The organism is Paraburkholderia atlantica (assembly GCF_000092885.1).
GTDB classification, from domain to species: Bacteria; Pseudomonadota; Gammaproteobacteria; order Burkholderiales; family Burkholderiaceae; genus Paraburkholderia; species Paraburkholderia atlantica.
In genome coordinates, this window is the sequence record NC_014117.1 from 690,308 (window position 1) to 747,442 (window position 57,135).

Genomic DNA, 57,135 nt, shown 5'->3' on the forward strand with positions numbered 1-57,135 from the left:
GCGGCGGCCGTCTGTATCCCGCCAAGGATGCGCACATGTCGGGCGAAGATTTTCGCGCTGCCTATCCGCAGTGGGAACAGGTCGAAGCGCTGCGTGATCCGGCCTTGCTGTCACGCTTTTGGGAACGAACCACTCGAGTATGAAAAACATCGTTATCGTAGGCGCCACTTCGGCCATCGCCATTGCCTGTGCACGGCAATGGGCTACACAGGGCGCGCGCTTCTTTCTCGTCGCGCGCAACATGGAGCGCCTCCAGCAGGTTGCCGACGACCTGAAGGCACGTGGTGCGCAAGACGTGCTGTGCCAGAAGCTGGACATCGATCAGCTGGGTGAACATGCCGCCATGATGCAGCGCTGTTCGGCGCAGTTCGGCGCGCTCGACATCGTGCTGGTGGCGCCTGGTACGCTGCCTGACCAGCAGGATTGTCAGAACGATGCCGACGTCGCGGTCCGTGAGTTCAATACCAATGCCGTGTCGATCATCGCGTTGCTGACCCGTTTCGCGACTGTGATCGAGCAGCAGCGGCGCGGCACGATCGCGGTGATTTCGTCGGTGGCCGGCGATCGCGGTCGCCAGTCGAATTATCTGTACGGCAGTGCCAAAGCCGCGCTCTCTGCGTTTTGCGAGGGCTTGCGGGCGCGCCTGTTCAAAGCGGGCGCGCATGTGGTGACGATCAAGCCTGGCTTCGTCGCTACGCCAATGACAGCGGGCCTTCCGTTGCCGGGACCGCTTGTTGCTACGGCGGACAAGGTCGCGGGCGATATCGTGCGCGCCGTGGAAAAGGGCAGGGATGTCATTTATACCCCGTGGTTCTGGTGGGGCATCATGCTGATCATTCGTTCCATTCCTGGCCGCGTGTTCAAGCGGCTCTCGTTGTGATGCAATGCGTGTACCGCGACGGGTCTGCCGTGCTCGAAGGCAACCGTCGCCGACCAGCGAGCGCATGGCGCGGCGAACCTTTGTTTGATCTTTCTGACCTGGTGTGCCTCTCGTGAACTCCTCGGCAACTTCCATGAGCGCGTCGCGCATCGTGATTTTTTACGCGATGTTCGCGGCGATTTCGATCGCTGCGAACATCGGTCTTCAGAAGCTCTCGCTGATCACCTATTCGGGAGCGTTCAGCGTGCCGCTGTCCGTGGTCGTCGGAACGGGTGGTGGGCTGGTGGTGAAGTTCCTGCTCGATAAGCTGTGGATCTTTCGATATCAGCATCGCGATCTGTCGCACGGCATACAGAGTTTTCTGCTGTACACGGTGATGGGGCTCGCCACTACCGCGATTTTCTGGGGCTTCGAATTCGGCGCGGACGCGATCTATCACTCCGAGCCTGCCCGCTTTACTGGCGGCGTGATTGGACTCGTGATTGGTTATATCGTCAAATATCGGCTCGACAAGAAGTTCGTTTTTGCCTGATTCCGTCGATGCCTTTTTGTAGTTGCGTTGCGCTATTGCCGCACCCGCGTACTCGGAAATATGACCTATGAGCCTGCAACGACTTAGACAGTACCTCTCGGAAAATGCGCTTCTACTGCTGGTGACCATTGCGGTGGGTGGTTATCTCGCGTGGCAGACGCGTAACTTTCAGCTCGACGATTCGCTGATCTATCTGCGATATTTGCGCAATCTGTTTGACGGACAAGGGCTCACCTACAACGCAGGCGATCGCTTCAACGGCCTGACTTCGCCGTTGTATTCCTACTTGTTGATCGTGGCCAACGTCGTGGCCAGGAACTTGCAATACACGACGATCTTTTTGTCGTTCGTGTTCCTGTGCGCAGCCGCGATCACCGGAGCGCATCTTCTGGCGAGCGGAAAATACGAACAGACGCTGTGCGCGCTGATCGTTGTGTCCTTCAATTATTTTTACGACACCTTTGGGATGGAAACTTCGCTGTTTCTGTTCCTGTCCGCGCTCGCGTTGATACTCTATCGCAGGGAGCAATTTTTCGGTCTGGGTGTAGTGCTGGGCCTGCTGTTCATCACGCGCAGTGAAGGTGTGTTCCTTGGCTTGGTCGTGGTCGTCGATTACTTCATCAAGAACAGAAAACTGCCTCATGTTAAGTATCTCGTCGCGCCGCTCATTCTGCTCTCGGCCAATTTCATCTTCAACTACTACTACTACGGCGCGTTTCTTCCGGCTACCGGCAATGCGAAGCTCGGACAGGGGAAGTCAGGGTACTGGGGCGAGGGACTGATTTTTCTCCACGTGCAGTACATGAAGGACGCTTTCTTCGGCGGCGATTTCCGGCTGCTCGCATTCATGCTGCCGGTCGGTCTCGTCGGCGTGCTGTCGAGTCTCGGCAAAAGGATCGTTTGGCTCGTCATTTTTTATCTCGTGCTACTGGGTTCGTTCTATGTATTTCTGCATATTCCGAACTACCACTGGTACTACGCACCATTCTTCTTCTTCGGCTTGCTGTTCGTCGGTGTCGGTGCGTGGAAGGTGCTCAACTTCACGTACGAACGTTCACGAGAGAGTGCCGTTTTTCTTACGCTGTTTCTTGCGTTTTTCCTTGTTACGAGCGGCTTCGTATACCACAGTTTTGGCATAGCCAATGTCCAACGCGGTTCGATGGACGCGTACAAGAATATCGGTGAATGGATCGGAACAAACACGCCGCGCGATGCGGTGGTTGCAAGTGTCGAGATCGGGACAGTGGGCTGGTACTCCGACCGGTACATCATCGACATTCTCGGTCTGACCAATCGGTATAACGCAGACTACATTGCTCATAAGGATCTTTATTCCTGGCTCACAAGGTACAGCCCGGATTACATCCTTGTGCATCAGCCGCTCTGGGCTTTTGAGGCAAGTGCGAATTGCCTGCTCGCGAGCCAAGCCTATGCGCCTGTCGAAGCATTCAAATTCGAGGGCTACCGCCTCCTGAAGCGAAGTGACGCCGTTGGGACGCAGCGGCAGATCCTGAGCTGTGCGACGGGGTCGCACTCCTGATAAGCCCGCAATACTCGTTGAGAAGTCTGGTCAGCAGGCTTGAGCAATGTTGCGGCGCAAATTGGCCGGCTCGTGGTTTCGAGCCGGCCGCAAAATTTCAGACTCACATTTTTCCAAAAAATAATAAGTCATCAGTATGCAGCGAGAAAAAGACCGCCTCGTCCCATTGCTTGTTTTCTTGTGCGCGCTGCTGCTCATGTGGTATCGGGCCCCCGAGCGCATCGAGCATGGCTTTTTGTGGGCCGAAGACGCCACGATTTTTATCGCGCAAGCGCACGAACTTGGCATCCGATCGTTCGTGCAGGGATATTCCGGTTATTGGCATTTCGTTCCGCGTCTTGTCGCGTGGCTGCAAATGAAAACGACGCCGATCGACAACGCGCCGTACTTCTTCATGTGGGCGTGTGCGTTGATTACGGCCGCCTCGAGCGCTTATATGGCCCATGCGTTCCGAGTCTTCTCGCCTCCAATCGCGGCACTTCTCGCGCTCGGCCCATTATTGGTTCCTCAGACGGGCGAGACCCTGCTGAACGCGACGAATATTCAATGGATATTGCTTCCGACGCTCATCGTTCTACTGTGGGAAAACCTGTTTAATCCGCCGAAGACCTGGTATGTCGCCCGCGCATTCGTGGCTGCCGGGATTGCGCTGACAGGGCCCTTTGGGATCATCACGTTCGGCCCAGCGACGCTGGCCTGTATCTACGTGTGGCGTCGTGAGACGCTTTCACGTCGTCAAATTGGATTCGTGGTCGCGTACGTTGCGGGCGTAGCGGGGCAGGTTTACGCGGTCGCAACCAACGCCTCGCCGCCACTCGACTTCGGCGCACCGCCGTTTGCATGGCGTTACGGCACCCGTATGATTCGCGAGCTGTTTTGCGGTCTTCTGCCGTCGCCGGAGAGCATCCCTCTGGTTGGCGGTTTGATCTTAGCCATCGTCCTGGTATTCGTCGTGGCGAGATCTCGAGCCGCTCTGGCCTGCTTGCTGCTCGCGCCGATGGCGGGTGTGATCTGGTTGCTCGGCGCCGCGCGATCGAACCCGTACTCGGAACATATGATGTGGTACGGCTTCGGGGCAAGGTACATCTATCCCGCGCTGCTGTTCTCTTTCTGGGCTGCACTGCTGTCGTTCACAACCTCGACGTCGAAACTGTCGCGAGTATTGGCGGGTGCATTCGTTGCGGTCACACTGCTCGCCAGTGCGACGCGATTCCTCGCATCGGAATGGCCAATGTGGAGCATTACGTCGAACGCCACAGGCCACGCGCTGAAGGTCGCGCCGAACTGGACGGTCCAGATTCCGAATCGTCCGTGACACTGTTGGTTCGCCGGGAAGATTAACCGGCGCGACCGTTACCTCGTTGCCATCGCTATCGGAGCCGGGCCGCCCTGGGTCTGGAGTGACCGGCGAATCGCCCGTCCCTCTTTCCACCCAAAATGCTGGTAATGCTCGATCGGGTCCACGCCGGCTGCCGCCACGTCCGTATTCACGGCCAGATATTCCCGTGCATCGAAATTGGGCGGCAATGCAATCGGTTCGTCGGGGTCCAGTTCGCTGTGTTGTCCGAACACGCGCGCCGCGCTCTTTTCGTCGTCTCGCGAGTTGCACAATTCCCGGAGTTTGCGGCGCGTGCGCCCGAACGGCACTTCCGGCGTCGCATCGCTAGCCGCCTGCGCCATACGCCGCCAGCTCTCGGCAATATATTGCGGATCGCGCGAACGCCTCATCACGACGGAGAACTCGATTTCGTTGCGCAGCGTGTCGAAGAAGTCTTCACACGCAAAATCGACCAGCTCCATCTCGCAGAGTTCGGCAATCAGTTTCGCAAACGAGCGCGGTGTAAAGACCCAGCAGTGAACATCGTGATACGTGCCGTTTTCGAACGCGTCGCGCGCGAGATGCAGCGCGCCTTGCCATGTGTGATGCCGTTTGACCGAGCGCGGATCGATGCGCTTTTTTTGCCACGCATCGAGGGTCGAGACCTCGGCGGCGGACAGGCAGTGATCGAGCAGCGAGTAGGGTTGCGGTACCCGTGCATGAGCGACGTAGCTGGCCAGGACTTCGGGCAGTCGGCTTTCGCGGCGGAAATAATCGAAGGTATAGCGTCGGTCGGGAACGGCGAGACGCACTTCCCCGGTCGGTTTGAGGACCGCGGCCAATTCTCTAAGCCACGTCACGAGATCGGGAACATGCTCGACGACATGCGAGGCAACCACGTAGTCCACATAGCGGCCCTTGATCGCCTCGTGCAACGTGTTGCGCCCCCACACCGCGTCGACATCGACGATCTCATTGATGTCGAGATTAGGATCGTCCCTATACTTTTCCCGCAGGTGCGGCGTGTCCGTATGGTCGACGTAAATGATTTCGCCGCCGTCGCTGCGCCGCACGAGAGGCCAGCAAAGCGGGCCTATTTCCACGCCGACGCTGTCCTTCACGTTCAGTCCTTTCAGCAAACGGCAACGCCGCTTATCTCGAAATTCATCGATGCTTGGAGCATTGTCTTCCTTCGCCATGTTGCCTCCTCGTATTGGACGGCACAGCTTCCAGTGATGACCGATGTTCACCGCATTGCGTGAAACCGCTTATGCCATCAGGTATGCATCTGCACCTTGATCGAGTCCGAACTCTTGTCGCTGGCCAGACGGAAGGCCTCGTCGACGTCGTCGAGGCTCAGATCGTGTGTGATCATGGCGCGCAACGTATCGCCCTTGCGCGCCAGCAGATCGATCGCGAGCGCGAAGTCGTGCTGACCGTCGATATAGCCGTAGCAGTTCGGCAGATGAATCGTCAGTTCCTTGATGTGCGGCTTGATGATCTCGATGTTCCTGAAGCCGTGATCGAATGCGCCGAGCACGCACACATGGCCGAGCGGGCGCACGAACTGACAGGCGAAGTCGAACGTGTCGGCCGTGCCGCCGACCGCTTCGATCGCATAGTGCGCACCCAATCCGCCAGTTGCCTGTTCGACCACGGCGAGTGCTTCGGCGCGATCGGCCGGCAGGATCGCGGCGGCGCCCATCCCCAGCGCCGCGCGCGCCTGAGCCGCGTGTCTCGCGACCACGTAGACTTTTTCGCTGCCGGCATCCAGCGCCGCGGCGAGTGCCGCGAGGCCGATCGTGCCCGCGCCGATCACCACGCCGACCGAACCGCGCGCAATCGGCATCTTGCGGCACCCGTGGATGCCGACCGCCACCGGTTCGACAATGGCGCCGAGCTGATCGTCGACGGCATCGGGCAGCGGGAACACGCCCGCTTCTTTGGTGCGCACGTATTCGGCAAAGCCGCCGCCGAACGGAAACTCGCGGGCACGGCAGTGAATCGGCGTGCCGAGCTTGCAGTACTCGCATTTGCCGCACGCGGTGCCCATCACCATGTCGATCGTCACGCGCTGGCCGACGCGCACGCTCGTCACACCCTCGCCGATCTCGACCACGGTGCCGCTCAGTTCGTGGCCGTTCGGAAAGCTTTGATGGACATCGACGTTCCGGTAGGCGTGCAGATCGCTGCCGCAGATGCCGACGCTCGCCACTTTGACGATCACGGTGCCGGGTAGCAGCTCAGGCACCGCGATGCGGCCGATCTTCATTGCGCGCACGCCGTCTTGCAAGCCGGCGCGCATGGACGCTCCTTCGGCGCGATGCTCGAGCGCGTTCGTCGAAGTCATCTATGAATCTCCGCAAAATGTGAAACGTTTGCGCTGCGGCGCCTAGCGTGTCTTTCGAATCCAGAAGCTCGCGCCGGGATTGCGCATGAAGAGCGGCATCCGTGCGTTCATCAGATCCGCATGGAAGTGTCCCATGAAGGTATTCATCAGAACGACTTCGAACGTGCTGTTGTACTGGAGGAAGGCGCGCAGCAGATAGGCTTCGTTCCACGCGCGGCCTTCGTAGATCCACTGCGGCGGGTATTCGAGCGGCAGAAACACATCGTGGAAGTGCACGTGCACGCCGGGCGCGAGGATCGGCAGTATCTCGAACACGATGCGGTTCACGTCGCTGCCGATCTTGCTCACGTGCGACGAGTCGACGAACAGGATGTCGTTCGCTTCGAGTTCCGCGAATACCGACAGGTCGACGTCCTGCGCGAGTGACTTGACGATCTTCGCGGTGACCTTGTCCTTCTCGGTCAGCAACGACAGCAAGCGTTCGTTGTTCGGTTCGACGAAAGTGCACTGGATCTGGCCGTCGAAGAACAGGTCGTTGGTATCGAGCGAAACGGCGGACGAGAAACCCGAGCCGATCTCGACGATGCGGCGCGGCCGCAGGTGGCGAATCATGCAGTACAGCGACGTCGCATCGCCATACGAGAACATCACGTTCTCGAAGTAGAAGCGCAAGCCGTCTTTCTTGTGCGGCTCGAACGGCATCTGGTGGTAGTAATAGTCGGCGAATTCCCCGACGAGCCGCACCTGCGCGTCTTCGTTGAACTCGATGCCGGGCAGCGTGCGCGAGACATTGCCGAACAGACGTGCTTCGTCCTGCTTGATGTCGGGGATCGACGGGATCGGCGAATAGTAGTGGCCCGGAGGCACGTCGCCGAGATTCGAAAAGTGCGGAATGTTGACCCGAAGCGCGTCGCGATACTTGTTCCGCTCAGCGATCAGTTCAGCAATCTCGGGATGCTGCGCGGCAAGTGAATCGAGAAGTTCAGGCGATGCCGACATCTTGTTTCTCCGCTTGAAGGAATTTGCGAAAAGCCGTGACAAAGTGCACTCGATAACGGTATGGGGATTGACTCGCGGCCAGGCATTTCAGGCTGCCCAGTCTATCGTACCGCCAGCATTCTGCACGCCCAATACTTCCCAATGTTCCGACATAAACCAGCATTTACGGTTACTTACAAATTATTCGCCGGAGTAGTCGGCACGGGCGCAAGCCCACCGGATAGCGCGTTCAGGCTGCAATTGAGCGCGGAAAAGGTCCGGCCAGCCGCCGTTTTCCGTCAGCGATGTAATGTTACAAATGCCTGGAACAGGGGTCTCGCCGCGTCGCCGGGGCGGTCGTTTGCGCTACGATTTGGCGTAAAATCAAGCCCCTGCCGATAATGGTCCGCGTCTCGTTCGCAAGTGGCGCGAGCGCGTGAATTCCGCACCGTCCGGCGGACGGCAGCAGCGCCCAACATACGGGACGATTCGGGACGGAGCCCGCAATATGCATTTTAAAATTCTCCTGACCACTCACAGTACCGCGTTCATGACGAGCGGTGGTGGTGAGTCGGAACTCGTGCAGGTCGCCGAACTTCTCAATGATTCGGACGTACAGGCCGACATTTACGGCATTCGCAGCCGGCCGCTACGCTTTTACGACGCCGTGATGCATTTCTCCGTCCATGCGGACGGCGAAGCGATCGTTCGCGAAACGGTGAATCAAGGCAAGAAGCTGTTCCTGTGGCCGAACGTCTGGTGGTTGAGCGCGCCCGACCCTGCGGAAATCGGCCGCATCGAGGCGTTCGTGCAGCGTGCCGAGCGGCTGCTGTTCAAGTCGTCCACCGAACTCGCGCACTTCAACACATACATCACGGTCGATCCAGGCAAATGCGTGGTGGTGGGCTCCGGTATCTCCGACCGGTTCCTTCTGCCCGCCGACAAGGATTTGCTCCCGACGGTCTGCGACGTCTCCGACTACGTGCTGTGCCTCGGCTTGATTGAGCCGATCAAGAATCAGCTCGAACTGATCCGCGCGCTGAACGAGCTCGACATGAACGGCCTGATGGTCGGCGGTTTCAGGGACGAGGAGTACTACCGGCAGTGCGTTCGCGAAGCGCATCGCGGCATTCATTTCCTGCCGTTCATCCAGCCGTGCAGCGCGCTGTTGCGCTCCGCGATCGCCAGCGCACTGGTGGTGGCTGAGCCGAGCTTCGATCCGCCCGGGCGCTCGTGTCTCGAAGGCGCGTTCGTGAAGAAGCCGCTCGTCATGGTTGATGGGGATTGGCAGCGCGAGCACTTCGACGACAATGTCTGGTATGCGGCATCCACCCGCGCGCCGGACATCATTCCCGCCCTTCAGGCTGCCCTGACCGACCCGGCCAGGGACGAAAAGATTGAACGTAACTACCAACGCGTCTATGCACGGCACTCGTCGAGCACGGTAGCAGCAGACCTAATCAGACACCTGATCGATGCCGGCCTCACAAATTAATAAAATTCCCCGACTGCTGGTCGTACAGCGGCGTTCCATGACCGATGGGCGAATGAATTCGCGCACCATCGGCGCGCGCTTCGCGCCTTTGCTTTCGTACATGCAGCGCCATCAGCTGATCGAGTGGGAGCAGATCTCGGAGGCGGACGTTGGCGTCAGCCATCTGCATCGCTTCGACGTCGTGCTGTTCAACAAGCACGTGTCGAACCTGTCGCTGAAGATCATGCGGATGGCGAACGAACTCGGTCTTCATACGATTTACGATCTCGACGACTGGCTGCTCGATCTGCCGTCGTGGAGCGTGCTCGAAATGAACGAGGACGTGCTCTACAACGTGCTCGCGATGATTCGCGAAGCGAGCGCGGCCACGGCGTCGAACGCGCTGTTGCAGGATCGCATGCGCAAAGTGCGGCGTTCCGACGACGTGCTGATCATCCCGAACGGGTTCGACGATCAGGCGTTCGACCTGTCGCCAGAACTGTGGACCGAAACGCAGCCGCCAAAGATCATCTTCTCCAATCTCGACGGCATCAAGCTCGTGAGCTTTCGCAAGGAGTTTTTCGGCACCTTGCGCAGCTTTCTCGCGCGCCACGAAAACGTGTCGATCGACTTCTGGGGCGATCCGTTTCCGGAGCTCAACACGATTCCCCGCATGACGCATCGCGGCAGCCGCGGCAACCTCGAATACAAGAAGGCGATTCGCGACGAAGGCTACACGTTCGCGATCGTGCCGCTCGGCGCCGAAGAAGATCCGGAGACGCTGTTTTTCAACTCGTGCAAGTCGCCGATCAAATACGCGGACTACGGCAGCCTCGGCATCCCGAGCATCTATTCCGATTGCCCGACCTACCGCGAAAACGTCAAGCATCGTGAGACCGGATACATTGCGTCGAACACGGCCGAGAGCTGGGCTCGCGCGCTGGAGGACATGCTGGGCGACGCGCAGCTTCGCCAGTCGATCCGCCGCAATGCCTATGCCGACGTGTTCGACCGTTTCAGCGTGCGACGCATTTCGTCGATGTTCCTGAAGGCCTTGCCCGGCCCCAAGTCCCAAAGCAGCTAATACCTATGGATCTTCTTCTGATTCGCCACGGCCAGTCGCATGCGAACGTGGCCGGCCTGTTGAACTCGACCGAACAGGACGAGTTGACCGAGCATGGTCTGCAGCAGGCCGCGAAGCTGCGCACGCTGATGGAAAGCTACGGTTTCGTGCCCGATCGGGTTTTTTCGAGCCCATGGCGGCGTGCGTTGCAGACCACCGAAGTGCTGTTCAAGGACAGGAGCGACTGGACCGTCGACGCCCGTCTCGGCGAAACCAATGCAGGGCGGTTCGCGACCTGGAAGGCCGAAGATTTTCGTCTGGCGTTCCCCGACTGGGGCAAACATCTGTCGGACCGTTACGAGGGTGGTGAGTCGCATCTCGAACTGGCCGCGCGTTCGGTGAACTGGCTCGAGGAGGAAGTGCTGCGGCACGCGGATCAGCCCGGTCTGATCGCCGCGGTGTGCCACGCGGGACCGATCTCGGTGATCTCGCAATACCTGCTGAATGTGCCGTTGTCCCGCTTCCCCAACGTGCTGGTGCCGAACGCATCGCTGACGCTGTTCCGGCGCAACGTGCATACCGGAAACTTTTATCTGCAGATTGCAGGGCTGTCATGAGTGCATCGATCAAGATTTTCGAGCCGCTATATGCGCCGGGGCAGGTTCTGTCCGAACAGGCTTTTCATCCGCTCGAGATGCGCGACAACGCGCACGCCGCGTGGCGCGAGTTCTATATCCTCGTCGACATGTACCGCAAGGGCATGCATCGGCAGCAGCAGATCACCGGCCTGTTTTCGCCGAAGTTCGCGCTGAAGGCGCGCATAGACGGCAGCCGGTTTCTGCAGTTCGTAGAGGCCAATGCCGACGCCGACGTCTGGATGATCAATCCTTTTCCGCAACTCGCGTATTTCTCGTACACCGCGTGGATGCAGGGGGAGCATGCGCACCCGGGACTCGTCGAACGCAGCCAGCAACTGCTCGACGCCTGCGGCATTGCGTGGAATCTGCGCGAGGCGCCCCGTCAGTCGCCGCGCACGCTGTGCTACTGCAATTTCTGGGTCGGTTCGCAGTCGTTCTGGGAGAACTACGTCGGCAAGGTGCTCGAGCCGATTGCCACGTTCCTCGAAACACAGAGCGGCACCGACGCCGCGCGCGGCGTGCTGGAGCCCACGGTCCACTCGGACGACGCACCGTTCCTCCCGTTCGTTGCCGAGCGTCTGTTCAGCACGTATCTGTCGCTGCGTCCCGAGTTGAAGGTGGCGGCCTATCCGATCGAAGGCGACCAGGTGCTGGACTATTGCGTCAGCGATTTCGAAAGAGACATCGTGCGCTACATGCAAAAGCCGATCGACGCGGCGGATCGCGCGCCGGTCTTTCCGACCGAGCAGATTGCGTTGATGGATTTGCTGTGCACGCTATCGCAGAAGTACGTGCGCGCGCATTTCTCGTTCACGCCGCACCCGCATACCGGGCAACCGATCGACTTTGACAGGGCCGGCAAGCCACCCGTGAACGAGTGAGGCGGCGCGATCGGGGTCGATCGCGCCGAAGTACGCCGATATGCGTTGGTCAGCGGCGGCGCTGACTCTCTATCTCTTCTCGGCGGAAGCGGTCGCCGTATCCGCGCGCGCATGCGTTGACGGGGCCGCGATGCCGACACCGGCGCCGATGAAGATGTTGCGCCATACCTCGTCGCTGGCACGTTGCAGCACGCCGTCGGCGTGCTTGACGAAGGCCGTGTCGATCGGACTGCGGCCGTGGGATTGGCCGAGGCGCTGCGCGATCACCGGTATCCAGGCGGCGAGTTCGGCATTGGCGTCGAACACGCAGTCGGGCGGGCAAATCTCCTGAGCGGCCGTGCCGCCGCGCACGAATACGGGCTTGCCGTAATGCATCGCTTCGAGCACCGGCACGCAGAAGCCCTCGTGGCGGCTCATCGCAAGCAGCGCGTGGGCGGATTCGTAGCACTCGAACAGATCGGCGTCGTCGAGCATGCCCTTGAAGTCGACCTGTTCGAGCACGCCGAGACGTCGCGCGTGATTGATCAGAAATTTCAGGTAATCGTAGTTCGGCGTGCTGCCGACGATGCTCAGCGTCGCGCCGAAATCACGCTGCTTCAGCAGCGACAGAATCTCAATGCCGTCCTCGATGCGTTTATGCGGCACCACGCGGCCCACCATCAGCAGGTTCGGCTCGGGGCGCTTGCGGCCCTTGCGCGGCCCTTCGCGCCGGAACACGTACATGTCGGGAAAGATCGGCGGCACGACCTTGACGGCGTCCGCCGCGACGATGCCGGCGACGCTCGCCGCCGTGCTGCGCGAATTCGCGACGACGGTGTCGAAGCGCGCGAGCAGCGGCAGTTGCGCGAGTGCCTTCTCGCACAACTGCGCGGTGCGCGGTTCCAGCGCGCGCAGCAACTGCGGGTCCGTCACGCCGTGGATGTAGCAGATCTTCCTGCAGTCGAGCGCGAGTATCCGCTCGAGGTATGGATCGTAGATCGAGTAACTCAGCAGGACCACATCGTCGCGAGTGACCTCTTCGAACAATGCGTCAAGCGGGCGCACTCCATTTGTTCCCTCCTCGAAACCGCTTGCATACAGCTCGGCCCTCATGCCGAGACGCTCAGCCATGCGTACGAAACCGATGCAGTGGTTACCCACCGCATCGCCCGAGAAAATGTCTGGAGCACATACCCGCAGCGTCATATCGTCTTCGCCTCCGCAATGTCGTTCAGCCGTCGCGCATACGCGCGTGCGACTGCCTCAACTGAGTAATCGCGCTCGATGCGCGCCTTCCCCGACAGTGCGATGCGCTCACGGAGTGGCGCATCGTCGATCATGCGTTTGAGCTGTTCCGCCGCGATCGATACATCCGGATCGCACCAGTACTGACCTTCGGCGAACAGATAGTCGCCGGGACGCAGCGGCACGAGTTCGCCGTCTACGAGAAATGCGGTGTCGGATTCGCAGAAGTCGACGTTGCCCGAGAAGTTCGTGACCACGACCGGCTGCCCCAACGCCATCGCCTCGGCGATCACGCGGCCGAAACCTTCGCTACGGTGCAGCGAAATGTAGGCGTCGCAACAGGCCATGAAGTCGGTCGAATCCTGGCGGCTCAGACGCTCGGACACGATGTGGATGCGGCTATCGCCCGCGGTGAGGTCGAGCACGGCGCGCCATACCGGGTCGTCGTCGCGCACGTTCATCGCCTTGATGACGAGCCCGACGCCCGGCGAGCTGTCGCCGAACGCCTGCTTGAACGCCTGTACGCCGGCGAGCGGATTCTTGCGGCTCAGCCACGAGTTGCCGTCGAACATCAGGTAGAACAGGAACTCGTTGGTCGGCAAACCAAAGCGCTCGCGCTTCGGGTCGAGCGGCGCGGGCACCTCGACCGCCATCGGCATCTGGTAGACCGGCGTATTGCCGAGCCGGCTATAGACGCTCTGCACGAAGCGGCTCTGCGCCCAGATTTCGTCGACCATCTGATGCACGTTGCCGAACGCGTTCGGCCAGTGAGGCAGTTCCCACGGCCATGCGCCGATCTTGTGCGTGGGCGCGTCGATCAGCTTGCGGCCGCCTTCCAGCGCCAGCCGCACCATTTCGGGCGCCGGCAGGCAGATCAGGCTGATGTTGTACTTGAGCTCTTTGCTGATCAGATGATCGACCGAGTGTTCGAGGCGCGCGGGCCCCGCCATCGGTGCATTGAGCAGCGTGACAGGTGTCGACGACAATTGCAGCACGCGCGCGGCCATGCGCGCGTCTTCGCCGAGGCCGAGCACGCCTTGCGGGAAGCCGATGATGTTGACGCCGAATTCATAGCCGACACCTTCGACACGCGCGTGATAACGGGCCGGCCCGCGCGTGTCGTCATCGGCTTCGTCGTCGGTGCTGTCGGCCCAGCGCACCTTCAGCGAGCCGACCAGCGGATATTCGGTCGGCGCCCACTCGTTCCACCAATGCACGAGCTGGTCGCGGCCTTCTGCGGTGTTCAGGTCGTACACGGCGCGCAGATCCGGGCGGTCGCTCGCGATCATCGTCAGGAAGCGGGGCAGCAAGGTGTCGTCGGCCGGCTGCTCGTCGTCGATTCTCGCGAGCTCTTCGACGAGATGAGTCGGCGTCCATTTGATCGCGGAGTACTCGTCGCGGCCGTGCTGGTCCCACCACGAGATGAAGCCGAGCCGCTCGCTGAAGCTGTTCAGGTTGAACGACGCCTGCAGGTCGGGCCGCTCGTTCCAGATCAGCTGCAAAAAGCGCGGCAGCAGCGGCAGCGCACCTTGTTCGCCAGCTTCCCCGGCGAACAGCGTATCGGGCAACGGCGGGATCACCCAGTGAAGCGCCGGATACTGTTGCTGCCCATGTTCGATCCACCACGACAGACACTTCAGACGCCCAGTGAAGGTGTCGAGCGAGCAGAGTTCCTGCAGATCCTGGCGCTCGCCGTGCAACAGCCGCAGAAAGCGTGGCACCGGCAGCCAGTCGGCGTGCGTGCCCCATTCGGGCTCGAACATCAGCGCAGGCGTGGCGGGCTGCACCGATTCGCCCTCGCGTGCTTCGGCGAGATCGGTCGGCGACCATTGGATCGCGTGGTACTCGCTGTGTCCGTGCTTTTCCCACCACGAAATGAAGGCGAGCCGCTCGCGGAAGCTGCTCAGGTTGAACGACGCCTGCAGGTCAGGCCGCTCGTTCCAGATCAACGGCAGAAAGCGCGGCAGCAGCGGCAGCGCGCCTTGCTCGCCGGCTTCCATTTTGAACAGGCTGTCGGGCAACGGCGGGATGCCCCAGTTGATCGCCGGATACTGGTGCTGCCCGTGCTCGATCCACCACGACAGGCACTTCAGGCGTCCGGTGAAGCTGTCGAGCGAGCAGAGCTCCTGCAAGTCCCGGCGCTCGCCGTGCAGCAGCCGCAGGAAGCGCGGCACCGGCAACCAGTCGGCGTGCGAGCCGAATTCCGGCTCGAACATCGCAGCGGAGGGCGTGGGCGGCACCCATTTGACCGCGTGGTACTGATGCTGGCCGTGTTCGATCCACCACGACAGACAGCTGAGCCGTCCGCGGAAGGACTGCAGCGTGAAGGTCGCCTGCAGGTCCGGCCGGTCCTTGTAGATCTCGCACAGGAAGCGCGGCACGTAAGGGCCGCCGTCCGCGGGAGGCGCTTCGGGCTCGAGCATGAAGCCGCCGATCGGCGGCTGCGACCACTTGATGCGCGGATACTCGCGCTGGCCGTGGTCTTCCCACCAACTGAGCGCGTCGAGCCGCGACGTGAAGCTGTTCAGATTGAAGGCGCTGCGCAGATCCGGCCGCTCGCTCGTGATCAACGCGAGGAAGCGCGGAAACGGCATCGCGCTGGAGTCGGGCGCGTCGATCGGTTCCAGCAACCCGGGCCACGCGATCGGCGGGCGCCACTTCACGCGCGGACAGGTGACCTGACCGTACTGCTCCCACCAGTCGAGGACGTTCAGATAGCCGGTCAGCGTGCTCAGATTGAAGGCCTGAGACAGATCGCCGCGATTGCGCACGATCGTCGTCATCAGCTTCGGCAATTGCAGGCCGGCTTCTTCGAGCACGGTGACGGGTTCGTGCAGCGTTTCGCTCAGATGCTTCGCATCGAGCACGCTCGGTTTGGTCGAACCGAGCCAGTACGTGACGGCGTCCGGATGCCGCTCGATCAGCGTGTCGTTGTCGAGCCGGCGCAGATATTCGAGGTCTTCCTGTCGCAGTACCCAGTCGAAGTCCGGATACGTTTCGCGCGCCGACATTTCCCACCAGAAGTACAGCGTGACGCGGTCATCGAGCACTTTGGAATTGAAGCGCGCAAGATCGGCTCTGAACTTCATCAGAAAGTAGATCGCGCTCGGCAGGCAGAACAGTTCCCCCGGCGATGGATGGCGGTACTCCGCCAGCCATCCGGTCTTATTTTTTTTTGGTCCCAGATTAATCAAGATTTGCAATCCTTGAAGGCCAAGCAAAAGAAAAATCGTCGGCAGTCAGTGTCAGATTCGGTGAATAGCAGGGATCGTTCATCAACAGATGCCCCCAGCGCTGTCTGACCAGCTCGGATTCCTGGTTGAAGCGGCTGATTTTTTCCGGTGTGTCTTCGGCGCCGCGGGTTGCCGATTCGTGATGATAAAGCTCCGCGTAGGGCGTCCACACATTGCGGTAGCCCGCTTGCCGCACGCGCAAGCAAAAATCGATGTCGTTGTAGGCGACGTGTAACTGCTCGTCGAGGCCGCCGACTTCCTTGTAGATCGACTGGCGGATCAGCAGGCACGCGGCGGTCACCGCGCACATCACGTTGCGCAGGCGCGCACGCGCGAAGTAGCCGGGGTGCGTATTGGGGAAATGCTTGTGCGCATGGCTCGCGATCCCGCCGACGCCGAGCACCACGCCGCCATGCTGGATCGTGTCGTCCGGATACAGCAGTTTCGCGCCGACCGCGCCGACATTCGCCTGCAGCGCGACCGACACCATTTCCTCGAGCCAGTCCGCGTTGATCACTTCGATGTCGTTGTTCATCAGACAGACGAAGTCCGCCGTACTGGCGAGCGCGACCCGGTTGTTCAGCGCCGAGTAGTTGAACGGCGAATCGTCGCGCACGACCTTGATTCGCTCGTCCTGCTGCAGGCGCGCGAACAGGTCGTGCGTTTCCTGCTTGACCGAACCGTTGTCGATGATCGTGATGCGGAAGTTCGGGTAGCTCGACTTTTGCCGCACCGATTCCACGCATTGCTCGACGAGCCCAGCGGAATCGCGCGTCGGAATGATGATCTCCACCGACGGCAGTACCTCGGGCAGGTCGTACACGACCTTGTTGAACGCGTCCGTGCCCGGCGCGTGCTCGGTGTGCGCGTTGATGCCGTTGCGCGCAAGATGTTCGTCGAGCGCGCGCATCGCCGCGATGTGCGCGTACGGCTTGGCTTCATGGCCGGCCGCCGTGCTTTCGGGAATCATGCGCCAGTGGTACAGCGCGCGCGGCACGTGATACACCGTGTGATGACCCGCGCGGTCGATCACGCGCAGCGCGAGGTCATAGTCCTGCGAGCCTTCGAAGCCGGTTCTGAAGCCGCCGACCTCTTTCATGACCGAAGTCTTGTAGACGCCGAAATGCGAGATCATGTTCTGGCTCAGGAACAGATCGTAGTTGAAGTCGCATTTGAAGTACGGGTCCGAGCGGACCCCGTCGATCGAGATCTTGTCTTCGTCGCTGTAGATCACCGTCGCGTCCGGATGCGCGTTGATCAGTTCGGCGACGCAGTAGAGCGCGAGCGGATGCAATTCGTCGTCGTGATCGAGCAGGCCGACGAAGTCGCCGATGGCAAGCTCGAGCGCCGTGTTGCTGGAGTTGCTGATGTGGCCGTTGGTCGTGCGGTACGCAACCTTGATGCGCGGATCTTTCGCCGCGTAGCTGTCGAGCACCTGCTTGACCTCGGGGTTCGTCGAGCAGTCGTCGGCGATACAGAATTCCCAGTTTTCGTAGACCTGGTCGACGACCGAATCGATCGCCTTGCGCAGCCATTTGGCCGGCGTGTTGTAGGTCGGCATCACGATGCTGATCAGCGGCTGCAGCGCCCATTCCTTCGAGCGCGCGCGCAGGTCCGGATAAAGCGATGCGGGCGGCTCGTGACGCTCGATCCATTCCTGATACGTGTGACCGACCGTTGGCGGCGGCGCGGGCTGCGCGCCGCCGCCCCACGACGCCATCCGGCGTGCGCGTTCGAGCAGCTCCGTCGGGCAGTCGGTGTCGGCCACCAGTTCGACATTGAAGCCGTTGATCGAAAACAGTCCCGAGCGCGCGATCGGATCGAGGCGCAACGGACCGACGAGCGGCGGAAACGCGACCACCTGATCCACCTTGCCGTTAGCGTCGACCACGAGGCCGATCGTCGCGTGCTCCGACATGCCCGCGCCCGCATCGAAGTAGATCATGCACGGCGAGGCCGGCATGTCTTCTTTCGCGAGCTCGAACGAAATGCGCGCGGCGCGACCCGACAGCTCCTCCCATCCCGTCAGCTCGAACTGTGGATCGCTGTTGGTCGCTTTCCACGCGAACCGGGAATTCGAGGCGGCCTCGACGTGATTCAGGGGACGAAGTTCGAAGTTCTTCATGATGTTCGTCACGGGTTTTGTCATTTCGTCAGCAGGGAATCGTAGAGGTCTTTCAGGGGCGACAGGACGGCCTGCCAGGTCAGATCTCGCGTCGGGGCCGCGGCAGCGCCGCGCGGTTGTGCGAGCGCCGCCCGAATCGAACCGGCAATGCTGTCGACGTCGAACGGATCCAGGTAGGCGACATGCTGCGCGAAATATTCTTCGGTAGAGCCAACCTTCGTCACTGCGATACGCGCGCCCGCCGCATGCGCTTCGAGCGCGGCGAGCCCCGGCGTTTCGAGCGTGCTAGGCAGCACGAACGCTTCGCAGGCCGTGTAGGCGGAGCGCAGCAGTGGCGAATCGTGAGGCAGCGTGCCGGCATAGACGACTTGCTCGCCACCTTCGTCGAAGCACGCCTTCGCATACTCGGGATCGCGCTGATGGCCGATCAGCACGAGCTTCAGTTCGGGGAACGACTTCATCGCGCGGATCAGCGCGAGCTGGTTCTTGCGCGGCTCGATGTTGCCGACATTCAGGATGAAGCGTCCTTCGATGCCGTATTCACGGCGGAACGGCTCCGGCGCGACCGGCTCGTAAAAGCTCGGTTCGACGCCGTTCAAGACGCTCGCGAACTTCTCGCGCGGCAGGTCGAAGATGCGCGCGAGCGTGTCGCACTCGATCTCGGAGTTCGCGACCACGCGGTCCGCGAGAGAAAACTGATGATGGATCTCGCCGATCGGATAGAGGTGCCTGGTTTCTTCGGTCACCCACAGGCTCGACGACACGACGAGCGGCAAGCCGAGTTGCTTGACGAAGTTGCACAGGTGCACCGAGCCACCGACGCACGAGAAGAAATGCACCACGTCGTGTTCCAGAAAACGCGGCTTCCACGGATCGAACAGCGTGACGTCGACGCCATGCGCGGGCAGATGCTTGTGATACGCAAGCAACTGGATTTCTCCGCCGCCGGGGGTATGGAAGGCCATCGGGTAGGTGGCGAACAACACTTTCATAGATCGGGCTCTAGTCGCTCAAACAGTTCTTTTCTTCAGACCAGCACGTCGTGGCACGCCGCTGCGCGTAACGCGCGGGATCGGCGGCGAGACCGGCAGGTTTCGGGACATTCACGTGGATGCGCGCCGCGCGCTGGCGCGGCCTCCAGGCGTTGACTTGCCGGTGCGGGGGCCCGGGCCTTTTCGCACGGCCGGCGAGCAGGCCTGAGTGTGCTGTTGTCGAGCACGTCGGATCGATACCACGAATTCCACATGCGCGAATATGTTTGAGTTGTTACGAAGTGTACGAGCGACGCGCCAGCGGGCGCAGGTCCGTTTTATTATCACGGCCCGACGCTCGTGCCGCGTGTTGGGGCTGCCGGCGTGGTCGCGGCGGCGCAGACATTCTAGCGTCCAGGCGGCGGGCTGCCATCCCTGACGACTCGCAGGCCGCGACGGGTGTCGCCCGAATACAATACGTTCCCAGCCAGACTTCCTGAGAAAGCACCGCCGATGCCAGATTGTATCGTGTCTGATCCGCCTTTCCCGCCGTTTGCGGCCGTGTCGACTCCTGACGGCGATCGTCTGTTTGCGTGGGTCGCGCGGCATGGCGTCGGCGAAATCGAGCGCCGCGAAATGCATGACGGAGCATTGCGATGAGTCTGCAGATCCTCGTCACCGGCGCCAACGGTTTCGTCGGCCACGCGGTGTCGCGCGCGTTGCTGCGGCGGGGCGATCGCGTGACCGGCGCGGTGCGCCGGCCACAGACGGCAGCAGAGGGCGTGCGCGAATGGCTGCTCGATACCGAAGACTTCGCGGGCATCGACCAGCGCTGGCCGGTCGCGCTCACTTGCGATGCGGTGATCCATCTGGCGTCGCGCGTGCACGTGATGCAGGAAACGCTGACCGAGCCACTCGCCGCCTATCGCGCGACCAACGTCGAGGGCAGCTTGCGGGTCGCGGCCGCGGCAAGGCGCGCGGGCGTGCGGCGCTTCGTGTTCGTCAGCAGCATCAAGGCGATGGGCGAGGCGAGCAGCGGCCGGCCGATCGCCGAAACGGATCAGCCAGCGCCGTCCGATGCATATGGCATCTCGAAACTGGAAGCCGAGCGCGCGCTGGTCGACTACGGCCGCTCGACGGGACTCGAAGTCGTCGTGGTGCGCCCGCCGCTGGTCTACGGACCGGGCGTGCGCGCGAACTTCCTGCAGCTGATGAACGCGGTCGCGAAGGGCATTCCGTTGCCGCTCGGCGCGGTCAGCGCGCTGCGCAGCCTCGTGTTCGTCGATAACCTCGCGGACGCGCTCGTGCATTGCGCGACCGATCCTCGCGCGGCCGGCGAAATCTTCCACGTGACCGACGGCCGCGACCTCACTGTGCCGGAGCTCGCGCGTCTGTTGGCCACGCAGCTTCACGTGCCCGCGCGGCTCGTGCCGGTGCCGGCGAGCCTGCTGCGTGTCGCGGGCCGGCTGACCGGCCGCTCGGCGCAGATCGACCGGCTGATCGGCGAGCTGCGCGTCGACAGTTCGCATATCCGCGAATGTCTGAACTGGTCTGCGCCGCACACGGTCGAGCATGGGCTGCTCGAAACCGTCGCGTGGTATCGCTCGACGCATTGACCACGTGTCGAACCTGCCTTGACTCCGACCTGATCCGCTAACGCTATCGACGATGCCGCTCGCTGCACATTCCGCCTCTTCCGTCGTTTCTTTATTGCCGTGGGGCATCGCGGCGCTGGCCGCCTGCGCGGCGATCCTGTGGACGCTGCTGCGCACCGGCCTCGCGTGGCGGCTCGCCACCGACATCCCCAATGACCGCTCGCTGCACACACGTCCGACGCCGCGCGTCGGCGGCTGGGGCATCGTGCCGGTCGCAGTGTTGCTGATCGCGCTCGCGGCGCCGTCGCTGTGGCTGCCCGTGCTTGCCGCGGCGCTGCTCGCGGCGCTATCGCAGATCGACGACCGACGCGGTCTGCCCGCACGGGTGCGCTTCGGCGGCCATGCGGCGGCGGTGGCGGCGCTGATCGCCGTCTATCCAGCCGACGTGCCGTGGTGGGCGCTCGCGTGCATGGCGGTTTTACTTGTGTGGCTCGTCAATCTCTACAACTTCATGGACGGCTCGGACGGCCTCGCGGGCGGCATGGCGCTGTTCGGGTTCGGCGGCTACGCGGTGGCCGCCTCGCTGTCGGCGCACACGGACGCGGCGCTCGCGACGGCGAGCCTGATCGTCGCGGGCGCGGCCGCGGGCTTTCTGCTGTTCAACTTTCACCCAGCGCGCATCTTTCTCGGTGACGCCGGCTCGATCCCGCTCGGCTTTCTGGCCGGCGCGCTCGGCTATTGGGGCTGGCGCGAGGGCGTGTGGCCGGTGTGGTTTCCGGCGCTGTGCTTCGCGCCGTTCATCGGCGACGCGTCGGTCACGCTGCTCAAGCGCCTGCTGCGCGGTGAAAAATTTTGGCAGGCGCATCGTGAACACTACTATCAAAGACTGGTGCAGTCGGGTTTGGGGCATGCATCGACCGCGTGGATTTGGTACTTGTTCATGGCGGCGGGCATAATGCTTGCTATTTGGGCGCTACAATTCGCTCTTCTGTATCAATGGCTGGTTGTCGTCGCATGGGCTGCCGTGCTGGTGATAGCAGGGCTGTGTATTGATCGCCGCTGGCGGCGCCATGTGTCCCGTTCCGGGCCAATCTGAGGTTCTGCGCAATGAAAAGCTTCAAAGCCAGATGGCTTTCGTTCAGTGCGTTTGCGTTCGACCTGTGCGCGGTGGCCATGGCCTGGATGCTGGCCTATGTGATCCGGTTCAACGGACCGGTGCCCGCGCCGTTCTGGTCGAGCGGGCTGCATGCACTCGTGTGGGTGCTGCTGATCTACGCGGTGATGTTTCGCAGCTACGGCCTTTATCGCGGCATGTGGGTGTTCGCGAGCCTGCCCGATCTCGTGCGGATCGCGAAGGCGATCGGCGTCGGCGCGCTCGTCGTCGTGATCGGCTCGGCGCTGTTGCAGCCCGCGCCGGTCGTGCCGCGCTCGGTGCTGATCGTGTCGCCGATGCTGCTGTTCCTGACCATGGGCGGCTCACGCGCGCTGTATCGGGCGGCCAAGGAGTTCTATCGCTACGGCGGGCTGGTCGGTCAGGGCAAGCCGGTGCTCGTGCTCGGCGCGGGCAATGCCGGCGCGAACCTCGTGCGCGAGCTGAAGCGCTCGGGCCAATGGCGCCTCGTCGGTCTGCTCGACGACGATCCGATCAAGCAGGGCCGTGAAATCTACGGCTATCGCGTGGTGGGTGCGATCAGCGATCTGCAGAAAATCTGCGCGGAGCTAAAGGTCGAGCACGTGATCATCGCGGTGCCGTCGGCGTCGGTGGAAGCGCATCGGCGCATCGCCACGCTGTGCGTGCGCGCAGGCGTACGCGCGATGACGCTGCCCGCGCTCACGCCGCTCACGCAAGGCCAGGCGTTCCTGTCGCGCGTGCGGCAGATCGATCTCGAAGACCTGCTCGGCCGCGATCCGGTGACGATCGACACCGAGCACGTCGCCGCGCTGCTGAAAAACCGCGTCGTGATGGTGACGGGCGCGGGCGGCTCGATCGGCTCGGAGCTGTGCCGGCAGATCCTGCGCTTCGGTCCGGTGCAACTGGTCGCGTTCGACATCTCCGAGTTCTCGATCTATCGCCTGAACGAAGAACTGCGCGACAAGTATCCGGAAGTGTCGGTGGTGCCGCTCGTCGGCGACGTGAAGGACTCGCTGCTGCTCGATCAGGTGATGGCGCGCTACTGTCCGCACATCGTGTTTCATGCGGCAGCCTACAAGCACGTGCCGTTGATGGAAGAGGTCAATACGTGGCAGGCGGTGCGCAACAACGTGCTCGGCACGTACCGCGTTGCGCGCGCGGCGATCCGTCACGACGTCGCGCATTTCGTGCTGATCTCGACCGATAAGGCCGTCAACCCGACCAACGTGATGGGCGCGAGCAAGCGGCTCGCGGAGATGGCGTGCTCGGCGCTGCAGCAGCAGGGCGCGCGGCGCACGCAGTTCGAAACCGTGCGTTTCGGCAACGTGCTCGGCAGCGCGGGCAGCGTGATTCCGAAGTTCCAGGAGCAGATCGCGCGCGGCGGACCGGTGACGGTCACGCATCCGGAGATTACGCGTTTCTTCATGACGATTCCGGAGGCGTCGCAACTCGTGTTGCAGGCATCGAGCATGGGGCGCGGCGGCGAGATTTTCATTCTTGACATGGGCAAGCCGGTGCGTATCGCCGATCTCGCGCACGATCTGATCCGCCTGTACGGCTTCACCGAAGAGCAGATTCGTGTCGTGTTCACGGGTTTGCGGCCTGGCGAAAAGCTCTACGAGGAACTGCTCGCCGACGACGAAACCACCACGCGCACGCCGCACCCGAAGCTGCGCATCGCGCAGGCGCGCGAGGTGCCGGACAGCCTGATCGACAACCTGCTGCCGTGGCTGATGCAGCATCGCGTGCCTGCCGACGATGAAGTGCGGCGCGATCTGCGGCGCTGGGTGCCGGAGTATCTGCCGGCGACGGCGACGACGCTGCGTAGTGTGGCGCCGGCGACGCGGGTGTCGTAGGCGTTGCGCTGCCGCGGGTCGTCGGAGTAGTCGAAGCCTTGAATCAGTAACCGCGAAGACGGGTCGTTCGACCCGTTGAAATTGGCCGTTGGATGTTTATCGATAAGAGCCCCTGCAGACCTGCTGGGGCTTTTTTATTTTTGCCGATCAGAGTTGACGACCTTCGCGTAAGACTCGGCTTTTCGGAGTCGTCTGAAGCCTGCGCCCGGCACATACACCTAGGATTGAACCGTCGCCGCCCGGTATGTCAGCCCGCTGAGGTGGCGGCTCTGTTGGCTCTTTTATCTGTGATGCAAATGTTTTGCGCGCCCTTGAGGCGCGCTTTTTTTTGCAGGCGAAAGAGGCAGCAAATCCGGAATCGACCATTAGCGCCAGTGGCACGCGCGCTTGCGGTCAAGGCTCACCAACGGGAGGAACCTATGCAGGACGCAATGACCTACAGCCAGCGCAATCAGGAGGCGTGACACATGGCCTACACCGGCAAATTTCTCGTGAATAACGAGCCACTATCACCGCTCATCATTTCTGGCATCGGCACGTTCAACGCTTATTCGGGCGACTGGCAATACCGCAATCGGGGCGGCTGCACGGCGGTGCCTGGCAAGGGGCCGATTCCCGCCGGTAAGTACTGGATCGTTGACCGTCGGACTGGCGGCATCCGTTCACAGGCTCAGGCGTGGTTGGCAGATGAATGGAATGCCTTCCGGGGAAAGCCGACATATCACGTTGAATGGTTCGCGCTGTATCGGGAGGACGGGAGCATTGATGACTTTACATGGGTCAATGGTGTCAAGCGCGGGCATTTCCGGCTACATCCGGCAGGCGGTGACGGCGTATCACTTGGTTGTATTACCCTGCCGAGCCGTACGGATTTCCTGAGAATCCGCAACTCACTGCTGCACACCATGACGATCCCTGCTGGCAATTCGGGGCTTCGCGCCTATGGAACAATCGAGATCATCACGCATGGCAACACTTGTCCGTAGGCTGTTCAAGATTGGGCTATTCATTTCGTTGTTCCTGCTGTCGGTTCGCTATGTCCCGCCAAATAATGTGTGGACAGAAAGTGAGTCAAACGCATATTGGGCGGTTTCCGAGTGGCTCAGTGTGCAGGACCCTAGGGACTTCTATTTCGTGTTCTGGGTGACCGTCGAACTGATCGTGGCGGTGCTGGCGTATGTTGCGATCGTGCAGGTATGGCGGTGGTATCGCACGAAGTAGACGAAGGCTCCGGCGACGAGGCTCTTTTTTGCCCATCAGAGTTGAGGGCCATCGTGCAAGCCTCGGCTTTTCGGAGTCGTCTGAAGCTTGGTTCGCGCTGTATCGGGACGGGAGCATTGATGACTTTACATGGGTCAATGGTGTCAAGCGCGGGCAGTTCCGATTGCATCCCGCAGGCGGTGAGGTACTTCACTCGGGTGCATCACCCTGCCGAGCCACAACGACTTCATGACATTCCGAACCGCGCTGCTGCATACCGTGAAAATTCCCGCGCGTACTTCGGGGCTTCGCGCCTACGGAACAATTGAGGTCATCACATATGGCAACACTTGCCCGTAGGGTGTTCAAGATCGCCCTATTTCTGTGTCTGTTCGTTCTTTCGGTTCGCTATGTTCGCCCGTATCCCTATCCAATGACGGAGAGCCAGCTAGCCGTATGGTGGCATGCTTCAGATTCGCTCGGTATCCGAGACCCCGGAGATTTGGTTTTAGTGGTGTGGGTGACGATTGAGCTGATCGCGGCGGCACTGGCGTATATGGCGATCATGAGCCTATGGCGGTGGTATCGCGCGTAGTAGACGAAAGCCCCGGCGACGAGGCTTTTTTCGCAGAGAAGAGTTGACGACCATCGCTCACGACCTGGCTTTTCGGAGCTGGCTGAGTCCTGCGCCCGGCAGATACACCTGGCATTGAACCGTCGCCGCCCGGTATGTCATTCCCGCTGAAGTCGCGGCTCTGTTGGCTCTTTCATCTGTGATGCAAATGTCTTGCTCGCCCTCAAAGTGCGCTTCTTTATCCAGGCAAAAGAGGCGGGGGTATTTCGCTTGGCTGCATTACCTTGCCTAGCCTTACGGATTTCCTGAGAATCCGCAACTCACTGCTGCAGACCACGACGATCCCTGCCGGCAATTCGGGGCTTCGAGCCTTTGAAACGATTGAGGTCATCACATATGGCAACACTTATCCGTAGGCTCTTCAAGATCGCGCTGTTTATTGGGTTGTTTCTTCTTTCATTTCGTTATGTCCGGATATCCGATCAGTGGAAAGAAGGTGAAGCGCGAGCATGGTGGGGGACTTCGGATTGGCTCGGTGTCCGCGACCCTGAAGATTTGTATATCGGGGTGTGGTTGACTGTCGATCTCATCGCGGCGACGCTGGCGTATGTGGCGATCGTGAAGCTATGGCGGTGGTATCGCACGAAGTAGACGAAAGCCCGCCGACGGGGTTTTTTGCCCAGGAGAGTTGACGACCGTCGCGCACGCCCCGGCTTTTGGGAGTTGTCTGAAGCCTGCGCCCGGCACATACACCTAGCATAGAACCATCGCCGTCCGGCATATCCCCGCAATATCGAAGATCAGTGTTGCAAAAACGGGGGTGACCATAGATTTTCTAGGAGAGTGGTTTGTCCCACGCTGTCAAGAATTGCGAAACGTCTTCTCACCTGATTACATGTTCTGGCGGCGTCGCGCCTACCCGCGCAGCGCGACCAAGGCGGGCGGTTTCCTTCAAGGTTTCGGCGGGCATGAATGGCGCGGGGTCGGTGTCCGCAAGCGTGACGATAAGGGCGAAAACATTGGTCATGCGTTCAACACCCGCTTCAAGGCGGCGCACTTTTGCGAGGGATTGAAGCATCAGGCAGTTCCGGGCTAACGGATTCATATGAAACGATTTTTAACAATACGAAGTCGGCGAGACGCTTTGACCATAGGGCTTTGACAAACATTGCCATGCGCCGTCAGAGCGTCATGTGCAATAAAGGTACGCCACTTTTCATATTGTCCTAGTGGCATTCTTCACTCTTTAAGGGAACCAATCAGATGTATAACGGGAGCTTGGCTGCGAATTTCGCGTACAGCAACGCTAAGGGACACAGCACGCAGAATTGCGCGAAGTTTGTTCGGCAGGCGATTCAATGGGGCGGCGTCACTGTTGCGCCTACCAACAGCGCAAAGGAGATGGATTTTATCCCGGTCCAGACTACCGAACCACAAGGCCATCATACAAGATCTATCGCCACGACTGACATGCACATAAAGCGCTTTCTTTCAGTTCTCGCGCTATTGGCCTTCGTCTTTTGGCAATCGGCATTTTCCGCTACCGCGCAACCGACGCCGGAAGGGCAAGCAAAGGCGTTTTATTCGTGGTACATCAAGTTAGGTGCAAACCTGACGTTTCCGTTGCTTGACGAAGGAATCTTTGACTACGTGGCGAAAGGTACAGTCAGCAAGCTACGAGACGACTATGAACACGACAGGTTGCCCGGCGATAGTGACTACTTTCTTAAGGTGCAAGATGAAGATGAGAATGATTGGCTCGCCCACATTACAGTTCGTCCTGCAGTGATGTTAGGCCATGTCGCGGTCGTGCCTGTTACGTTCGGTTCAAAGGACAAATTGAGCGTGATTGTGTTCATGCGCAATTTTGGTGGCATCTGGAAAATAACTAAGGTTGACGACATATCTGACCTTCCCTAGTCGGAGGTGAGCGACTAGTTAGAACAGTCGTGTGAGGCCGAATGGTTTTTTTATCGCGTGCATTGATGAATTTCGAGGAATCTCCGTCACGAGAAGGTTTTATTGCTACATCTCGAGCCGAGTAAACGGATCTCGAATTTTCGGCCGATACCCATGCTACACATGAGCCACTTTCGATGCTGCTAAGGCTATTTCGACCAACAAAAAGGCGCCCACGGGGCGCCTTTGTCGTTCCTGCTTACCGCTTCTCCTTCCTCACCACCATCCACCTCGGCGACTTGAACCGCACGATGCTCACGTAAAGCCACACATAAGTCGCCGCAAAAACAACAACGAAGCAGAACAGATGCAGCGTGTGCCGCCAGAACAGCGTCGCCGGCACGACCGCGATCAGGCACAGCAGCCACAGGTACGGCGACGTCAGCGAGTTGCGGCGCGTCAGCTCGCGCGCGGTGCGCGCGCCGACCGCCCAGCGCATCAGCCGCTTGTAGACCAGCATATGCAGATGCACGCCGTCGGGAATGCCCGGCGACATGCCGCGAATGAACTTCTTGCGGTAGATGGAGAAGCAGGTCTCGAAGATCGGGTACATGAAAAGCAGCACCGGATACCACGCGGACACGTCGCGATTACGCATCACGAGCAGGATCGACAACTCGGCGAGCATGAAGCCGATGAAGTACGCACCGCCGTCGCCGAGAAAAATCAGCCCGGCAGGGAAGTTCCAGATGAAGAAGCCGAGCACCGCGCCCATCATCATGAACGACGCGGACAGCACGACCGGGTCGTGCACCTGGAACGCCACATACGCGAGCGACGCGAACATCATGAACGCCACCATCGACGCGAGGCCGTTGAAGCCGTCGATGATATTGATCGCGTTGGCGAGCGCCGCGACCGCGAGCACCGTGACCACGAACGAGATCGCCGCATACGACAGCAGAAAGTCGAGCGGCGGCACGCTGATGTGCGTGACCGCGATGTCGAGAAAGAACCAGGCGAGCGCGGCGGCCGCCATCGTGCAGACGAGGCGCGTGAGCGGCGACACGCGCTTGGTCAGATCTTCGACGAGTCCCGAGCCGAACGCCGGCGTGCCGCACGCGATCAGCCAGAGAATGCTGCCCGACACGGCCGGATACGCGCGATGCAATTGCACCGCGGAGGCGAGCAGCCCGAGCAGAATCCCGGTCCCGCCGATGCGCGGCACCGGACGCACATGGAATTTCTGCACGCCGGCCAGATCGGTATCGGTCGAGAACTTTTCATGCAGATGCGCATAGCGCACGATCAACAGCGTGATCAGCAGAGAGACGAGAAAGCCGAGCGCAAAACTAAGCATGAAAATGGGCCTGAGCGAAGACGCGGAATTATACAAACGAAACGCACGGCGGCCGGCGCGCGGCAGGGACGCAAAGCTTTCATGCGCGCCAGTGGAAATATCCCAGATAGCGAGATCGAAGCGGCCTGCAAAGGCCCGTCAGCGCTGGCTTCTCATGGATTTCCCCTATGCGCCGCACGCGCGCCGCAACCGTAAACCTGGATGCGACGAAGTGTCAGTCGCGCGCAACAAAGGCGTTCCGGAGACCCAATGCTAAACAACATCACAATTCGCGGCGGACTGACGCTCGTGATCAGCGTATTCGTCGCCTTCCTGCTGACAGTAATCGCTGTCGGATACGGCGCGCTGAAGCTCGCCAACGACAGCCTCGCCGACACGCAGCGCAGCGAGGCCGCGCTGTCGCATCTGAAGGCGAGTTCGGAGAAGCTCCTGCAGGTACAGCTTGCGTTGGGCACCTATCAGACGTTGTTCAGCGTCGGCAAGCAGACCGACGATCTGCTGCCGGCCGCGCACAAGGTGCTGCTCGAATCGAACAACGACTTCCGCAGCTACATGGCCGGCCCGTTCGCGAGCGACGCCGAGCGCAAGCTCGCGCACAGCGTCGGCGAGGCGCGCGCGGCGCTCGTCGACAAGGCGGTCGAACCGGAATTCAAGGCACTGACCGACTTCGACTTCAACACCTTCCGTACCATCCAGGGCGATACCGCGAATAGCCTGTACGCGTCTTACTCGAAAGCGATCGACGCGCTCGAAAAAGCACAGATGGACAATCAGCATGAGCAGGCCGCGACCGGCGCGCGACGCTTCCAGCTGGCGACAGTGCTGTTCGGCGCGATCGCGGTGATCGCACTCGTGATCGCCGTGGGCGCGCGCGTCGCGTTGTCGTCGGCGCTGATCAAGCCGGTCAACGCGACGGTCAAGCACTTCGAGCGCATCGCGGCCGGTGACCTGAGCGTCGCGATCAAGGTGAAATCGCGCAACGAGATGGGTCAGCTGCTCGGCGCGCTGACGCGGATGCGCGACGGCCTCGTCGAAACGGTGGGCAAGGTGCGCGGCAGCACGAGCGCGATCACGCAGGGCGCGAACGAGATCGCGTCGGGCAATGCCGATCTGTCGGCGCGTACCGAGCAGCAGGCGGCCGCGCTGCAGGAGACCGCGGCGAGCATGGAGCAACTGTCGGCGACCGTGAAGCAGAACGCCGACAACGCGAAGCAGGCGAACCGCCTCGCGCACGGCGCGCTCGATACGGTCACGCGCGGCGGCAAGGTGGTGTCGCGCGTGACGGAGACGATGGACGGCATCAGCGATTCGTCGCGCAAGGTCACCGAGATCATCGGCATGATCGAGGGGATCGCGTTCCAGACCAACATCCTCGCGCTGAACGCGGCCGTCGAAGCGGCCCGCGCGGGCGAGCAGGGACGCGGCTTCGCGGTGGTCGCCTCGGAAGTACGCAGCCTCGCGCAGCGCTCGGGCGCGGCGGCCAAGGAGATCAAGGAGCTGATCGGCGAGTCGGCGGCGAAGGTCGAGGAAGGTGCGTCGCTGGTGTCGGATGCGCAGAAGACGATTCAGGAAGCGATGAAGGCCGTCGAGCGCGTGACCGGCGTGATGAGCGAGATCGAGGCGTCGGCGCTCGAACAGAGCGACGGTATCGAGCAGGTCAACAAGGCGGTGTCGCAGATCGACGAAGTCACGCAGCACAACGCGGCGCTCGTCGAGCAGGCGGCCGCCGCGGCGAAGTCGCTGGAGGAGCAGGCCGTGATTCTGAAGGAAGCCATTGCCGTGTTCCGGCTTGAAGAGTCGGGGGCGGCGGCCTAGCGTCCGGCCCGAAGAAATGCGTGGCTGTCGGCGGCATAGCGCGCCGACAGCTACCTTAGAATCCTGTTTTCCATCTGGTTGGACAAAACGAAAGCAGGTGTTCAATGCTCAAAGGGTTGGCAGCGTTTGTTATTTCGGCGCTCTGTGTCTGGCTGTTCATCATCGTATTCGGTCAGACCTTTGCGTCCGCGCAACTGCACGAGGTCGGAGACTTTGCGGCTAACTCGTTGCTGATCGACGACGCGAAGCATTTGAAGCTGCTCGTCGGACATTACTCGCGCGTGGGGTTCAATCATCCTGGTCCTGCGCTTCTTTACGCGCTGGCAGCGGGCGAGATCGTATTTTTCGACCTGACGCACGCGGTCGCGTCGCCGCTTTCCGGTCAGATCCTTGCGGTCGCGCTGCTTTCCGGTTTTTGGATCGCGGCAATCGGGACGCTCTTGATCAGGATGCAGCAGGCGACGAGAGGAGCCACCGCGGCAGCCGTCGTCACCACGACCTTATTCGTTGGTGTCACCGCTTACATCAACTATCAGGCCTTTGCGGGCCCCTGGTTCCCGCATCTCTACTATTTTGCTTTTGCGGCGTTCACGGTGTCCGTAGCCGCATTGATCATGGGACGCGCAGACGGGCTTCTCCTGCTTGCCGTAAGCCTTGGATTCCTGCTGAACGGTCATGCTTCTTTTCTTGGTATGACGGCCGTGATGCTGGCGTGCGCGCTGATAGCCAATACCTGGATTTCCGTCGGATCGGGTTCCAATGAAACCTGGGTGTTGAGCCGGCATTTCCTCGCGGGCAATGTTCGAACGATCGCGGTTGCATTGGCGATCGTGGTGCTTTTCCTGATTCCTCTCGCGATCCAGACGATCCTTCATTTTCCCGGACCGCTCGCTGAATATGCCGCTTTTAGCCATGCGCACCAAGCGAATCGTTTAGTGGACGCCGCGCGCTTTGCCGGTCTTTTCTGGAGTAGTGGACTGTTCGGCATTCTGCTGGGCGCGGCGGCTTGTGCCGTGCTCGTGACGAACGATCCCGCGCGCGACAATGAAAGCCGCGTCGCGCCTGAGCGGGCATTGTCGCTGGCGCTAGCCAGTGCAACAGTCGCCTTTGTGTTCTATGCCGTATTCGGAGTCGACGATCTTTCGCTGACCTATGTCGGAATCTTCTACTACGTCGTTCCTGCTCTGGCGCTGACGTTGCTGGTCAAGCGTTTCCTCGACAATGTGACGGATGCGACGCTGCCCGCTGCCGTGATCGTTTGTGTGGTCGTGGCGGCTTTCACGGCGATCCGGATTCATCAGCCGCCTGAAAACGTTTCCCAGTACGACGATCCGCGAATTCCCGCTGCTTACTCGACTATCCGCAATCTCGAAGCGGGGGGCGGCGTGGCGGTTTTCGACCTCGATGGGTCCGCGGATTGGGAGCGGCTGTGGCCGATTCTGGTGGGCATCGAAGCCTATGCGAAACGTCAGGGCAGCGTACCGTTTTGCATCGCGCAAAACTGGCAGCTCGTGTTCACCCGAGCGGCGCGCTGCACGCCTGACGAAATGCGAGGCGCCCACCGGCGTTTTCTGGTGTCGGCGGTGCCGAAGGAAGGAATGACCGGTGCGGTGAACGTCGCCGGTTTGCATTTTTATCCGCGGGAATCCGCGCAGTAGGCGAGCAAACGGCGGCGGCATCCGCGCTATGCGAATGCCGCCGCCGTCTTTTATACCGACGCGATGAAGCCGAAGCGCTTTACGCAAACCCCTGCGGATTCATCGACTGCCAGCGCCAGTGGTCCGCGCACATGCGCTCGATGCCGAACTGCGCGCGCCAGCCGATGATCTTCTCGGCCGCGCTCGGGTCCGCGAAACACTGCGCGACGTCGCCCGGGCGGCGCGCGACGATCTCGTACGGCACCGGCCGGCCCGATGCTTTCTCGAACGAGCGCACCACGTCGAGCACGCTATAGCCCTGGCCCGTGCCGAGATTGACGACGAAGCTCGCATCGCGCTCGACGAGCGCATCGAGCGCGGCGAGATGCCCGCGCGCGAGATCGACCACGTGGATGTAGTCGCGCACGCCGGTGCCGTCGGGCGTCTCGTAGTCGCCGCCGAACACGCGCAGCTTTTCGAGCTTGCCGACCGCGACCTGCGCGACGTACGGCATCAGGTTGTTCGGAATGCCGGCCGGATCTTCGCCAATCAGGCCGCTCTCATGCGCGCCGACCGGATTGAAGTAGCGCAGCGTCGCGATGCGCCACGACGGGTCCGACACTTCGAGATCGCGCAGGATCTGCTCGGCGATCAGCTTCGATTGACCATACGGATTGGTCGCCGACAGCGGGAACGATTCGTCGATCGGCGAGCTTTTCGGCACGCCATACACCGTTGCCGACGAACTGAACACGAACTGCTTGACGTTGCGATCGCGCATCACGCCGAGCAGCGTCAGCAGGCTGCCGACGTTGTTCGCGTAGTACTCGATCGGCTTCGCGACCGATTCGCCGACCGCTTTCAGCGCCGCGAAATGGATCGCGCCCGTGATCGGATGCGCATCGAAAATGCGCTGCAGCGCGGCTGCGTCGCGTGCGTCGTCGTCGTAGAAGCTCACCGCACGGCCGGTTATTTGCTCGACGCGCCGCAACGATTCGCGCTTGCTGTTCACGAGGTTGTCGATCACCACGACGTCGTAGCCGCCGTTCAACAGTTCGACGCAGGTGTGCGAGCCGATGAAACCCGCGCCGCCGGTTACCAGAATCGTGCCTTTCATGGTCATGCTGTTGCTCCCATTAAAGTAAAACACCCGTGATTTTTTGCACCAGGTCTTTATACGTTTCGACGACCTTGCGTTCGTCGAATTCGGTCGCGACTTTCTGCCGGCCGCGTTCCGCCATCGCGCGACGCTCCGCGCCGCTCATATCGAGCATGCGCGCGAGACTCGCGGCGAGGCTCTGCGCATTGCGCGCTTCGCACAACAAGCCATTGACACCGTCGGTCACCACCTCGCGGCAGCCGGGCACGTCGGTCGCGACGATCGGCCGGCCCATCGCCGACGCTTCCATCAGCGTGCGCGGCACGCCTTCCCGATATGACGGCAGCACCACGCAATCGGCATCGGCGATGAACGGCCGCACGTCGTGCGCTTCGCCCAGATATTGGATCACGCCTTCCTGTTCCCACGCGGCGACTTCGTCGCCCGTGATGGCGCTCGGATTGTCGACGCCGACCGGCCCGAGCAACTGGAAACGCGCATGGGGATAGCGCGCGCGCAGTTGCCGCGCCGCCTCGACGTATTCGCCGACGCCCTTGTCCCACAGCAGCCGCCCGATCAACACGAAGCGAAACTCCGCGCGAGCGCGCAGCGGCGTGAATGCGAACTGCTCGAGATCGACGCCCTCGCCGTGCAACAGCCGCGCGCGTTCCGGGTGCACGAGCAGCTTGCCGTCGATGAACGCGGCCTGATCGTCGCGATTCAGGAACCATACTTCACGCGGAAAGCGGAACGCGAAACGATACAGCCTTTTGGCGATCTGCGCGGCGCGGCTGTGCTGGATGAACACGTAGCCGAGCCCGGTGGTGACCGCCACCGACTGCACGCCAGCGAGCTTCGCCGCGATCGAGCCGTAGATGTTCGGCTTGATCGTGTAGTGAAACACGACATGCGGACGGATCGTCCGGTACTGCCGATAGAGCGCGACGAGCGTGCGCAGATCTTCGCCCGGACTCGTGCCCTTCGACGCCACCGGCAACTCGATGCAACGGCAGCCCATCGCGGCGAGCAACTCGAACGTGCGGTCGCGCGGCGCAAGCACCGTCACATCGACCCCACGCCCGATCAGCGTGCGGATCAGCCCTTGCCGATACGTATAGATTGCCCAGGCCGTGTTGCAAACGAGTGTAATGCGCAGCGCGGGCGTCGACTTGAAAGAGGGCTTCATGCGAAAAAGGGCACGGCGTTGAATGAAGTGTGGACCAGTGATACGAATACAGCGCCGTACTCAGCGGCGCAAACCTCAGCGAACGAAGCGACAGCGACAGCGCTCACACCTGGCGCGGTTCAACGGCTCTCGCGCGGCGTCAGCAGCGCGCGCTTGACCCGCTGCAACGTGCGATAAGGCAGCAGCAGATGCGACAGATTCTTCGCGAGGCCCAACCAGTCGTACGGATTGGCCACGTTGAAGTAGCGCAACTGCAAACGCAGCGTCGAACCGATTTGCCGGCGCCGCTTCGTCGCGCTGATGCCGCCTTCGTTCAGCTCGTAGAAAAGGCCGAGTTCCGGCAGATTCGCGCAGTCGTAGCGTTCCATCAGACGTAAGAACAGATCGAGGTCCTCGGCCGAAGGATACGCGGCGCGGTAGTTGCCGACTGTGCGGACGGCATCGATACGCAGCATCATCGACGGATGCGCGAGGCACGAACGGAAAAAGCGCTGGCGCCGGATCACCTTCGGCTCGGCCGGCGGCGTCAGCATGAAAAGCGGCTCGCCCGCGCGCGTGATGACCTGGGTCCACATGCCGAGGCCCGCCACGTTCGGATGCGCCTGCATGAACGCGCGCTGCTTCGCGAGCCGCTGCGGCACCGCGCGATCGCCCGCGTCGATGCGCGCCGCAAAACGAAAACCGCGCTGCGCGAGCGCATCGATGCCGGTTTGCAGTGCGCGCTCGATGCCGCTGTTCTGCACCATGCGCAGCACTTCAATCTTCAGATTCGGCAGCGCCGGCGCGACGATCGGCGGGGTGCTGCCGTCATCGACGATCAAAACGTGCACCAGCGCACTTTCCTCAAACGACGCGAGCGTAGAATCGACGTCCGCCTGGCCGTTGTAGGCGGGCATCAGCACCGCGACGTCGTCGAGCGTGGTTTGCGCGGTGGCGGATGAATTCGTCATGGGCGCAATTTGAAACGGATGTAATAAAGATTGACCGAGGCGGCCGCCAGATAGCCGGCCGCGAGGCCGACGAGCGCGCCATACGCGCCGAGTCGCGGGATCGCCAATAGATTGACGGCGAACGCGACGGCGAGCGCGAGCAGCCACTTCGCGAGCAACACGAACCTGGCCTGATACTTGAGCACGACCAGATTGCCGATCGCCTCGATACCGGCGGGCACCGACAGCCACACGGCCCAGCGGAAGATCTCGATCGCGCCTTCGAAGTCCGGCCCGAACACTTGGCGGATGATGAAGCCCGCGAGCAGATCGAGCACGAATGCGCCGCACACCATCAGCACGGCGGTCAGCGCGGTGAGCCGCCACATGTTGCGGCGCAGTTGCGCGATGCCTGGGACTCGATAGACGAATGCGGGCGCAATGGTTTGCGCGAGCATCAGTGCGAGCGTGATCCAGTTTTCATTCAATTGCTGGGCGGCCGAGTAGCGTCCGAGATCGGCGAACGAAATCGCGCGCTCGAGCATCAGCCGGTCCAGTTTCAGGAACAGATACATACAGATGAGCCCGAGCCAGAACACCGTGCCCGCGCTCGCGAAGTGCTTGAAGAGCGAACGTTCGACATGCCAGTCCAGCTTACCGCCATGCCGGCGCATGAAGTAGAGCAACAGCACCGCGCCGATCGCCGCCGACTCGAGCGCCCACAGCCAGCCGAAGCGTGCGGGCGCGGCTGCCGCGCGCACCAGCAGATAGACGAGGCCGGCCTTGATTACAGCGGTGCTCATGCTGGTCAGCAACTGCGGCTTGCTGTAGGTCATGCTTTGCAGCCACGCGTTGATCACGCCGACGAACGGCTCGCGAAACAGCATCGTGACCGCGAGGCCGGCGAGCATCGCACCGACGAGCGGTTCGAAGAAATGCAGCGCAATGCCGAGCCACGTAAGCAGCAGCGCAACGGTCGAGACGGAGAAGCGCAACGCGAATGCGCTGCCGAGTACGGTGCCGAGTTGTTCAGGCGGCCGGTTGACGATGGTCGGTACGAGGATTTCCGCGCCGCATACCCATGTGATCGGCGACAGCACCAGCAGCAGCGTGTTCGCGTACTGCCATTTGCCGAACGTATCGGGCCCGAAGTAACGCGCGAGCATGCCGCTGATCACGATGGCCACGCCGATCTGCGTGAGCCGCTCGAGACCCAGCCAGGCGATGTTCGTAAACGCGCGCGTGACGTCGGGATTGGCGAAGCGCTTGAGTGTCAGCATCCGTTGGCCGCTCGCCGCTGCGCGTCGGTCAAGCCACCTCGTGCGGCCATGCATGCGGCGCTATGCGCGTTCGCCCGCCCGGCCGGCAGCCACGGCAACTTTACAAAGGGAGGGCGTCTAAGCATTAGAATGGCGTTATTCAGGCTGGTCAGAAGAACGCAATTATAAGTTGGAACCGGACCGCTTCCGGCAAGGGCGCAACGAGGCGTGATAACGCGGTTTTTTAACGCGCGTGTTACCGTGGTTTTTAATGCGATTTTTTCCGCGTTTTTACCGGTTATCGTCTGTGCGCAGGTCAAAATTTTCCATTGCACGCAAGTGAGCCAACATGATCTCCAAATCGATTTTCAAGGCATATGACATTCGTGGCGTCATTGGCAAGACGCTCGACGCCGACGCCGCGCGTTCCATCGGCCGCGCCTTCGGCAGCGAAGTGCGCGCGCAGGGCGGCGACGCGGTCGTAGTCGCGCGCGACGGGCGCCTGTCGGGCCCCGAACTGATCGGCGCGCTGTCCGACGGCCTGCGTGCGGCCGGCGTCGACGTCGTGAACGTGGGTATGGTGCCCACGCCGGTCGGCTACTTCGCGGCGAGCGTACCGTTGAAGCTGGCGGGCGGCGAGCGCCGCGTCGACTCGTGCATCGTCGTGACCGGCAGCCATAATCCGCCGGACTACAACGGCTTCAAGATGGTGTTGCGCGGCGCGGCCATTTACGGCGAGCAGATCCTCGCACTGCATCAGCGCATCGTCGATGAGAACTTCGCCGACGGTAACGGCAGCTACACCGAATACGACATCGCCGACGCCTATCTCGAGCGCATCGCGAGCGACGTGAAGCTCGCGCGTCCGATCAAGATCGTCGTCGATACCGGCAACGGCGTGGCCGGCGGCCTCGCACCGAAGTTGTTCAAGAAGCTCGGCTGCGAACTGGTCGAACTGTTCACCGAAGTCGACGGCAACTTCCCGAATCACCACCCGGACCCGGCGCACCCGGAGAACCTCGAAGACGTGATTCGCGCGCTGAAGGAAACGGATGCGGAAATCGGCTTCGCGTTCGACGGCGACGGCGACCGCCTCGGCGTCGTCACCAAGGACGGCCAGATCATCTACCCGGACCGTCAGCTGATGCTGTTCGCCGAAGAAGTGCTGTCGCGCAACAAGGGCGCGCAGATCATCTACGACGTCAAGTGCACGCGCAATCTCGCGAAGTGGGTCAAGGACAAGGGCGGCGAGCCGCTGATGTGGAAGACCGGCCACTCGCTCGTGAAGGCGAAGCTGCGCGAAACCGGCGCGCCGCTGGCGGGTGAAATGAGCGGCCACGTGTTCTTCAAGGACCGCTGGTATGGTTTCGACGACGGCCTCTACACCGGCGCGCGTCTGCTCGAGATCCTCACGCGCGTCGCCGACCCGAGCGCGCTGCTGAACTCGCTGCCGAACTCGCACTCCACGCCCGAGCTGCAACTCAAGCTCGAGGAAGGCGAGAACTTCGAGCTGATCGCGCGTTTGCAGCAGAACGCGAAGTTCACCGGCGCGGACAACGTCGTGAAGATCGACGGTCTGCGCGTCGAATATCCGGACGGCTTCGGCCTCGCGCGTTCGTCGAACACGACGCCGGTCGTCGTAATGCGTTTCGAAGCCGACAACGACGCGGCGCTCAAACGCATCCAGGACGACTTCCGCCGCGTGATTCTCGCCGAGAAGGCCGATGCGAAATTGCCGTTCTGACGGCTGATGCGGCGGCGCGCTTCGATATTCGTCAACACGGGTCGAAGCGTCGCCGCTACCGAACGCGGCGCGGGTTGCCTTACCGCGCCGCGTTTTTCATGTCTTTAATGGACGGCGCGCTAGAATTGCGGTCCTTTCAACGCATCTTCGAGCCGGATAGCCGGTTTTCCCACTCTTGAGCGCGCAAAAGATACTGATCGTGAGGGTGTCGTCGCTGGGCGACGTCGTTCACAACATGCCCGTGGTCGCCGACATCCGGCGCCGCCATCCCGACGCGCAGATCGACTGGCTCGTCGAGGAGAGCTTCGTCGGGCTCGTGGAACTCGTGAGCGGCGTGCGGCGCGCGATTCCGGTGTCGCTGCGGCGCTGGCGCAAGCGCATCCTGTCCGTCGACAACTGGCGCGAGATCGGCGCGTTTCGTCGCGCACTCGCCGCCGAGCACTACGATCTGGTGATCGACTGCCAAGGGCTCATCAAGACCGCGTGGGTCGCGAGCATGGCGCGCGGACCGCTCGTCGGCCTCGGCAACCGCACCGACGGCGCCGGCTACGAATGGCCGGTGCGCTTCTTCTATGGGCGACGCGTGCCGATCGCGCCACGCACGCACGTGGTCGAACGCACGCGGCAACTGGTGGCCGCGGCGCTGAGCGATCCGCCGCCGCAACCCACCGACGACATCGACTTCGGTCTCGATACGGGCCGTGCCGCGCTCGCGCTGTCGCAAGCCAATCTGAATCTGCCGGTGCCGTACGTGGTGTTCGTGCACGCAACTTCGCGCGCCGACAAGCAGTGGCCCGACGCCGCGTGGATCGAACTCGGGCAAACGCTGGTGCGGCGCGGCGCGTCGATCGTGCTGCCGTGGGGCAGCGACGCCGAGCGCGCGACCAGCGAGCGGCTCGCGAAGGAGTTCGGCGCGGCCGCGATCGTGCCGCCGAAGCTGTCGCTGCCGGCGGTGGTCGGGCTGATCGATGGTGCGGCCGCGACGGTCGGGGTTGACACAGGTCTGGTCCACATCGCGGCGGCGCTGAAGCGGCCTACGGTCGAGTTGTACAATTTCTCGACCGCGTGGCGCACCGGCGGCTACTGGTCGCCGAACGTCGTCAACCTCGGCGCGGCCGGGCAGCCGCCCACGCTGCAGCAGGTCAAGTCGGCGCTGGCCGCATTTGGTTTGCTGTAAGCCGGCCGGCAGTCATCAGCACCTGCTGCAACCTGTCGGTGCGCTTCGCCTTGCGCACCCTCCGTTCCAAAGGGCGACCATGAACGAAACCCAGATCATCGAAGTAGCGAGCGCCGACTGGCACGGCTGCAACCTGTCCGTGCCGCGCGAAACGCTGCTCGCCGGCGTCGAGCGCGGCAAGGTGCTGTACTTTCCGAACCTGCGCTTCGCGATCGACGGCGGCGAGCAGGCGCTGCTCGACCCGGCGCTGGCCGATCCGAACCGCAAGAACATCAGTCTCGAACCGAACGGCGGCGCGCTGCACGGCGTGGCCGGTGATGCGGTCACGCAATCGGCGGTGCGCGCGTTGATCGCGCGTTATCAGGCGAATGCGCGCACGCTCGTCGACGGGCTCTTTCCCGAGTACAACGGCAAGCTGCGGGTCGCGCCGACGAGCTTGCGGCTGCATCAGGTCGAGACACGTGAAACCTCGTGGCGCAAGGACGACAGCCGTCTGCACGTCGACGCGTTTCCGTCGCGGCCCAATTACGGCGAGCGCATCCTGCGCGTGTTCACCAACGTGAATCCGCATGGCGTGCCGCGCGTGTGGCGCGTCGGCGAGCCATTCGAGGACATGGCGCAGCGCTTCCTGCCGCGCATCAAGCCGCAGATGCCGGGCTCCGCATGGCTGCTGAACCTGCTGCATGTGACGAAGTCGCCGCGCAGCGAGTACGACCATCTGATGCTCAATCTGCACGACGGCATGAAGGCCGACCTCGACTATCAGAAGACGAGCCCGCAGGAGACCATGCCGTTTCCGCCGGGCAGCGTGTGGGTGTGTTTCTCCGACCAGACCTCGCATGCGGTGATGTCCGGCCAGTTCATGCTGGAGCAGACTTTCTTCCTGCCGGTCAAGGCGATGGCGCAGCCGGAATGCGCGCCGCTCGGCATTCTCGAGCGCCTGAAGGGCAGGGCGCTGGTTTGAGCGCGGCGGTCGATTCGAGGGCCGGGCGAGTGCCGGCCCGCATCGCGCATATCAGCGCCGCGGATTTTGCGAAGCGGACTAACCGCGCGGAGCGCCGATGCTAAGAGCGATCTATCGCGCGCTCTGGTGGCTGATCGCGCCGCTTGCCGTGCTGCGTCTGTTGATCCGTTCGCGCAAGGAACGCGGTTATCGCGAGCATATCGGCGAGCGTTTCGGTTATTCGCGTGGACGCTTGCCCGAAGACGGCGCGCCGTTGATCTGGGTGCATGCGGTGTCGGTCGGCGAGACGCGTGCCGCGCAGCCGCTGATCGATGCGCTGATGAAGGCGCGCCCCGACGCGCGCATTTTGCTTACGCACATGACGCCGAGCGGCCGCGCGACCGGTACAGAGATTTTCGGCGACCGCGTATTGCGCAGCTACCTACCGTACGACGTGCCGCATGCGGTACGGCGCTTCCTGCGCGCGTGGCGGCCGTCGCTCGGTCTGGTGATGGAAACAGAGGTATGGCCCACCTTGATCGACGAATGCCGGCGCGCCGACGTGCCGCTCGTGTTGACCAACGCGCGGATGTCGGCGCGTTCGTTCAAGCGCGCGGCAAAGTTCGGCGGCGCGACGAAGGACGTGTTCGGCGGCTTCGCGCGCGTGCTCGCGCAGAGCCCGTCCGATGCCGAGCGGCTGACCTCGCTCGGCGCGCGCAACGTCGCGGTGCTCGGCAATCTGAAGTTCGACATGAGCACGCCGCCCGAACTCGCGGCGCGCGGCCACGCGTGGCGCGCGGCGATCGGCACGCGGCCCGTGTGGGTCGCGGCGAGCACGCGCGAGGGCGAAGAAGCGCTGGTGCTCGACGCGTTCGCGGCGCTCGGTGTCGACGATGCGCTGCTGATTCTGGTGCCGCGTCATCCGCAACGCTTCAATGAAGTCGCGGCGCTCGTCGAGAAGGCGGGGCTGCGGCTCGAACGCCGATCGAACTGGGCACCCGATGCGAAGATCGCGTCGGCGGCGCGCACCGCCGACGATGGCGTGCCGCCGCTGCCTCGCGACGTGAACGTGCTGCTCGGCGATTCGATGGGCGAGTTGGGCGCTTACTACGCGGCGTCGGATCTTGCGTTTATCGGCGGCAGTCTGTTGCCGCTCGGCGGACAGAACCTGATCGAAGCGTGCGCGGTCGGCGTGCCGGTGCTGATCGGGCCGCACGTTTTCAACTTCACGCAGGCCACCGCCGATGCGGTCGCGGCCGGCGCCGCCGTGCAGGTGCAGGACCCGGCCGATCTGGCGCGCGCGCTGCGTGAGCTGTTCGGCGACAAGTCGCGGCGGCTCGCGATGGGTGGCGCTGCTGCCGCTTTTGCGGCGAGGCATCGCGGGGCGACGGCGAGGACGGTGGATGTGTTGGCGGCGTTGTTGCCGGAGTGACGCAGGGCGCCGCGCGAGGCGGCGCCAGGTCTTGCGCTTCACGCGTCCACAAATAAGATATTCTCCGCACATTGGGGTTCTGCAAGCACCGGGCCTGCCATCTGAACTGCTTTCTCAACACCTGCGATGACGCTTTTCACCGAACTCGGTTTTCAATGGGATCGCGCTGCGGTTCCACAGGACATTCCGGTCCATTCGATCAAACGGGCGTGTTTCCGTTTTCATCGCATGCTGCCGGAATTCGTCTGGGATGCAAGTGTGCTGGAAGGGAACCCGTTTACGTTTCCCGAGGTCAAGACGCTTCTCGACGGCGTCACGGTTGGCGGACGGAAAATTTCCGACCAGGAGCAGATCCTCAATCTCGCCGAGAGCTCGAAACGCCTGCTGGTGATCGTCCAAAACGGTCAGTTCGCACTCGACAAGGCGACGTTCTGCGACCTGCATCGCCTCGTCGCGCGTAACGAAGCGCTCGAATGGGGTGTTTTCCGCGGTGAAGGTGAAGAAACGCGCTATACGCCAGACGTCGCGTTGGGTGAGGCGGGGCGATATACGCCTTTGCCCACCGTGCCTGGTGCTCCAGAGCTCAACCGGGTTTTTGGCGCGGGTGTCCGCGCGCTCAGCGAAGAAGTTTCCGATCCATTCGAACGCGGCTGTGCGTTCTTCCTGTTCGGCGCGTTGCAGCAGTTTTTCTTCGACGGCAACAAGCGCACCTCGCGCTTCATGATGAACGGCGTGCTGATGGCAAACGGTATCGATGCGATCAGCGTGCCCGCTCAGCGCGCGGCCGACTTCAACGAAAAGATGGTGCGCTTCTATCTGTCGAAGGATGGCAGCGAAATGATGGCATTCCTGCACGAATGCCATCCTGGCGAGTGACGCGTCACTGGCTCACACGTTCAACACCCCCTTCTTTTCAATAAACTTCACCACCTCGTCGAGGCCTTCGAGCGCCTTCAGATTACACATCACGAAGGGCCGTTCGCCGCGCATCTTCTTCGCGTCCGACGCCATCACGTCGAGGTTCGCGCCCACCAGTGGCGCGAGATCCGTCTTGTTGATCACGAGCAGATCCGACTTCGTGATGCCGGGTCCGCCCTTACGCGGGATCTTCTCGCCGCCCGCGACGTCGATCACGTAGATCGTCAGGTCCGACAGCTCCGGGCTGAAGGTTGCCGCGAGGTTGTCGCCACCCGATTCGATGAACACGATGTCCGCGTCCGGAAAACGCGTGAGCATGCGGTCGACCGCTTCGAGGTTGATCGACGCATCCTCGCGGATCGCCGTGTGCGGGCAGCCGCCCGTCTCGACGCCCATGATACGTTCGGCCGGCAGCGCGCCCGCGACGGTCAGCAGACGCTGATCCTCTTTCGTATAGATGTCGTTCGTGATCGCGACGAGATCGTACTGATCGCGCATCGCCTTGCACAGCATTTCGAGCAGCGTGGTCTTGCCCGAGCCGACCGGGCCGCCGACGCCCACGCGCAGCGGCGGCAGCTTCTTCGTGCGGATCTGGGTCGCGGTATGGGAAGACGGATGATGAGGTGCGTTCATGATGGATCAAGGGAATCGGGTTACGAGCGGAAGAGGCGCGAATACTGCGACTCGTGGCGCGCCGACAAAATGCCGAGCTGCGGCGCGAAGGTGTTCAGGCCGTCGCGAGAAATGGCGAGCGCGCGCGCGACGGCCGCGTCGATCGGTCCACGCAGCGCGACGATGATGCGCTGCCCCGCGAGCTGGCCGAGCGGCACCGCCTTCAGCGCGGCGGCGGCCTGGTTCTCGACCCAGCTGAACGCGTAGGCGGCGAGCGCGGCATCGGAGGACGCATCGTGCGCGTAGGCGGCGAATGCGAACGCGCTCGGCTGCGCGAGCGGCGTCAGCGACGCGAGCGTTTCGCGCCTCGCCGCATCGCCCCATTCGAGCGACACGCACAACTGCCGCAGCGACCAGCCCATCTGCTCGGTTTCGCGGCGCAGTTCGGCGGACTCGCGGCTCGCGAGGAATTCGGCGTTGGCGTCGGCGAGTTCGACGGCGTCGTGCGTGCGCCAGCGTTCGATCTGCTGCGCGAGGAACGGCAACTCGCCGCGCGCGAGCACGTCGGTCAGCCCGCGTTCGATCCACCTGCGGGCGGAGTCGGCATCGGTGATGAGTTGCGCTTCGATCGCCGCTTCGAGACCCTGCGAATAGCTGAACGCGCCGATCGGCAACGCCGGCGACGCGAGATGCAGCAGCGCGGTGAGTTCAGCGATGCGCATGGTGATGCGAGTGGTGCCCATGTCCGCACGATTCGTCGTGCAGGTGGTCGTGGTCGTGCGAGTGCTCATGCCCATGATGCTCACCAAACACCTGCTGCGCGATCGCATAGTCCTCGGCGAACGTCTCGTCGTGCCCATGCTTATGCCCGCCGCCGTATGCTCCGGCCTCAGGCTGAAACGGCAGCGACACCCGCTCGACCGTCGCGCCGATGCGCTCGAGCATGTCGGCGAGCACCGGATCGTATTCGAGCTTCAGATAATCGGCGCCCACTTCGACCGGCGTATGACGATTGCCGAGGTGATACGCGGCGCGCGTCAACGTCAACGCATTCGAAGCGCGAACCACAAGCACCGCTTCATCAGCCGCAACGACACGCACGAGCGCGCCATCATCGGCGACGAGCACGTCGCCATCGCGCAGCACGGTGCCGCGCGGCAACAGCAATGCAATTTCCTCGCCGTTATCGAGCGTCGCTGCAAGACGGCTCTTGCGACGTTCATCGAACGCGAGCGTCAACGTCGGCGCTCGCTTGACGAGTACGGGCGCAATCTTCAGATGCGGCGCGAGAAGTTTGTTCAGTGTTCGCATGATCAGAACAGGAAATAGCGTTGCGCCATCGGCAGCACGGTGGCTGGATCGCAGGTCAGCAACTGGCCGTCGGCGATCACCTGGTAGGTTTCCGGATCGACGCTGATGTTCGGGCGCCACGCGTTGTGAATCATGTCGGCCTTCGTCACGTTGCGGCAGTTCTTCACCGCGACGATGCGCTTCTCCAGACCATAGCGTTCGGCGACGTTCGCCTCGGCGGCGAGTTGCGACACGAAGGTCAGCGACGTGCGGCCCAGCGCGCCACCGCGCGTCGCGAACATCTCGCGATAATGCACGGGCTGCGGCGTCGGAATGGATGCATTCGGGTCGCCCATCTGCGCCATCGCGATCATGCCGCCCTTCAGGATCAGCGACGGCTTGATGCCGAAAAACGCCGGCTCCCAGAACACCAGATCGGCCCACTTGCCCGGCTCGATCGAACCGACTTCGTGCGCGATGCCGTGCGTGATCGCCGGATTGATCGTGTACTTCGCGACGTAGCGCTTCGCGCGGAAATTGTCGTGTCGTGCGTTGTCCTCGGGCAGCGCGCCGCGTTGCACCTTCATCTTGTGCGCGGTCTGCCACGTGCGGATGATCACTTCGCCGACCCGGCCCATCGCCTGCGAATCCGAAGACAGCATCGACAGCGCGCCGAGATCGTGCAGGATGTCCTCGGCCGCGATCGTCTCGCGGCGAATCCGCGATTCGGCGAACGCGATGTCCTCGGCAATCGACGGATCGAGGTGATGGCACACCATCAGCATGTCGAGATGCTCGTCGAGCGTGTTGACCGTATAGGGCCGCGTCGGATTCGTCGACGACGGCAGCACGTTCGCTTCGCCGCACACCTTGATGATGTCCGGCGCGTGACCGCCGCCCGCGCCTTCAGTGTGATACGTGTGGATCGTGCGGCCCTTGAACGCGGCCACCGTCGCTTCGACGAAGCCCGCTTCGTTCAGCGTGTCCGTGTGGATCGCGACCTGCGTGTCGGTATCGTCGGCAACGGAAAGACAGTTGTCGATCGCCGCGGGTGTCGTGCCCCAGTCCTCGTGCAGCTTCAGGCCGATCGCGCCCGCGGCGATCTGCTCGGTCAGCGGTGCCGGCTGGCTCACGTTGCCCTTGCCGAGAAAGCCGAGGTTCATCGGGTAGCCGTCGGCCGCTTGCAGCATGCGTTCGAGATGCCACGGCCCGGGCGTGCAGGTCGTCGCATTCGTGCCGGTCGCGGGGCCGGTGCCGCCGCCGAGCATCGTCGTCACGCCGCTCGCGAGCGCCTCCTCGATCTGCTGCGGGCTGATGAAGTGGATGTGCGTATCGATTCCGCCCGCGGTCACGATCAGCCCTTCGCCGGCGATCACTTCGGTGGCCGCGCCAATCGCGATCGTCACGTTCGGCTGGATGTCCGGATTGCCGGCCTTGCCGATCGCCGCGATGCGGCCGTCCTTGATGCCTATATCGGCCTTCACGATGCCCCAGTGGTCGAGGATCACCGCGTTCGTCACGACGGTATCGACGACCTCGGCGTGCACGCGCTGCGACTGCCCCATGCCGTCGCGGATCACCTTGCCGCCGCCGAACTTGACCTCTTCGCCGTAGGTCGTGAAATCGCGTTCGATCTCGATCAGCAGTTCGGTGTCGGCGAGGCGCACGCGGTCGCCGGTGGTGGGGCCGATCATCTCCGCGTACGCGCGGCGGCCAATGCGTAGTGTCATGGTGTGGGTCCGAAATGGGCTACAAGCGAGCTACGAGCAACGCAAGGCGGAGCAGGGCGGTCGAAACGCCAGGGCGCGGGCGGCGCATCACAGCTTGCCCATCACCTTGCCGTTGAAGCCGTAGACGACGCGCTCGCCCGCCAGCGCGACGAGTTCGACCGTGCGCTCCTGGCCGGGCTCGAAGCGCACCGCGGTGCCGGCCGCGATATTCAGGCGAAAGCCGCGCGCCGCTTCGCGATCGAACGACAGCGCGTCGTTCACTTCATAGAAGTGGTAGTGCGAGCCGATCTGCACCGGACGGTCGCCGGTATTCGACACGACCACCGTGACTGTCGCGCGGCCCGCGTTCAGTTCGTGCTCGCCGTCGTCGATGAGGAGTTCGCCGGGAATCATGGGGGCCTGCCTTGACGGAGAGGAGTTCAGGGAATCGGATGATGGACGGTGACGAGCTTGGTGCCGTCGGGGAACGTCGCTTCGACCTGGATGTCGGGGATCATCTCGGGCACCCCCTCCATCACGTCGGCGCGCGTCAGCAGCGTGGTGCCGTAGTGCATCACCTCGGCGACGCTCTTGCCGTCGCGCGCGGCTTCCATCAGCGCGGCGGTGATGAAGGCGACCGCCTCCGGATAGTTCAGCTTGAGGCCGCGCGCGCGGCGCCGTTCGGCGAGCAGCGCGGCGGTGAAGATCAGCAGCTTGTCCTTCTCGCGAGGTGTCAGCTTCATCGGGTGTGGGTCTCGGCGTTGAGGTGTCGTGGCGGCGTGGTCGTCGCGATGCGCCATCAGCCGATCACGGTATCAAGCCCGGCTAACGGCGCGCTTACAGTCGCGCTTGCGGGATTACAGATCGGCGGGCAGCGGCGCGCCGAACCACTTCTTCGACATCGCACCGAGCGTGCCGTCGTGTTTGGCCTGCGCGATCGCGGCATCGACCTTCTGTTGCAGGCGCGGCTCGTTCTTGTTCATGCCGACGAAGCACGGCGAGTTCTTGATCACGAACTTGGGTTCCGGACGGCGCGGCGGGTTCTTTGCGAGGATCGCGGCCGCGACGATGTTGCCGGCCGCGATCAGTTGCACCTGGCCGGACAGGAACGCGGCGATCGTCGCGTTGTTGTCCTCGAAGCGTTTGATCGTCGCATTCGGCGCCATCTGTGTGAGACCGATTTCCTCGAGCGCGCCGCGCGTCGCGCCGACGGTCTTGCCGGTCAGATCGGCGGGACCGCTCACCTTGATATCGGCGGGACCGAACACCCCCTGGTAGTACGGCGCGTACGCGCTCGAGAAGTCGATCACCTTCTCGCGCTCGGGCGTTTTGCCGAGCGACGAGATCACCAGATCGACCTTGCCCGTTTGCAGATACGGAATCCGGTTCGCGCTGTTGACCGGCACCAGTTCGAGCTTCACGTTCATCGCTTTGGCGAGCAGCGCGGCCGTGTCGATGTCGTAGCCCTGCGGTTTCATGTCGGCACCGACCGAGCCGAACGGCGGATAGTCCTCGGGCACGGCGACTTTCAGCACGCCGGTCTTGGCGATGTTGTCGAGCGTGTCGGCGTGCGCGGCGCCCGCATGAAACGCGAGGTCGGCGACGATGGGCAGGGCGAGCAATGCGGCCAGCAAGGCGCGGCGCGCGGAGCGGGAGAGGGTGCGGGTCATCGGCGTGAGCGGTGGTGGCGTCGTTGGAGTCGGGTCGTCGCTGGCTTCTTCGTGTTCGGCCGCGAAGTGGCGAATCAAATGCAAGCTCTGTGCCATCGCGCTGGGCTGTGGCTGGACGGCGCGCTACGCACACTAGTGCACATGGTTGGGGCGTGCGCGTGCGCGGCCTTGGTGCGCGAACAGGTGATGAAGACAAAAGCGGGAAGCCGCGCTCTCAGGTCGACCAGATCCGCAACGGCACCGCCTCGACACCATGCACGACTGGCCGCAATTGCAGCCAGCAGCGCGTGAGCGCGTGCTGCAGCGTTTCCATCGAGCGTGACACCGCGCGCACGAGCAGGACGCCATTCGTCACGCACGAGGCCGCCGCTCGCAACGTATCGTCGAACGGCAGTTGCGCGGTTAGCGACTCGGCGAGTGCGTCGTCGCAAGCGGCGCCTACCGCCCACAGCGTGCCGTAGACCGGAAAGCCGGCGAGACCCTGCGGCGCGTCGCGCAGCGGATCGTCGGCGCTGAGACTGGCGCGTTCGAACCACAACAGTTCGCCATTCGCGCCGACGATGCGCGACACCGCGTGCAAGCTACCCGCCGACCAGCGTTCGCCGGCCGCCTGGCGTCCGAGCTGCGTCGCGTCCCAGCCGATCGCGCTCGCACCGTCGCCGAGCGTCAGCGAAAAATCGAGTTGCGCGTTCGCGTGATCGAACACGATGTTGTTCTGGGGCAGCCAGTCGAGCTTCGCCTGCGGGCCGACCTGCAGCGCGATGCGCTGCCGCGCCGCGCGGCCGTTCGACTTGTACCACTTGGTTGCGCCCGGCGTGGTCAGCACCGCATGCGTGTGCGCGGCGAGCGTGATGTCGATGTCGAGCTGATCGCCGCCCGCGACGCCGCCGGGCGGATGCACGATCACCGCGTGACAGATTGCCGGCCCCTCCGGATAGAGCGGTCGTTGCACGCGCAGCGGCCCATCGTGCCGCCGGTGCGCGAGCGTCGTGCGAGCGTCGCCGCCGACGAAGCCGAGTTCGAGTCGCGCGCGCCACGGCGAGTGCGAGGCGGCGAGCATGGCGTGGTTTTCGTGGAGCGGCATGCGGATGGATGGGGGAACCGGCGTGCGGCGAGGATAGCACGCGGGTCGCGTCGCGAGACTCGCGCGCTAACGACTACGACGCAGTGCCTTCAGGCGATGCCTCGGTCACCGACAGCACCTTGATGCCCTCCCACTGCGGATGCAGCAGCCGCAGCAGCGCGATGACAGCGCGCGGGGTGTTTTCCTGGACGGTCAACGAGTCGCTGCCTGTCTGGATTGTTTTCTTGCCATGTGGGCAGTACTGATACTCGACGTGAACCGTCACGGACATGCTTTTCTCCCTTCTCTAACGATGTTGTGTTGCTAACCCAGGTTTTACTGCGGCAGTGTCTGGCGTACGTGTGTCGGCTCGGCGTGATCGTCCACGCCTCGTTCCGCGCGATTGATGAATCCGCAGTCGAGCAGTAGCTGACAGAAAGCTTCCGGCGAACACGCCGGACCGGTCGTCTCGGCCATTCTCGCGAGGACGTCGGGGAACGATGCGAGCACGTGCCAGCTGTCGTAGTACGCATGTAGCTGCGGCGCGAGTTCGTTGCCCAGCTTCTCCCAGCGCACCGACAGCATGCCGACCGTACCGCCGCTGTCCACCTCGAATAAACCAAAGGTGACTGCGGACACGACGTTCATCACCCGGCAATAGGAAGCTGGGTTTCTGTAAAACTCGCGTCTGACCTGCTTGTTGTCGTCCATGGTGTCCACCTGATCGAACCGTTGCGACGCTGCCTAGCCTGTGTAACGGTTGCGCGGCGGATAACTTGAGTGGTGAGCTTCAGTCGCGTCAGACGGGGCCGACGGCGCGGGGCGCAAGCTTTCGAACAGCTGTCGGAGACTGAAAGAGACGCTTACACGGCAATCAACCCCCGCACTCCATCGGCATCCATGTTCGCCCCGTCACCGCCCGCGACGATTTCGCCGCGACTCATCACCCAGTAACGATCGGCGATCGCCTTGGCGAAATCGTAGTACTGCTCGACGAGCAGCACCGTCATGCCCATGTCCTCGACGAGCTGTCGCAGCGTGCGGCCGATGTCCTGGATGATCGACGGCTGGATGCCCTCGGTCGGCTCGTCGAGGATCAGCAGTTGCGGTTCGCTCATCAGCGCGCGGCCGATCGCGAGCTGTTGCTGTTGACCGCCCGACAGATCGCCGCCGCGCCGGTTGCGCATGTCCTTCAGCACCGGGAAAAGCTCGTAGATGCGCTCGGGGATTTTCTTCGGCGCCTTTCTGCTGGCCGCGCCCACCAGCAGATTTTCCTCGACGCTGAGGCGCGGGAAAATGTCGCGGCCCTGCGGCACATAGGCGAGCCCCTGGGCGACGCGCGCATGCGTGGGCAGTTTCATCAGCGGTTCGCCGCGCCACGCGATCGCGCCGCTTTTCGCGGGCACGACGCCCATCAGGCAGCGCAGCAGCGTGGTCTTGCCGACGCCGTTGCGCCCGAGCAGTACCGTCAGCTTGCCGTCGGGCACCGTCAGCTTCACGTCGCGCAGAATATGGCTGCCGCCGTAGTACTGGTTCAGTCGGTCTACTTCGAGCATGTTTCAGTCATCCTGTCGGGTTGACGATGCGGTACCGCGTTGAGCTTCGATCAGCGGCCGAGATAAGACTCGATCACGGTCTCATCGCGCTTCACTTCGTCGAGCGTGCCGTGCGCGAGCACGCGGCCTTCGGCCATTACCGTCACCTTGCCGGTGTCGCCCGCGAGCGCCGCGACGAACTCCATGTCGTGCTCGACGACCATCATCGAGCAGGTGCCGCGCAGGTGATTGAGCAATTCGGCAAGTTGCATCGTTTCGTCGTCGGTCATGCCGGCCGCGGGTTCGTCGAGCAGCAGCAGCGCTGGGCGTTGCATGAGCAGCATGCCGATTTCGAGGCGCTGCTTCTGGCCGTGCGATAGCTCGCCCGCGAGCCTGCGCGCTTCGCTTTCCAGTCCGATCAGCGCGAGCGTTTGCTCGATGCGCGCCTGCGCGTCGCGATCGAGCCGCGCGCGCAGCGACGCCCACCAGCCCTTGTCGGTCTTCATCGCGAGTTCGAGGTTTTCCCACACCGGGTGCTGCTCGAACACGGTCGGCTTCTGGAACTTGCGGCCGATGCCGGCGCGCGCGATCGCCGGTTCGTTCATCCGCGTCAGATCGATCGACTGGCCGAGAAACACCTTGCCGTGATCGGGTGCGGTCTTGCCCGTGATCACGTCCATCATCGTCGTCTTGCCCGCGCCATTCGGGCCGATGATGCAGCGCAGCTCGCCCGCGTCGATCGCGAGCGACAGCGCGTTCAACGCGCGAAAGCCGTCGAAGCTGACCGTCACGTCTTCGAGGTACAGGATCGTGCCGTGCGATACGTCGATCTCGCCGGGCACGACCGTATGCCCCATGCTCGCCACGCCGCTCAGCGAGCGTTCCGCCGGCGCTTCGGGCAAATCCAGATCGGGAACCATCGGGTTTTCGTTCATCAGCGGTTCCTCAGCGGTTTCTTTTACGCGTCAGCAGATCGGCGAGACCCATGATGCCGTTCGGCAGCAGCAGCGGCACCAGCACGAAGATCAGGCCGAGAAAGAACAGCCAGTATTCGGGGAAGTTCGCCGTAAAGAAGCTCTTTGCGCCGTTCACCGCGAACGCGCCGATGATCGGGCCGATCAGTGTGCCGCGTCCGCCGACCGCGACCCAGATCGCCATTTCGATCGAGTTGCCCGGCGACATCTCGCCCGGATTGATGATGCCGACCTGCGGCACGTACAACGCGCCCGCGATGCCGCACAGCACCGCCGACACGGTCCACACGAACAGCTTGTACGCGAGCGGGCTGTAGCCGAGAAACATCAGCCGCGTTTCGCCGTCGCGCACCGCGGTCACCACGCGGCCGAGCTTCGACGTGACGATCGCGCGCGCGCCGATGAACGCGGCGATCAGCACCGCGAACGTAATCAACAGCAATGCGGCGCGCGTGCCCTGATGCGTGATCGGAAAACCGCCGATGCGCTTGAAGTCGGTAAAGCCGTTATTGCCGCCAAAGCCCGTTTCGTTGCGATAGAACAGCAGCATCGCGGCGAAGGTCATCGCCTGCGTGATGATCGACAGATACACGCCCTTCACGCGCGAACGGAACGTGAAGAAGCCGAACACCCACGCGACCACGGCCGGCACCAGCACGACGAGCAGCAGCGCGTAGCCGAGGTGCTGCGTGCCTTGCCAGTACCACGGCAACTGGTGCCAGTCGAGAAACACCATGAAGTCGGGCAGATCGCTGCCGTACTTGCCGTCGTGCCCGATCGCGCGCATCAGGTACATACCGATCGCATAGCCGCCGAGCGCGAAGAACAACGCGTGACCGAGACTCAGGATGCCGCAGTAGCCCCACACCAGATCGAGCGCGAGCGCGGCGATCGCATAGCACATGAACTTGCCGGTCAGCGTCATCGCATACGCGGACAGATGCAACGCGCTCGTCTCCGGAATCACCAGCGCGGCGAACGGCACGCCGAGGCCGAACACGATGATCAACGCGATCAGCGCGAGCCACGCGCGACGCGACAGCAGTGCTGGCCGCGGTGGCAGGCCGAGCGCGAAGCCGGTGCTGGGCTCGCGTGCGGCGCCGGCACCCGCGCCAGCGGCTCCGGCGCGCGACGACGCGGCGGAAGAGGAGTTCGCCGATGAAGTAGCCGATGCCATCTCATGCCTCCGCGCTACGGCCCTTCAAGGCGAACATGCCCTGCGGACGCTTCTGGATGAACAGCACGATCAGCACGAGCACCGCGATCTTCGCGAGCACCGCGCCCCAGAACGGTTCGATCGCCTTGCTGACGAGCCCGAGGCCGAAGCCGCCGAGCACGGTGCCCGCAAGCTGGCCGACACCGCCGAGCACGACCGCCATGAACGAATCGATGATGTAGCTCTGGCCGAGGTCGGGCCCGACATTGCCGATCTGCGATAGCGCGCAGCCGCCGAGTCCCGCGATGCCCGCGCCGAATGCGAACGCATACGAATCGACGCGCGAGGTTTTCACGCCGACGCACGCGGCCATGCGGCGGTTCTGCGTGACCGCGCGCACGAACAGACCCAGCCGCGTGCGCGTGAGCACGGCCCAGGCGATCGCGACGACGATCAGCGAGAACGCGAGAATCGCGAGCCGGTTGTACGGCAGGATCAGGTTCGGCAGTACGGTCACGCCGCCGCTCATCCATGACGGATTGACGACCTGGACGTTCTGCGCGCCGAACAGCATGCGGGTCGCCTGAATCAGGATCAGGCTCACGCCGAAGGTGGTCAGCAGCGTTTCGAGCGGGCGGCCATACAGGTGCTTCAGCACGAGCCGTTCGAGCACGATGCCGACCAGCGCGGCCGCGACGAAGGAGGCCGGTATCGCGACGAGCGGATACCAGTCGAACGCGTTGGGGGCGAAGCGCTGAACGAGGTTCTGCACGACGTAGGTCGCGTACGCGCCGATCATCAGGAATTCGCCATGCGCCATGTTGATCACGCCGATCAGGCCATACGTGATCGCCAGGCCGAGCGCGGCGAGCAGCAGCACGCTGCCGAGCGACAGCCCCGCGAACAGCGTGCCCGCGATCTGGCTGCGACGCTGGATCGCATCGAGCTCATCGATGCCGCTCTGCGCCGCAGCGCGCACGCGTTCGTCGGTTTCGGCAAACGTGCCGTCGGCTTTCTTCGCGACCAGCGGGCGCAGCAACTCGTTCATTTCGAGGTCGTGGCGCGCGGCGACCAGTTGCACTGCTTCGAGACGCTTCGAAGGGTCCGGGTCGTGCAATGCGCTCATCGCCCACAGCGTGTCGAGACGCTTCTTCAGCGCGGGATCGGTTTCTTTGGCGCGCGCGGCGTCGACCAGCGGTTTGATCGATGGGTCGGGGTTTTGCAGCAGCGCATCGATGGCGGCTGCGCGTGTCGCCTGGTCGGGCGACGCGAGTTGCAGGCCCGACAGCGCCCCCGCTACTTTCGAGCGCAGCAGGTTGTTCAGCGTGATGGGCTGCGCGTCGCTCGCGGCGACCGGCTGGCCGGTGACGGCATCGCGGGTGGCGTCGCCGTCCTGCAGCAGTACCGCGCCTGAGTCGGTGGCGAGCGCGCTGTCGTCGGCGAGTGCCTTCAGCACCGCGAGCGACGCGGTATCGTGCGTGGCGATCAGTTTGTCGATCGCGGCGGACTTCGCCTCGAAGTCGTCGCCGGCGAGCGGCGCGACATCGGCCTGGGTCAGCGCGAACGCGACGCGTGGCGCGACGGTGAGAAGAACCGCGAGCGGCAGCAGGAGCGCCGCGCCGCGTCGTCGTATGGAAGTCGGAAATGAAAACGCCATGATGGCCTTTTGCACTGGGTTGAATCGATGAGCCGCTCACGCGCGCGAGGACGCCGCCGCCGCGTCAGCGGGACGTCGCCGGGCATTGGCGTGCGCGGTCATGCCGCGCAACGCGTCTGGGTCGCGCGCGAGCCGCGCGTGCCGGTACGCAGGCCGCACGTCGCGGCCGCTGCGGCGAGACACGCGCGGCGAATCGCGCGCCGCGGCGCGACTCGCGCCGACACGTCATGCGACGCGCGAGCGCCGCAGGAACGCGGGAATCGAACTGACCACGTCCGGCTTGCCCGCATTGCCGGCGATGAACGGGCTCCACGGTTGCGCGCGGATCGGCCCCTTGGTGCGCCACACGACGTTGAACTGGCCATCCGCGCGTACCTCGCCGATCATCACCGGCTTGTGCAGATGGTGGTTGCCGTCCATCTCCAGCGTGAAACCCGACGGTGCCGCGAAGGTCTGCCCGACCATCGCGACGCGCACCTTGTCGACGTCGGTGCTCTTTGCTTTCTCGACCGCCTGCTTCCACATGTGGATGCCGACGAAGGTCGCCTCCATCGGATCGTTGGTCACGCGCTTCGTGCCGCCCGGCAGGTTGTTGTCCTTGACCCACGTGGCCCATTGCTTCTTGAACTTCTCGTTGGACGGATTGCGCACCGACATGAAGTAGTTCCAGGCCGCAAGATTGCCGACGAGCGGCTTCGTATCGATGCCGCGCAGTTCCTCTTCGCCGACCGAGAACGCGACGACGGGCACATCCGACGCCTTCAGCCCCTGGTTGCCGAGTTCCTTATAGAACGGCACGTTCGAATCGCCGTTCACGGTCGAGATCACCGCAGTCTTGCCGCCTTGCGAAAAGGTCTTGATGTTCGCGACGATGGTCTGATAGTCGCTGTGACCGAACGGCGTATACACCTCCTGAATGTCGGCTTCCTGCACGCCTTTCGATTTGAGGAATGCGCGCAGGATCTTGTTGGTCGTGCGCGGATACACATAGTCGGTGCCGAGCAGGAAGAAGCGCTTCGCGCCGCCGCCTTCGGCGCTCATCAGGTATTCGGTCGCGGGAATCGCCTGCTGGTTTGGCGCGGCGCCTGTGTAGAAAACGTTGCGCGACATTTCCTCGCCTTCGTATTGCACCGGATAGAACAGCAGGCCGTTCAGCTCCTCGAACACCGGCAGCACCGACTTGCGCGATACCGAGGTCCAGCAGCCGAACACGACCGCGCACTTGTCCTGCGTCAGAAGCTGGCGCGCTTTCTCGGCGAACAGCGGCCAGTTCGAAGCCGGGTCGACGATCACCGGCTGGATCTGACGGCCCATCACACCGCCGTTCTTATTGATGTCGGCGATCGTCATCAACGCGGTATCTTTCAGCGACGTCTCGGAGATCGCCATCGTGCCGGACAGCGAATGCAGGATGCCCACCTTGATCGGACCGCTATTGGACTGCGCGTGCGCGAACGGCACGCGGCCCGCGAGCGCGAGCGCGCCGGACATGGAGCCGAACTTCAACAGACTGCGACGTTTCATGTGCTTTCCCCTTGTCATTGATGGTCACTGTTTATGAGCGCCGATTTCAGCCAGCCAGGCTGAGCTCGCACGACTAGCCGCTCGTCTACTGCAAGGCACATGCCATGTGACGCATTCGACGCGATGCGTGAGGAATGCCCGATGCGGCGCGGTTATCGGCGCAGAGGTGGGGAATCGATCCATCGATGGCGCGGCGCGAAACTGGTGCAGTCGCGCGCGCCGCGCCTCGTTCGGGTGCGCGTCGCGCCGCGACGAAGCGTGCTTCGACGCCAGTGAAGCGTCGCTGGCGCAGGCGGAGCATCGGCGGTGCATGGGCGCCCTGGGGACGCCGCGCTTTTGTGCATGGTGTGGGTGTTGCCCAGACCGGAACACCAGTGAGACTGAATGCTGGTCAGGGAGACCGGACATGATCGGACGCGCCGTCGTCAGCCCAACCGATAAGTCCGCTTTCTGAATGCCCTTCACCGCGAACCGACAGTAAGAGAGCACGCCGCGGCTGCTTGTGAGCGCGAAACGGATGTACTACACCTCGCAATGAGCTTAGTCTCGTCCTACCATTAAACAAGACAAAACTTGCCGTTCGGGTAACGGGGAATTATTCCAGTCTGGCAAATCCCTTTTTTGAAATCCTTCCAGGGACCGATAACCATTCACATTCCAGTTGTGCCCACTTGCGTGCTCAACTTCCACAATCTTGAATCGACACTGGCGACCTGGATTTTTCAAGTGAAAGACAATGCGTCTTTGATCATCGCTGAAATTCTTTTCCAAGATTTCGTAGCGTGTCGGCTTACAGACGCTATATGTTGAATTCCATTCAATTGTGTTGGCTCGCAGGTAGAGCGCACCGGAACACGCACGACCTGTTCCCTCAAAATGCCCTTTAAAACCGACTTCGGCGCCAATCGCTATGCTTGATATGCAGTATAGAATGATGCACATCGCCGTAATTTTCACTGAGCACATAATGCATCCTTGCGCCG

The 57,135-nt window shown here is 62.7% G+C and carries 51 protein-coding genes and 2 pseudogenes (1 of these 53 running past the window's edge); 25 read left to right on the top strand and 28 right to left on the bottom strand.

Annotated features, from left to right (window positions below; genetic code table 11):
• From BC1002_RS03080 to BC1002_RS03100, 5 genes are all read left to right on the top strand, one after another.
• A protein-coding gene (locus tag BC1002_RS03080; RefSeq protein WP_013088614.1) for an FAD-binding oxidoreductase crosses the window boundary here: on the top strand, positions 1-143 show its 3' end. It extends 1,174 nt beyond the left edge of the window; the window shows 143 of its 1,317 coding nt (coding positions 1,175-1,317); the start codon falls outside the window, past its left edge; it ends in the stop codon at positions 141-143.
• Entirely contained in the window at positions 140-880 is a 741-nt protein-coding gene (locus BC1002_RS03085) for an SDR family oxidoreductase (RefSeq protein WP_013088615.1), read from the top strand. The genes BC1002_RS03080 and BC1002_RS03085 overlap by 4 nt, the downstream gene beginning before the upstream one ends.
• A 133-nt stretch (positions 881-1,013) precedes the next feature.
• On the top strand, positions 1,014-1,412 hold the full coding sequence (locus tag BC1002_RS03090) for a GtrA family protein (protein ID WP_013088616.1): 399 nt from the start codon (positions 1,014-1,016) through the stop codon (positions 1,410-1,412).
• A gap of 67 nt (positions 1,413-1,479) precedes the next feature.
• The gene (locus BC1002_RS03095; protein WP_013088617.1) at positions 1,480-2,952 is read left to right on the top strand and encodes a hypothetical protein; all 1,473 of its coding nucleotides are present in this window, start codon (positions 1,480-1,482) and stop codon (positions 2,950-2,952) included.
• 136 nt (positions 2,953-3,088) lie between these two features.
• Entirely contained in the window at positions 3,089-4,267 is a 1,179-nt protein-coding gene (locus BC1002_RS03100; RefSeq protein WP_013088618.1) for a hypothetical protein, read from the top strand.
• A gap of 38 nt (positions 4,268-4,305) precedes the next feature.
• On the opposite strand, the gene BC1002_RS03105 is transcribed toward BC1002_RS03100, so the two are convergent.
• From BC1002_RS03105 to BC1002_RS03115, 3 genes are all read right to left on the bottom strand, one after another.
• Positions 4,306-5,469 (bottom strand): methyltransferase domain-containing protein, encoded by a 1,164-nt coding sequence (locus BC1002_RS03105; RefSeq protein WP_013088619.1) that lies wholly within the window; start codon positions 5,467-5,469, stop codon positions 4,306-4,308.
• A gap of 77 nt (positions 5,470-5,546) precedes the next feature.
• Positions 5,547-6,620, bottom strand: a complete 1,074-nt coding sequence (locus tag BC1002_RS03110) for an NAD(P)-dependent sugar dehydrogenase (protein WP_041734295.1) — start codon at positions 6,618-6,620, stop codon at positions 5,547-5,549.
• A gap of 42 nt (positions 6,621-6,662) precedes the next feature.
• Positions 6,663-7,619 (bottom strand): class I SAM-dependent methyltransferase, encoded by a 957-nt coding sequence (locus BC1002_RS03115; protein ID WP_013088621.1) that lies wholly within the window; start codon positions 7,617-7,619, stop codon positions 6,663-6,665.
• 487 nt (positions 7,620-8,106) lie between these two features.
• Here BC1002_RS03115 and BC1002_RS03120 point away from each other — a divergent pair, with 487 nt between their 5' ends.
• From BC1002_RS03120 to BC1002_RS03135, 4 genes are read left to right on the top strand one after another with little or no spacing between them, the layout of a single operon-like run.
• On the top strand, positions 8,107-9,093 hold the full coding sequence (locus BC1002_RS03120) for a glycosyltransferase family protein (protein ID WP_013088622.1): 987 nt from the start codon (positions 8,107-8,109) through the stop codon (positions 9,091-9,093).
• 52 nt (positions 9,094-9,145) lie between these two features.
• Positions 9,146-10,156: a glycosyltransferase gene (locus BC1002_RS03125; RefSeq protein WP_157874641.1), complete on the top strand. Its 1,011-nt coding sequence runs from the start codon at positions 9,146-9,148 to the stop codon at positions 10,154-10,156.
• Between the two features lie 5 nt (positions 10,157-10,161).
• The gene (locus BC1002_RS03130; RefSeq protein ID WP_013088624.1) at positions 10,162-10,752 is read left to right on the top strand and encodes a histidine phosphatase family protein; all 591 of its coding nucleotides are present in this window, start codon (positions 10,162-10,164) and stop codon (positions 10,750-10,752) included.
• Positions 10,749-11,654, top strand: coding sequence for a hypothetical protein (locus BC1002_RS03135; protein ID WP_013088625.1), 906 nt, complete (start codon positions 10,749-10,751; stop codon positions 11,652-11,654). Before BC1002_RS03130 ends, BC1002_RS03135 begins: the two co-directional genes overlap by 4 nt.
• Before the next feature lie 69 nt (positions 11,655-11,723).
• Here the strand turns inward: BC1002_RS03135 and BC1002_RS03140 are convergent, their stop codons facing one another.
• The 4 genes from BC1002_RS03140 to BC1002_RS03155 are packed head-to-tail and all read right to left on the bottom strand — an operon-like array spanning position 11,724 to position 19,228.
• Positions 11,724-12,839 (bottom strand): glycosyltransferase, encoded by a 1,116-nt coding sequence (locus tag BC1002_RS03140; RefSeq protein WP_013088626.1) that lies wholly within the window; start codon positions 12,837-12,839, stop codon positions 11,724-11,726.
• On the bottom strand, positions 12,836-16,072 hold the full coding sequence (locus BC1002_RS03145) for a glycosyltransferase family 4 protein (protein WP_013088627.1): 3,237 nt from the start codon (positions 16,070-16,072) through the stop codon (positions 12,836-12,838). Before BC1002_RS03145 ends, BC1002_RS03140 begins: the two co-directional genes overlap by 4 nt.
• Positions 16,065-18,260, bottom strand: a complete 2,196-nt coding sequence (locus BC1002_RS03150) for a glycosyltransferase family 2 protein (RefSeq protein ID WP_013088628.1) — start codon at positions 18,258-18,260, stop codon at positions 16,065-16,067. The genes BC1002_RS03145 and BC1002_RS03150 overlap by 8 nt, the downstream gene beginning before the upstream one ends.
• Complete coding sequence (locus tag BC1002_RS03155; RefSeq protein WP_013088629.1) at positions 18,257-19,228, bottom strand: glycosyltransferase; 972 nt, start codon at positions 19,226-19,228, stop codon at positions 18,257-18,259. The genes BC1002_RS03150 and BC1002_RS03155 overlap by 4 nt, the downstream gene beginning before the upstream one ends.
• Positions 19,229-19,863: 635 nt before the next feature.
• Between BC1002_RS03155 and BC1002_RS03160 the strand changes: the two genes are divergently transcribed.
• The 8 genes and pseudogenes from BC1002_RS03160 (at position 19,864) to BC1002_RS03185 (ending at position 26,215) form a co-directional block, all read left to right on the top strand.
• Positions 19,864-20,823, top strand: a complete 960-nt coding sequence (locus tag BC1002_RS03160) for an NAD-dependent epimerase/dehydratase family protein (protein ID WP_013088630.1) — start codon at positions 19,864-19,866, stop codon at positions 20,821-20,823.
• Between the two features lie 52 nt (positions 20,824-20,875).
• Positions 20,876-21,898: an MraY family glycosyltransferase gene (locus BC1002_RS03165; RefSeq protein WP_013088631.1), complete on the top strand. Its 1,023-nt coding sequence runs from the start codon at positions 20,876-20,878 to the stop codon at positions 21,896-21,898.
• Positions 21,899-21,909: 11 nt separating this feature from the next.
• The gene (locus BC1002_RS03170; RefSeq protein WP_013088632.1) at positions 21,910-23,790 is read left to right on the top strand and encodes a polysaccharide biosynthesis protein; all 1,881 of its coding nucleotides are present in this window, start codon (positions 21,910-21,912) and stop codon (positions 23,788-23,790) included.
• Positions 23,791-24,257: 467 nt separating this feature from the next.
• A complete protein-coding gene (locus BC1002_RS36015) occupies positions 24,258-24,776 on the top strand; it encodes a DUF2778 domain-containing protein (RefSeq protein ID WP_013088633.1) in 519 nt (172 codons plus the stop codon).
• A 320-nt stretch (positions 24,777-25,096) separates the two neighbouring features.
• Positions 25,097-25,350 (top strand): annotated as a pseudogene (locus BC1002_RS36020) (tlde1 domain-containing protein); the annotation flags it as partial.
• Positions 25,331-25,585 (top strand): hypothetical protein, encoded by a 255-nt coding sequence (locus tag BC1002_RS03180; RefSeq protein WP_013088635.1) that lies wholly within the window; start codon positions 25,331-25,333, stop codon positions 25,583-25,585. The pseudogene BC1002_RS36020 and the gene BC1002_RS03180, both read left to right, overlap by 20 nt.
• Positions 25,586-25,818: 233 nt before the next feature.
• Positions 25,819-25,980: pseudogene (locus tag BC1002_RS38730) on the top strand (DUF2778 domain-containing protein); the annotation flags it as partial.
• The gene (locus BC1002_RS03185; protein ID WP_013088636.1) at positions 25,961-26,215 is read left to right on the top strand and encodes a hypothetical protein; all 255 of its coding nucleotides are present in this window, start codon (positions 25,961-25,963) and stop codon (positions 26,213-26,215) included. The pseudogene BC1002_RS38730 and the gene BC1002_RS03185, both read left to right, overlap by 20 nt.
• A gap of 232 nt (positions 26,216-26,447) precedes the next feature.
• On the opposite strand, the gene BC1002_RS37590 is transcribed toward BC1002_RS03185, so the two are convergent.
• Entirely contained in the window at positions 26,448-26,642 is a 195-nt protein-coding gene (locus BC1002_RS37590; protein WP_157874642.1) for a hypothetical protein, read from the bottom strand.
• A gap of 185 nt (positions 26,643-26,827) precedes the next feature.
• Between BC1002_RS37590 and BC1002_RS03195 the strand changes: the two genes are divergently transcribed.
• On the top strand, positions 26,828-27,484 hold the full coding sequence (locus tag BC1002_RS03195) for a YqhG/Tai3 family protein (RefSeq protein ID WP_013088638.1): 657 nt from the start codon (positions 26,828-26,830) through the stop codon (positions 27,482-27,484).
• 238 nt (positions 27,485-27,722) lie between these two features.
• Here BC1002_RS03195 and BC1002_RS03200 read toward each other — a convergent pair whose 3' ends face one another.
• Positions 27,723-28,823: an MraY family glycosyltransferase gene (locus BC1002_RS03200; RefSeq protein ID WP_013088639.1), complete on the bottom strand. Its 1,101-nt coding sequence runs from the start codon at positions 28,821-28,823 to the stop codon at positions 27,723-27,725.
• Between the two features lie 249 nt (positions 28,824-29,072).
• On the opposite strand from BC1002_RS03200, the gene BC1002_RS03205 reads away from it, so the two are divergent.
• Positions 29,073-30,638, top strand: a complete 1,566-nt coding sequence (locus BC1002_RS03205) for a methyl-accepting chemotaxis protein (RefSeq protein ID WP_013088640.1) — start codon at positions 29,073-29,075, stop codon at positions 30,636-30,638.
• Positions 30,639-30,742: 104 nt separating this feature from the next.
• On the top strand, positions 30,743-32,296 hold the full coding sequence (locus BC1002_RS03210) for a hypothetical protein (RefSeq protein WP_013088641.1): 1,554 nt from the start codon (positions 30,743-30,745) through the stop codon (positions 32,294-32,296).
• A gap of 79 nt (positions 32,297-32,375) precedes the next feature.
• Here BC1002_RS03210 and galE read toward each other — a convergent pair whose 3' ends face one another.
• From galE to BC1002_RS03230, 4 genes are all read right to left on the bottom strand, one after another.
• Positions 32,376-33,398 carry a UDP-glucose 4-epimerase GalE gene (gene galE, locus BC1002_RS03215; protein WP_013088642.1) on the bottom strand — a complete coding sequence of 341 codons (1,023 nt, stop codon included), beginning with the start codon at positions 33,396-33,398 and terminating at the stop codon, positions 32,376-32,378.
• Positions 33,399-33,411: 13 nt separating this feature from the next.
• Positions 33,412-34,560: a glycosyltransferase family 4 protein gene (locus BC1002_RS03220; protein ID WP_013088643.1), complete on the bottom strand. Its 1,149-nt coding sequence runs from the start codon at positions 34,558-34,560 to the stop codon at positions 33,412-33,414.
• 119 nt (positions 34,561-34,679) lie between these two features.
• Positions 34,680-35,510, bottom strand: a complete 831-nt coding sequence (locus BC1002_RS03225) for a glycosyltransferase (RefSeq protein ID WP_013088644.1) — start codon at positions 35,508-35,510, stop codon at positions 34,680-34,682.
• Positions 35,507-36,769, bottom strand: coding sequence for an oligosaccharide flippase family protein (locus BC1002_RS03230; RefSeq protein ID WP_013088645.1), 1,263 nt, complete (start codon positions 36,767-36,769; stop codon positions 35,507-35,509). The genes BC1002_RS03225 and BC1002_RS03230 overlap by 4 nt, the downstream gene beginning before the upstream one ends.
• 328 nt (positions 36,770-37,097) lie before the next feature.
• Here BC1002_RS03230 and BC1002_RS03235 point away from each other — a divergent pair, with 328 nt between their 5' ends.
• From BC1002_RS03235 to BC1002_RS03255, 5 genes are all read left to right on the top strand, one after another.
• The gene (locus BC1002_RS03235) at positions 37,098-38,492 is read left to right on the top strand and encodes a phosphomannomutase/phosphoglucomutase (RefSeq protein WP_013088646.1); all 1,395 of its coding nucleotides are present in this window, start codon (positions 37,098-37,100) and stop codon (positions 38,490-38,492) included.
• A gap of 175 nt (positions 38,493-38,667) precedes the next feature.
• Entirely contained in the window at positions 38,668-39,669 is a 1,002-nt protein-coding gene (gene waaC / locus BC1002_RS03240; protein ID WP_013088647.1) for a lipopolysaccharide heptosyltransferase I, read from the top strand.
• 79 nt (positions 39,670-39,748) lie between these two features.
• Positions 39,749-40,633 carry a Kdo hydroxylase KdoO gene (locus tag BC1002_RS03245; RefSeq protein ID WP_013088648.1) on the top strand — a complete coding sequence of 295 codons (885 nt, stop codon included), beginning with the start codon at positions 39,749-39,751 and terminating at the stop codon, positions 40,631-40,633.
• A 97-nt stretch (positions 40,634-40,730) separates the two neighbouring features.
• Positions 40,731-42,044 (top strand): lipid IV(A) 3-deoxy-D-manno-octulosonic acid transferase, encoded by a 1,314-nt coding sequence (gene waaA / locus BC1002_RS03250; RefSeq protein ID WP_013088649.1) that lies wholly within the window; start codon positions 40,731-40,733, stop codon positions 42,042-42,044.
• Positions 42,045-42,170: 126 nt separating this feature from the next.
• Positions 42,171-42,920 carry a Fic family protein gene (locus tag BC1002_RS03255; RefSeq protein ID WP_013088650.1) on the top strand — a complete coding sequence of 250 codons (750 nt, stop codon included), beginning with the start codon at positions 42,171-42,173 and terminating at the stop codon, positions 42,918-42,920.
• A gap of 12 nt (positions 42,921-42,932) precedes the next feature.
• On the opposite strand, the gene ureG is transcribed toward BC1002_RS03255, so the two are convergent.
• The 15 genes from ureG to urtA form a co-directional block, all read right to left on the bottom strand.
• On the bottom strand, positions 42,933-43,595 hold the full coding sequence (gene ureG / locus BC1002_RS03260; protein WP_013088651.1) for an urease accessory protein UreG: 663 nt from the start codon (positions 43,593-43,595) through the stop codon (positions 42,933-42,935).
• 20 nt (positions 43,596-43,615) lie between these two features.
• On the bottom strand, positions 43,616-44,296 hold the full coding sequence (locus BC1002_RS03265) for an urease accessory protein UreF (RefSeq protein WP_041734296.1): 681 nt from the start codon (positions 44,294-44,296) through the stop codon (positions 43,616-43,618).
• A complete protein-coding gene (gene ureE / locus BC1002_RS03270) occupies positions 44,283-44,885 on the bottom strand; it encodes an urease accessory protein UreE (RefSeq protein ID WP_013088653.1) in 603 nt (200 codons plus the stop codon). The genes BC1002_RS03265 and ureE overlap by 14 nt, the downstream gene beginning before the upstream one ends.
• Positions 44,886-44,887: 2 nt before the next feature.
• Positions 44,888-46,594: an urease subunit alpha gene (gene ureC, locus BC1002_RS03275; protein WP_013088654.1), complete on the bottom strand. Its 1,707-nt coding sequence runs from the start codon at positions 46,592-46,594 to the stop codon at positions 44,888-44,890.
• Positions 46,595-46,681: 87 nt separating this feature from the next.
• Positions 46,682-46,987, bottom strand: a complete 306-nt coding sequence (locus tag BC1002_RS03280) for an urease subunit beta (protein WP_013088655.1) — start codon at positions 46,985-46,987, stop codon at positions 46,682-46,684.
• A 26-nt stretch (positions 46,988-47,013) separates the two neighbouring features.
• Positions 47,014-47,316, bottom strand: a complete 303-nt coding sequence (gene ureA, locus BC1002_RS03285) for an urease subunit gamma (RefSeq protein ID WP_008923043.1) — start codon at positions 47,314-47,316, stop codon at positions 47,014-47,016.
• A 114-nt stretch (positions 47,317-47,430) separates the two neighbouring features.
• A complete protein-coding gene (locus tag BC1002_RS03290; RefSeq protein ID WP_018431742.1) occupies positions 47,431-48,243 on the bottom strand; it encodes a transporter substrate-binding domain-containing protein in 813 nt (270 codons plus the stop codon).
• Between the two features lie 214 nt (positions 48,244-48,457).
• Complete coding sequence (locus BC1002_RS03295; RefSeq protein ID WP_013088657.1) at positions 48,458-49,327, bottom strand: urease accessory protein UreD; 870 nt, start codon at positions 49,325-49,327, stop codon at positions 48,458-48,460.
• A 73-nt stretch (positions 49,328-49,400) separates the two neighbouring features.
• Positions 49,401-49,598 (bottom strand): hypothetical protein, encoded by a 198-nt coding sequence (locus tag BC1002_RS03300; RefSeq protein WP_013088658.1) that lies wholly within the window; start codon positions 49,596-49,598, stop codon positions 49,401-49,403.
• 44 nt (positions 49,599-49,642) lie between these two features.
• On the bottom strand, positions 49,643-50,017 hold the full coding sequence (locus BC1002_RS03305) for a hypothetical protein (RefSeq protein ID WP_013088659.1): 375 nt from the start codon (positions 50,015-50,017) through the stop codon (positions 49,643-49,645).
• Positions 50,018-50,169: 152 nt separating this feature from the next.
• Entirely contained in the window at positions 50,170-50,862 is a 693-nt protein-coding gene (gene urtE / locus BC1002_RS03310) for an urea ABC transporter ATP-binding subunit UrtE (RefSeq protein ID WP_013088660.1), read from the bottom strand.
• Positions 50,863-50,912: 50 nt separating this feature from the next.
• A complete protein-coding gene (urtD, locus tag BC1002_RS03315; protein ID WP_013088661.1) occupies positions 50,913-51,776 on the bottom strand; it encodes an urea ABC transporter ATP-binding protein UrtD in 864 nt (287 codons plus the stop codon).
• A gap of 10 nt (positions 51,777-51,786) precedes the next feature.
• Positions 51,787-52,992, bottom strand: coding sequence for an urea ABC transporter permease subunit UrtC (gene urtC / locus BC1002_RS03320; RefSeq protein WP_013088662.1), 1,206 nt, complete (start codon positions 52,990-52,992; stop codon positions 51,787-51,789).
• Position 52,993: 1 nt separating this feature from the next.
• The gene (gene urtB, locus BC1002_RS03325) at positions 52,994-54,628 is read right to left on the bottom strand and encodes an urea ABC transporter permease subunit UrtB (RefSeq protein WP_013088663.1); all 1,635 of its coding nucleotides are present in this window, start codon (positions 54,626-54,628) and stop codon (positions 52,994-52,996) included.
• A gap of 225 nt (positions 54,629-54,853) precedes the next feature.
• Positions 54,854-56,152, bottom strand: a complete 1,299-nt coding sequence (gene urtA / locus BC1002_RS03330) for an urea ABC transporter substrate-binding protein (RefSeq protein WP_013088664.1) — start codon at positions 56,150-56,152, stop codon at positions 54,854-54,856.
• Positions 56,153-57,135: the final 983 nt, after the last annotated feature.

Excerpts from the sequence above, each read along its gene's own strand:
- BC1002_RS37590 (WP_157874642.1), bottom strand. The coding sequence starts at position 26,642 with ATGCTTCAATCCCTCGCAAAAGTGCGCCGCCTTGAAGCGGGTGTTGAA.
- BC1002_RS03210 (WP_013088641.1), top strand. The coding sequence starts at position 30,743 with ATGCTCAAAGGGTTGGCAGCGTTTGTTATTTCGGCGCTCTGTGTCTGG.
- BC1002_RS03155 (WP_013088629.1), bottom strand. The coding sequence starts at position 19,228 with ATGAAAGTGTTGTTCGCCACCTACCCGATGGCCTTCCATACCCCCGGC.
- BC1002_RS03095 (WP_013088617.1), top strand. The coding sequence starts at position 1,480 with ATGAGCCTGCAACGACTTAGACAGTACCTCTCGGAAAATGCGCTTCTA.
- BC1002_RS03140 (WP_013088626.1), bottom strand. The coding sequence starts at position 12,839 with ATGACGCTGCGGGTATGTGCTCCAGACATTTTCTCGGGCGATGCGGTG.
- BC1002_RS03290 (WP_018431742.1), bottom strand. The coding sequence starts at position 48,243 with ATGACCCGCACCCTCTCCCGCTCCGCGCGCCGCGCCTTGCTGGCCGCA.
- BC1002_RS03305 (WP_013088659.1), bottom strand. The coding sequence starts at position 50,017 with ATGGACGACAACAAGCAGGTCAGACGCGAGTTTTACAGAAACCCAGCT.
- BC1002_RS03115 (WP_013088621.1), bottom strand. The coding sequence starts at position 7,619 with ATGTCGGCATCGCCTGAACTTCTCGATTCACTTGCCGCGCAGCATCCC.
- urtE (WP_013088660.1), bottom strand. The coding sequence starts at position 50,862 with ATGCTCGAAGTAGACCGACTGAACCAGTACTACGGCGGCAGCCATATT.
- BC1002_RS03105 (WP_013088619.1), bottom strand. The coding sequence starts at position 5,469 with ATGGCGAAGGAAGACAATGCTCCAAGCATCGATGAATTTCGAGATAAG.
- BC1002_RS03150 (WP_013088628.1), bottom strand. The coding sequence starts at position 18,260 with ATGACAAAACCCGTGACGAACATCATGAAGAACTTCGAACTTCGTCCC.
- ureA (WP_008923043.1), bottom strand. The coding sequence starts at position 47,316 with ATGAAGCTGACACCTCGCGAGAAGGACAAGCTGCTGATCTTCACCGCC.
- ureE (WP_013088653.1), bottom strand. The coding sequence starts at position 44,885 with ATGCGAACACTGAACAAACTTCTCGCGCCGCATCTGAAGATTGCGCCC.
- BC1002_RS03100 (WP_013088618.1), top strand. The coding sequence starts at position 3,089 with ATGCAGCGAGAAAAAGACCGCCTCGTCCCATTGCTTGTTTTCTTGTGC.
- BC1002_RS03200 (WP_013088639.1), bottom strand. The coding sequence starts at position 28,823 with ATGCTTAGTTTTGCGCTCGGCTTTCTCGTCTCTCTGCTGATCACGCTG.
- BC1002_RS03280 (WP_013088655.1), bottom strand. The coding sequence starts at position 46,987 with ATGATTCCCGGCGAACTCCTCATCGACGACGGCGAGCACGAACTGAAC.
- ureG (WP_013088651.1), bottom strand. The coding sequence starts at position 43,595 with ATGAACGCACCTCATCATCCGTCTTCCCATACCGCGACCCAGATCCGC.
- BC1002_RS03255 (WP_013088650.1), top strand. The coding sequence starts at position 42,171 with ATGACGCTTTTCACCGAACTCGGTTTTCAATGGGATCGCGCTGCGGTT.
- BC1002_RS03295 (WP_013088657.1), bottom strand. The coding sequence starts at position 49,327 with ATGCCGCTCCACGAAAACCACGCCATGCTCGCCGCCTCGCACTCGCCG.
- ureC (WP_013088654.1), bottom strand. The coding sequence starts at position 46,594 with ATGACACTACGCATTGGCCGCCGCGCGTACGCGGAGATGATCGGCCCC.
- BC1002_RS03110 (WP_041734295.1), bottom strand. The coding sequence starts at position 6,620 with ATGACTTCGACGAACGCGCTCGAGCATCGCGCCGAAGGAGCGTCCATG.
- BC1002_RS03220 (WP_013088643.1), bottom strand. The coding sequence starts at position 34,560 with ATGAAGCCCTCTTTCAAGTCGACGCCCGCGCTGCGCATTACACTCGTT.
- galE (WP_013088642.1), bottom strand. The coding sequence starts at position 33,398 with ATGACCATGAAAGGCACGATTCTGGTAACCGGCGGCGCGGGTTTCATC.
- BC1002_RS03185 (WP_013088636.1), top strand. The coding sequence starts at position 25,961 with ATGGCAACACTTATCCGTAGGCTCTTCAAGATCGCGCTGTTTATTGGG.
- BC1002_RS03165 (WP_013088631.1), top strand. The coding sequence starts at position 20,876 with ATGCCGCTCGCTGCACATTCCGCCTCTTCCGTCGTTTCTTTATTGCCG.
- BC1002_RS03300 (WP_013088658.1), bottom strand. The coding sequence starts at position 49,598 with ATGTCCGTGACGGTTCACGTCGAGTATCAGTACTGCCCACATGGCAAG.
- BC1002_RS03170 (WP_013088632.1), top strand. The coding sequence starts at position 21,910 with ATGAAAAGCTTCAAAGCCAGATGGCTTTCGTTCAGTGCGTTTGCGTTC.
- BC1002_RS03230 (WP_013088645.1), bottom strand. The coding sequence starts at position 36,769 with ATGCTGACACTCAAGCGCTTCGCCAATCCCGACGTCACGCGCGCGTTT.
- BC1002_RS03195 (WP_013088638.1), top strand. The coding sequence starts at position 26,828 with ATGTATAACGGGAGCTTGGCTGCGAATTTCGCGTACAGCAACGCTAAG.
- urtA (WP_013088664.1), bottom strand. The coding sequence starts at position 56,152 with ATGAAACGTCGCAGTCTGTTGAAGTTCGGCTCCATGTCCGGCGCGCTC.
- BC1002_RS03130 (WP_013088624.1), top strand. The coding sequence starts at position 10,162 with ATGGATCTTCTTCTGATTCGCCACGGCCAGTCGCATGCGAACGTGGCC.
- BC1002_RS03125 (WP_157874641.1), top strand. The coding sequence starts at position 9,146 with ATGAATTCGCGCACCATCGGCGCGCGCTTCGCGCCTTTGCTTTCGTAC.
- urtB (WP_013088663.1), bottom strand. The coding sequence starts at position 54,628 with ATGGCGTTTTCATTTCCGACTTCCATACGACGACGCGGCGCGGCGCTC.
- BC1002_RS03225 (WP_013088644.1), bottom strand. The coding sequence starts at position 35,510 with ATGACGAATTCATCCGCCACCGCGCAAACCACGCTCGACGACGTCGCG.
- BC1002_RS03205 (WP_013088640.1), top strand. The coding sequence starts at position 29,073 with ATGCTAAACAACATCACAATTCGCGGCGGACTGACGCTCGTGATCAGC.
- BC1002_RS03120 (WP_013088622.1), top strand. The coding sequence starts at position 8,107 with ATGCATTTTAAAATTCTCCTGACCACTCACAGTACCGCGTTCATGACG.
- BC1002_RS03135 (WP_013088625.1), top strand. The coding sequence starts at position 10,749 with ATGAGTGCATCGATCAAGATTTTCGAGCCGCTATATGCGCCGGGGCAG.
- waaA (WP_013088649.1), top strand. The coding sequence starts at position 40,731 with ATGCTAAGAGCGATCTATCGCGCGCTCTGGTGGCTGATCGCGCCGCTT.
- BC1002_RS03160 (WP_013088630.1), top strand. The coding sequence starts at position 19,864 with ATGAGTCTGCAGATCCTCGTCACCGGCGCCAACGGTTTCGTCGGCCAC.
- urtC (WP_013088662.1), bottom strand. The coding sequence starts at position 52,992 with ATGGCATCGGCTACTTCATCGGCGAACTCCTCTTCCGCCGCGTCGTCG.
- BC1002_RS36015 (WP_013088633.1), top strand. The coding sequence starts at position 24,258 with ATGGCCTACACCGGCAAATTTCTCGTGAATAACGAGCCACTATCACCG.
- BC1002_RS03090 (WP_013088616.1), top strand. The coding sequence starts at position 1,014 with ATGAGCGCGTCGCGCATCGTGATTTTTTACGCGATGTTCGCGGCGATT.
- BC1002_RS03235 (WP_013088646.1), top strand. The coding sequence starts at position 37,098 with ATGATCTCCAAATCGATTTTCAAGGCATATGACATTCGTGGCGTCATT.
- BC1002_RS03085 (WP_013088615.1), top strand. The coding sequence starts at position 140 with ATGAAAAACATCGTTATCGTAGGCGCCACTTCGGCCATCGCCATTGCC.
- BC1002_RS03245 (WP_013088648.1), top strand. The coding sequence starts at position 39,749 with ATGAACGAAACCCAGATCATCGAAGTAGCGAGCGCCGACTGGCACGGC.
- urtD (WP_013088661.1), bottom strand. The coding sequence starts at position 51,776 with ATGAACGAAAACCCGATGGTTCCCGATCTGGATTTGCCCGAAGCGCCG.
- BC1002_RS03180 (WP_013088635.1), top strand. The coding sequence starts at position 25,331 with ATGGCAACACTTGCCCGTAGGGTGTTCAAGATCGCCCTATTTCTGTGT.
- BC1002_RS03265 (WP_041734296.1), bottom strand. The coding sequence starts at position 44,296 with ATGCGCATCGCTGAACTCACCGCGCTGCTGCATCTCGCGTCGCCGGCG.